At 37.7% G+C, this 42,617-nt stretch carries 42 protein-coding genes; 21 read left to right on the forward strand and 21 right to left on the reverse strand.

What is annotated here, in order from left to right; translation table 11 throughout:
- The 7 genes from KO509_RS04195 to KO509_RS04225 all read right to left on the reverse strand — a co-directional run.
- On the reverse strand, positions 1-1,163 hold a 1,163-nt coding region (locus tag KO509_RS04195; protein ID WP_215972043.1), incomplete at its 3' end, for a hypothetical protein.
- A gap of 17 nt (positions 1,164-1,180) precedes the next feature.
- Positions 1,181-2,389 (reverse strand): capsular biosynthesis protein, encoded by a 1,209-nt coding sequence (locus KO509_RS04200; protein ID WP_215972044.1) that lies wholly within the window; start codon positions 2,387-2,389, stop codon positions 1,181-1,183.
- Between the two features lie 405 nt (positions 2,390-2,794).
- On the reverse strand, positions 2,795-3,301 hold the full coding sequence (locus KO509_RS04205; protein WP_215972045.1) for a VOC family protein: 507 nt from the start codon (positions 3,299-3,301) through the stop codon (positions 2,795-2,797).
- Between the two features lie 262 nt (positions 3,302-3,563).
- The gene (locus KO509_RS04210) at positions 3,564-5,318 is read right to left on the reverse strand and encodes a sugar phosphorylase (protein ID WP_215972046.1); all 1,755 of its coding nucleotides are present in this window, start codon (positions 5,316-5,318) and stop codon (positions 3,564-3,566) included.
- Positions 5,319-5,327: 9 nt separating this feature from the next.
- A complete protein-coding gene (locus KO509_RS04215) occupies positions 5,328-6,560 on the reverse strand; it encodes a glycosyl transferase (protein ID WP_215972047.1) in 1,233 nt (410 codons plus the stop codon).
- Entirely contained in the window at positions 6,553-7,392 is an 840-nt protein-coding gene (locus KO509_RS04220) for an HAD-IIB family hydrolase (protein ID WP_252727379.1), read from the reverse strand. The genes KO509_RS04215 and KO509_RS04220 overlap by 8 nt, the downstream gene beginning before the upstream one ends.
- 8 nt (positions 7,393-7,400) lie before the next feature.
- Positions 7,401-8,276: a kinase gene (locus KO509_RS04225; protein ID WP_215972049.1), complete on the reverse strand. Its 876-nt coding sequence runs from the start codon at positions 8,274-8,276 to the stop codon at positions 7,401-7,403.
- Positions 8,277-8,653: 377 nt separating this feature from the next.
- Between KO509_RS04225 and KO509_RS04230 the strand changes: the two genes are divergently transcribed.
- From KO509_RS04230 to KO509_RS04240, 3 genes are all read left to right on the forward strand, one after another.
- Complete coding sequence (locus KO509_RS04230) at positions 8,654-10,018, forward strand: hypothetical protein (RefSeq protein ID WP_215972050.1); 1,365 nt, start codon at positions 8,654-8,656, stop codon at positions 10,016-10,018.
- 52 nt (positions 10,019-10,070) lie between these two features.
- Positions 10,071-11,216: an imelysin family protein gene (locus KO509_RS04235; protein WP_215972051.1), complete on the forward strand. Its 1,146-nt coding sequence runs from the start codon at positions 10,071-10,073 to the stop codon at positions 11,214-11,216.
- A gap of 85 nt (positions 11,217-11,301) precedes the next feature.
- On the forward strand, positions 11,302-12,999 hold the full coding sequence (locus tag KO509_RS04240; protein ID WP_252727380.1) for a di-heme oxidoredictase family protein: 1,698 nt from the start codon (positions 11,302-11,304) through the stop codon (positions 12,997-12,999).
- Positions 13,000-13,056: 57 nt separating this feature from the next.
- On the opposite strand, the gene KO509_RS04245 is transcribed toward KO509_RS04240, so the two are convergent.
- Positions 13,057-14,022 carry an NAD(P)-dependent oxidoreductase gene (locus KO509_RS04245; RefSeq protein WP_215972052.1) on the reverse strand — a complete coding sequence of 322 codons (966 nt, stop codon included), beginning with the start codon at positions 14,020-14,022 and terminating at the stop codon, positions 13,057-13,059.
- A gap of 74 nt (positions 14,023-14,096) precedes the next feature.
- The gene (locus KO509_RS04250; RefSeq protein ID WP_215972053.1) at positions 14,097-14,582 is read right to left on the reverse strand and encodes a putative 4-hydroxy-4-methyl-2-oxoglutarate aldolase; all 486 of its coding nucleotides are present in this window, start codon (positions 14,580-14,582) and stop codon (positions 14,097-14,099) included.
- A 141-nt stretch (positions 14,583-14,723) separates the two neighbouring features.
- Here KO509_RS04250 and prmA point away from each other — a divergent pair, with 141 nt between their 5' ends.
- The gene (gene prmA / locus KO509_RS04255) at positions 14,724-15,605 is read left to right on the forward strand and encodes a 50S ribosomal protein L11 methyltransferase (RefSeq protein ID WP_215972054.1); all 882 of its coding nucleotides are present in this window, start codon (positions 14,724-14,726) and stop codon (positions 15,603-15,605) included.
- A gap of 147 nt (positions 15,606-15,752) precedes the next feature.
- On the opposite strand, the gene KO509_RS04260 is transcribed toward prmA, so the two are convergent.
- The 4 genes from KO509_RS04260 to KO509_RS04275 are packed head-to-tail and all read right to left on the reverse strand — an operon-like array spanning position 15,753 to position 19,338.
- Positions 15,753-17,588 carry a GGDEF domain-containing protein gene (locus KO509_RS04260; protein WP_215972055.1) on the reverse strand — a complete coding sequence of 612 codons (1,836 nt, stop codon included), beginning with the start codon at positions 17,586-17,588 and terminating at the stop codon, positions 15,753-15,755.
- A gap of 19 nt (positions 17,589-17,607) precedes the next feature.
- On the reverse strand, positions 17,608-17,883 hold the full coding sequence (locus KO509_RS04265) for a hypothetical protein (RefSeq protein ID WP_215972056.1): 276 nt from the start codon (positions 17,881-17,883) through the stop codon (positions 17,608-17,610).
- Positions 17,884-17,925: 42 nt separating this feature from the next.
- The gene (locus KO509_RS04270) at positions 17,926-18,747 is read right to left on the reverse strand and encodes an SAM-dependent methyltransferase (protein ID WP_215972057.1); all 822 of its coding nucleotides are present in this window, start codon (positions 18,745-18,747) and stop codon (positions 17,926-17,928) included.
- A 54-nt stretch (positions 18,748-18,801) separates the two neighbouring features.
- The gene (locus KO509_RS04275) at positions 18,802-19,338 is read right to left on the reverse strand and encodes a GNAT family N-acetyltransferase (RefSeq protein ID WP_215972058.1); all 537 of its coding nucleotides are present in this window, start codon (positions 19,336-19,338) and stop codon (positions 18,802-18,804) included.
- Between the two features lie 288 nt (positions 19,339-19,626).
- On the opposite strand from KO509_RS04275, the gene dusB reads away from it, so the two are divergent.
- The 5 genes from dusB (at position 19,627) to purD (ending at position 25,046) form a co-directional block, all read left to right on the forward strand.
- Positions 19,627-20,649: a tRNA dihydrouridine synthase DusB gene (gene dusB / locus KO509_RS04280; RefSeq protein ID WP_215972059.1), complete on the forward strand. Its 1,023-nt coding sequence runs from the start codon at positions 19,627-19,629 to the stop codon at positions 20,647-20,649.
- Between the two features lie 43 nt (positions 20,650-20,692).
- The gene (fis, locus tag KO509_RS04285; RefSeq protein ID WP_114325692.1) at positions 20,693-20,980 is read left to right on the forward strand and encodes a DNA-binding transcriptional regulator Fis; all 288 of its coding nucleotides are present in this window, start codon (positions 20,693-20,695) and stop codon (positions 20,978-20,980) included.
- Positions 20,981-21,107: 127 nt separating this feature from the next.
- The gene (gene purH, locus KO509_RS04290) at positions 21,108-22,712 is read left to right on the forward strand and encodes a bifunctional phosphoribosylaminoimidazolecarboxamide formyltransferase/IMP cyclohydrolase (RefSeq protein WP_215972060.1); all 1,605 of its coding nucleotides are present in this window, start codon (positions 21,108-21,110) and stop codon (positions 22,710-22,712) included.
- Between the two features lie 148 nt (positions 22,713-22,860).
- Positions 22,861-23,703: a methyltransferase gene (locus KO509_RS04295; RefSeq protein ID WP_215972061.1), complete on the forward strand. Its 843-nt coding sequence runs from the start codon at positions 22,861-22,863 to the stop codon at positions 23,701-23,703.
- Between the two features lie 50 nt (positions 23,704-23,753).
- On the forward strand, positions 23,754-25,046 hold the full coding sequence (purD, locus tag KO509_RS04300) for a phosphoribosylamine--glycine ligase (protein ID WP_215972062.1): 1,293 nt from the start codon (positions 23,754-23,756) through the stop codon (positions 25,044-25,046).
- Between the two features lie 112 nt (positions 25,047-25,158).
- Here purD and KO509_RS04305 read toward each other — a convergent pair whose 3' ends face one another.
- From KO509_RS04305 to KO509_RS04330, 6 genes are all read right to left on the reverse strand, one after another.
- Positions 25,159-26,022: a sugar phosphate isomerase/epimerase gene (locus KO509_RS04305; protein WP_215972063.1), complete on the reverse strand. Its 864-nt coding sequence runs from the start codon at positions 26,020-26,022 to the stop codon at positions 25,159-25,161.
- Between the two features lie 70 nt (positions 26,023-26,092).
- Positions 26,093-27,826, reverse strand: a complete 1,734-nt coding sequence (locus KO509_RS04310; protein WP_215972064.1) for a GMC family oxidoreductase — start codon at positions 27,824-27,826, stop codon at positions 26,093-26,095.
- A 49-nt stretch (positions 27,827-27,875) separates the two neighbouring features.
- Positions 27,876-28,496, reverse strand: coding sequence for a gluconate 2-dehydrogenase subunit 3 family protein (locus KO509_RS04315; RefSeq protein ID WP_215972065.1), 621 nt, complete (start codon positions 28,494-28,496; stop codon positions 27,876-27,878).
- Positions 28,489-29,712: an MFS transporter gene (locus tag KO509_RS04320; protein ID WP_215972066.1), complete on the reverse strand. Its 1,224-nt coding sequence runs from the start codon at positions 29,710-29,712 to the stop codon at positions 28,489-28,491. The genes KO509_RS04315 and KO509_RS04320 overlap by 8 nt, the downstream gene beginning before the upstream one ends.
- Before the next feature lie 24 nt (positions 29,713-29,736).
- Positions 29,737-30,804, reverse strand: a complete 1,068-nt coding sequence (locus tag KO509_RS04325; protein WP_215972067.1) for a sugar phosphate isomerase/epimerase — start codon at positions 30,802-30,804, stop codon at positions 29,737-29,739.
- Position 30,805: 1 nt separating this feature from the next.
- The gene (locus KO509_RS04330) at positions 30,806-31,981 is read right to left on the reverse strand and encodes a Gfo/Idh/MocA family oxidoreductase (protein WP_252727381.1); all 1,176 of its coding nucleotides are present in this window, start codon (positions 31,979-31,981) and stop codon (positions 30,806-30,808) included.
- A gap of 161 nt (positions 31,982-32,142) precedes the next feature.
- On the opposite strand from KO509_RS04330, the gene KO509_RS04335 reads away from it, so the two are divergent.
- A complete protein-coding gene (locus tag KO509_RS04335) occupies positions 32,143-32,886 on the forward strand; it encodes an AraC family transcriptional regulator (protein ID WP_215972068.1) in 744 nt (247 codons plus the stop codon).
- A gap of 207 nt (positions 32,887-33,093) precedes the next feature.
- Here KO509_RS04335 and fusA read toward each other — a convergent pair whose 3' ends face one another.
- Positions 33,094-35,196, reverse strand: coding sequence for an elongation factor G (gene fusA, locus KO509_RS04340; protein ID WP_215972069.1), 2,103 nt, complete (start codon positions 35,194-35,196; stop codon positions 33,094-33,096).
- 291 nt (positions 35,197-35,487) lie between these two features.
- Positions 35,488-37,134 (reverse strand): AMP-binding protein, encoded by a 1,647-nt coding sequence (locus KO509_RS04345; RefSeq protein ID WP_215972070.1) that lies wholly within the window; start codon positions 37,132-37,134, stop codon positions 35,488-35,490.
- A 395-nt stretch (positions 37,135-37,529) separates the two neighbouring features.
- Here KO509_RS04345 and rpsJ point away from each other — a divergent pair, with 395 nt between their 5' ends.
- The 11 genes from rpsJ to rpsQ all read left to right on the forward strand — a co-directional run bounded on the left by rpsJ (position 37,530) and on the right by rpsQ (position 42,522).
- Positions 37,530-37,841 carry a 30S ribosomal protein S10 gene (rpsJ, locus tag KO509_RS04350; protein ID WP_070375080.1) on the forward strand — a complete coding sequence of 104 codons (312 nt, stop codon included), beginning with the start codon at positions 37,530-37,532 and terminating at the stop codon, positions 37,839-37,841.
- A gap of 14 nt (positions 37,842-37,855) precedes the next feature.
- Complete coding sequence (gene rplC, locus KO509_RS04355) at positions 37,856-38,494, forward strand: 50S ribosomal protein L3 (protein WP_215972071.1); 639 nt, start codon at positions 37,856-37,858, stop codon at positions 38,492-38,494.
- Between the two features lie 16 nt (positions 38,495-38,510).
- Positions 38,511-39,116, forward strand: a complete 606-nt coding sequence (rplD, locus tag KO509_RS04360) for a 50S ribosomal protein L4 (protein WP_159822967.1) — start codon at positions 38,511-38,513, stop codon at positions 39,114-39,116.
- Complete coding sequence (gene rplW, locus KO509_RS04365; protein ID WP_159821677.1) at positions 39,113-39,415, forward strand: 50S ribosomal protein L23; 303 nt, start codon at positions 39,113-39,115, stop codon at positions 39,413-39,415. The genes rplD and rplW overlap by 4 nt, the downstream gene beginning before the upstream one ends.
- A gap of 11 nt (positions 39,416-39,426) precedes the next feature.
- Entirely contained in the window at positions 39,427-40,251 is an 825-nt protein-coding gene (gene rplB / locus KO509_RS04370; protein WP_215972072.1) for a 50S ribosomal protein L2, read from the forward strand.
- 75 nt (positions 40,252-40,326) lie between these two features.
- Entirely contained in the window at positions 40,327-40,602 is a 276-nt protein-coding gene (gene rpsS, locus KO509_RS04375) for a 30S ribosomal protein S19 (protein WP_011041718.1), read from the forward strand.
- Between the two features lie 11 nt (positions 40,603-40,613).
- Positions 40,614-40,946 (forward strand): 50S ribosomal protein L22, encoded by a 333-nt coding sequence (rplV, locus tag KO509_RS04380; RefSeq protein WP_215972073.1) that lies wholly within the window; start codon positions 40,614-40,616, stop codon positions 40,944-40,946.
- Positions 40,947-40,958: 12 nt separating this feature from the next.
- Positions 40,959-41,654 carry a 30S ribosomal protein S3 gene (rpsC, locus tag KO509_RS04385; RefSeq protein WP_159821674.1) on the forward strand — a complete coding sequence of 232 codons (696 nt, stop codon included), beginning with the start codon at positions 40,959-40,961 and terminating at the stop codon, positions 41,652-41,654.
- 12 nt (positions 41,655-41,666) lie between these two features.
- Positions 41,667-42,080: a 50S ribosomal protein L16 gene (gene rplP / locus KO509_RS04390; protein WP_159821673.1), complete on the forward strand. Its 414-nt coding sequence runs from the start codon at positions 41,667-41,669 to the stop codon at positions 42,078-42,080.
- Positions 42,080-42,271: a 50S ribosomal protein L29 gene (gene rpmC / locus KO509_RS04395; protein ID WP_159821672.1), complete on the forward strand. Its 192-nt coding sequence runs from the start codon at positions 42,080-42,082 to the stop codon at positions 42,269-42,271. The genes rplP and rpmC overlap by 1 nt, the downstream gene beginning before the upstream one ends.
- Complete coding sequence (gene rpsQ, locus KO509_RS04400) at positions 42,271-42,522, forward strand: 30S ribosomal protein S17 (protein WP_215972074.1); 252 nt, start codon at positions 42,271-42,273, stop codon at positions 42,520-42,522. The genes rpmC and rpsQ overlap by 1 nt, the downstream gene beginning before the upstream one ends.
- Positions 42,523-42,617 lie beyond the last annotated feature (95 nt).

The raw sequence follows: 42,617 nt of genomic DNA on the forward strand, positions 1-42,617 counted from the left end.
GGGTCAACAGGGTCAGTTGGAGTAGGTGTAATAACTGTATCTACTTCATCTTCAATTGCTGCAATATCTTCGTCAGTTAATGAACCTTCAGCAGTTTCAATAATAGTAACAACACTATTGATAGCATCATTAATCGCATTTAAGCTTACGCCGTCAACTTCATCAGAAATATCAGAAGCAAGTTCTTCTGCAAAATCACCAGAGCTAAAATCTTCAGCTGAAACTGGTAATGTAACTGTTCCACCTAGCGTATCATTTAGTAGTGCAAATTCTTGTTGAAATAACGAGTCATTTGAAAGCGCTATTATTGCAGCTTCGAAATTGTTAGCGATTTCATCTCTTTCTGTTGAACTACCATTTTCGTCAGTAGCAGAAAGGATTTTACTTGTCATGGCAGCAAGAGCAGCAGAGATATCTGCTCCATCTTCAGCACCGTCTTGCGCTAATTGTAAGATAAGAGCATTAAGCATTGATAATTTTGTATCTTGCAAAGATAACCCTGCTGCATCTTCAGCACTTAAGTCTGAAATAGTTGTAGGGTCAGTAATGTCTTGAGTTAAAAAGTTCTCAGGAGCTATATCTGTTAAACCAAAAACTAAAGCCACTTTTTTAGTTGATAATTTAGCTAGCGCATCAAAACCTGCTTTACCAGAGGCATTTAAATCAGCTAGATCTGTAGATGCTTCCATTATTTGTGCTGTAGCGTTAGTTAACGCATTCACAGGGAATTCTACAGCAGATGTATCAGTATCTTCATCGATAAAAGCAACAGTAGATAGTGCAATGCCTGGTGTGTTAGTGATATCTTCACCAAAACCAACACCATTACCACAATCGCTAGAGTCACAACGCATAATACTGTCTGCATTGGTTGTTACCGTTACTTTAATAGCACCAACGAAGTCTGATGGTATATCAAGTGAATAACTTCCGTTTTCATCAGTTACAGCACTCGCTATTTCATTACCATCTGCATCATATGCTACAACATCTGCACCGATCATAATACCTTTTACAGCGGCACCTGTAGCTGTGAATGTTTCAGCTGTTGGTGGTGTAACTACTGGTGTTTCTGGATCTGAGCTTGATGAGCCACCACATGCACTTAGCGTTAATGCTAGTGACGTTGCTATTGCAAGCTGTGATAATTTAAAATTTAACATGACGTATCCTTTTCGTTTTATTGGTTATTTAAGTTAAAAAATTTATCAGTTACGGCTTGCAAAACAAGTTCCGGTTGTTGATAAAAACTGCCTGGGATTTGGTTTTCTGATTTTAAAAATTGATTGAACTTTTTAAATGTGATTTCACATGGTTTACAACATGTTTTCCAAAAATCATCTAATGGTTTTTGACTTGTTACTCCGTCTAAGTCATACACCGCACGCCCCAATACTTTTGTAGGTGTTGAATGATGTAATGATGATATACCAACGGTACTGTTTATAGTTACTAAGCCTTTGGCTTCTTTAATTAGCGTAGGTAGATGAGCATCATGACAATACAACACTCTACCTGTTAAGTCATAAGCATAGCAAAGTTTTTTAATGTATCTGGCATAATTGTTAAAGCCTCGGTCCATTGGATGATGCTTAAAAACGAGATAATCATCTTTTGATGCTTTTTGAGAAAACGATTTAATAACAACGCTAATGAACTCTTCAACTGAGCCATAAGGTGAATGGTATAAAATTTGGCTATCAACACTTACTTGAAGAGGAACCAAGAAATACTTCTTGGATAGCGTAGTTGTTAGCTGCTTAACAATTTTTCGTTCTTGACCTTTATATTTTAACTTTCTAAAGCCCGCTTTAATCCAATGCAAACACTCTTCCGTGGCGTACCAAGGGCGGTGATGGATATAATGAGGGAAGTTTTTTGTATAAAGTTGCTTGAAAAAATAATATTGAATGGCGTTAATGGACATATCCCAAAAAGGACTACGCAAACGCGTATTGTTATTCGATATCTCTTCTAGGTGTTTCTCTTCAAGTACACTAAAGTCTAAACCTAAAAGTGAAGAATTACCGTTTACACCACCTTCTTCTAAGGTAATAAACGAAGGTCTTAAATAGCCTTCCTCAAACACCCAAAAAATCAAGTTCATCTCTTCTGCAACAGATTTTGCGATGCGATGATAAAATCGACAATCACCAAAAACAACAATATCTGTAATACCGTGTTTTTCGATATAATCACTTAAATATGCTTGCCACTCGGTTGGTTTGCCAGAGTACGCGTGAGAATATCTTTTATCACTAAACCAGGCATCTCCGCCATTGAATGTGATGTGATGGGCACTCGAAGTGGTTTCACTATCTATATATGATGATAGTAGCTTAAAAAAATTGCCCAACGGGCCTTGCAAGAAAAGTATGTTTTTTTGCATATCGATAGCCACTAAGAAACCATAACGCTAATTTGTGAACAATTTGATGTGGTATTAATATGTAGCAACTAGTAGTCCTTTTGTTAGCTGTATTGTTATATTTATTACGAGCACAATCCTCTATGCATTGAAATTAATCCCTGCGGGCTCTATTTAACTTTTATAAGATTGTTGTGCTCTTGTGTTTCTATGTATATTTCTATGTTACTAGATATTAGAGTGTATATTCTAACACCATTTGATTTTCACTATAGCGGAACTGTAGTATGAAAACAAGGTTAAATAAAGTAATAATGTTATTGTTTTTGTAAAAAATATTAGTGTTATATGAAGCCTTCCCTCAATTGTTAATAGTGTGTTAACCCGCTGTTTTTTATTGGTTATTTTTTAGTTGTATTTTCGTTATCATTTTGCTGGAGTGTAGGCAAATTCAATACGATTGCCGCTTGGTTCTCTAATCATCATGTGTATTGTTGGGCCTTTACCATTTAATTCTGGGGCAAACTCAATGATTAAATTTGGTACTTGTTTAAATCTGCGGTGTAACTCAGATAATATTTCTTCGCTTGCCACGGTTAGAGCAAGGTGATGTAAACCAACATTATTCTTTCTGTTAAAGGCAACGGTATTTTCTACATCTTTTGTTTGCCAAAGTGTTATAAAAATTTCACCATCGGTAACAAATATTGATGGATAGTCAGGGTAGCCACCTGCTTTCTTCCAGCCCAAGGTATTAATAAAGAAGTCAGCTGACGCTTGAAGGTTTTTTACTGTTAAGCCTAAATGATTTAAGCCTTTTGTCATTATTTGATTTTGATAAAGGTCTTTGCTGCTATTGTTGTTCGCCTTAACAGCATTTGAGGTAATTAGTAGTATGGTTAGTGTTATTGTTAGTGATAAAATTTTATGCATAGTATGCCTCGGTTGGTAGTTAGGTATTAGCATTAGGTTGTTAACTAGTATTGACCGAGAAATAGAACTTAAGTATTCAATTTAATTACTTATTTTAAGGAATCATTTTAAGGAATGATTTTAAGGAATGATTTTAATGTCAATCATCAGCTGAAATTTGCGGACCTTGGTATAATAATGTGTGTTTTGATGATCTGTTTACTAGGAATATGAAAGAGCAAGTAAAGGCCATAGCATGTATGACCTTGATACTCTTCTTTATTTATTGTGCTTTAATGTTAGCAATCCAAACTGTTTGATAAGGTAGTAAGGTAATAGATTCAGTTAAGTCTGTTACTTCTGTACCAGTAATTAATTCAATCCAACTTTCTGTAACAATTAAATTTAGTTCGCTTAATGGTAAAGATAAAGGCTTATCCGTAATATTGCTGACACAAAAAATACTTTGTTTTCGGTCTTGGCTTTGTCGCCAAAAACCAAACAATGATAAACCTAAGTGTAAAGTAAACTGAGTAGCATTAGGGTGAAACGCTGGTTGTTTGATACGAATGTTGAGTAACGACGTTAACGTTGACAATACTTTTGCATGATGCAAACTTTCATCTTGTAGCGCCTCGGTTAATAAATTTTCATCCCAACGGTGTCTATTAATAGAACGGTTATGATGAGTGTTTGATAATTTTTTATAGTCGTTTTGTGTACCAATAAGGCTATGAATATAAATGCCGGGGATGCCTTCAAGGGCAAACATGATGGCGTGAGCACAAATGAAGCGTTCAAAGTTCCATTGATCCTTCCCATTCACTGTTCCTTGCATGGCATCATAAAGCGAAATGTTCATTTCATACGCTTTTTGTTCTCCGCCGTCTGTGGTTCGCCATGATATTTTTCCGCCAAAACCTTCAACGGTATTAACTAATTGTCCTAGCTCTTCTTCACTTAACAAGCCTTCAGCAGGGCGTAAGCCGATACCATCATGCGAGGCAATAAAGTTAAAGTACATGGTGCCATTTTGAGGTGGCGGCATACTCATTAACCAGCGTTTTAAATATAAGCAACTTCCGGTTAGTAAGGTGTTTAACAATAGTGGTGGTAATGAAAAGTTGTAAATACCATGAGCTTCATTGGCGTTACCAAAATAGGTAAGGTTTTGAGTATTAGGAATATTGGTTTCGGTAATGATAATTGCATCTGATTTGGCAGACTCAATTAAGGTTCTTAATAACCTTACTACTTCATGAGTTTGGGGTAGATTAATGCTTGTTGTTCCTGCAATTTTCCATAAAAAGGCAATAGCATCAAAACGAAATATTTTAACGCCACTATCAAGGTATTGTCTGATAATAGTGGTAAAGGCTTTCAATACTTCCGGGTTACGAAAGTCAAAATCGACTTGATCGTGACTAAAAGTACACCAGACAAACTTTTTACCATTGCTAGTTTCAATTTCTTTTAATAATGGTGAAGTGCGTGGTCTAACAACCTCAGACAAGTCATCGTCTGGTAAGGCTGTGAAAAAGAAATCATTACCAACGCCTTCTCCTTTGACAAAATTATCAAACCAAACACTGCGACTTGAACAATGGTTAATGACTAGGTCAGACATGAAGTTGTAGTCTTTGCTAATGGATTCAATATCATCCCAAGAGCCTAGTGATTCATTAACCGATGAGTAGTCAATAACGGCAAAACCATCATCTGAACTGTATGGAAAGAAAGGTAATATATGTACGCTATTAATCGTGTTTTTAATTTTGCTATCTAAAAAGTTTTTCAACGTTTTTAAGGGAGCTTGCTCTTCACTTATTACGCTGTCACCATAAGTGATCAAGATAACATCTTCTTCAGACCAGTGATTTTTAAAAGGCTCAGCAACCTCTACCGTTGTTGATAACCGCATGATATCGATAAGTGCTTGTGCAATATCGTCACATGAGCTTTCGAGCGGAACGTCTTTATAGATACAAGCTAGCTGCTGAACTAGCTTTTCTTTCAATAGATTAATTTGTGCGGACATACTTCACCTTTACTTCAAGGATTGACTAAATTCTTCATTGTCTAGTTCTACGGCTTCTTTTAACTGCGATAAAATATCAGGTATAGCGCTGACTACTCGGTTCCAAGCCGGGATAAAAGGCGTATCCATAGGTTGTTCTAAGAAAGTATGACCTGCAGTTAATATATTTTCAGCGAACATTTCTACTGCTTTTTCTTCGTTATGAATATCGAGTTGTAGTCCATTCATCATAGCGTCATTGCGATATGTCTCAACATAATCTAATGCAATACGATAATAGGTAGCTTTTAATGTTCTAAACTTTTCAGAGGTGAATGTTTCGCCCTGTGTGGCCAGTTTTCGAATAAATGATTTAGTAATATCAACGGACATTTTTGATAAACCACCTTGATCATTATCTAAAGATAAATCTTGATGCTTATGATCATAGGTTGCCGCAATATCAACTTGGCATATACGATTTGGTGCATAATTACGGTACATTTCAGAAAGTACACCGATTTCTAAGCCCCAATCACTTGGAATACGAATATCACTTAATACATCTCGACGGAAAGAAAATTCACCTGCTAATGGGTATAAAAAGCTGTCCATATATTCAAGATAGTCACAGTGACCAACGGTTTTCTTTAATGCTTTAATTAGCGGTGTTACTAATAAGCGCGAAACGCGACCATTAATTTTGCCACTGGCAACACGTGCATAATAACCTTTAGAAAATTCATAGTTAAACAGTGGGTTGGCAACAGGGTAGAGTAGTCTGTCGAGTAATTCTCTTTCGTAAGTTAAAATATCACAATCATGTAAAGCAATTGATTCAGCTTTGCCTGACGCTAGAATATAGCCCATGCAATACCAAACATTACGACCTTTACCTAATTCTTTCGGTGCTAGCCCAAGCTCTTGTAATTTAGCGTCGATTGCTTGTAATCTAGGTCCGTCATTCCACAATACTTTATGGTGTTGTGGTAGTTCACCAAAAAACGATAGTGCATGTTTATATTGGTCTAAATCAGCACGGTCTAAACCAATAACTATTTCAGATAGATATTCTACACCTTTAAGCTTACTAACAATATCAGGCAACGCTTTACCTTCTAGCTCTGAAAATAATGAAGGTAGAATAAGCCCTAAAGGGCGTTTTTTGGAAAATTCTAATAATTCGGCCGCCATATCTGCGGATTCACGTTGTGCTAAATTATGTAACGTTGTTACTGTTCCGTTTTGATAAAAATCAGCCATGATTTACCTCTGAGTTAATTGAATTTGATAGCAGTTGTTGTATTGCTTCTGCCCAACCTTCGGGCCCATATGATTTTGTTTTCGTTGTTTGGTATTGACGATATAACGTTGGAAATTCATGTACAGGTGAACGAATTTGTACTGCAAAGTCAGCAGCTTCTAACATTGAGTTGTCATTTTCTCCATCACCTAAGGCAATGGTTACAATTGAGCTGTTGTAATGTTCGCGGTATTGCTCTGCCAACCAAATTAACGCTTGGCCTTTATCGCAATAGTCACCTATATGAATGAATCGACCTCCTTGAACAACATTTGCACCTAAATCAAGCATGTGTTCAATAAATTGCTTTTTCGTTGTTTCATCACCTAACCAATGAATTGGTTCACCAAATTGTCTTTGTTTTGCTCTATTTGCATCCGCTAAAGATAAACCGGTAATTTCTGCTAATTCCGCGTCAGTTAATGTTGAAAATCCTTGGTATTGATTCGAAAATTGACCTGATTTTTCAGACAATAATGTCAACCAGTATTCTCGAGGTAGGCAAAATGATTTCACCCAAAAACCTTCTATTGTTCGAGTGTCTTCAGGCTGTTTTGCAAAAGTGCCAATAGGTATGTAAATAGCGGCACCATTTTCAACAATAAATGGCGCATTAAGATTAAGACTTTGGTTAATAATTTCTAATTCAGCTAGCGTTTTACTCGTATTTAACACAACCGGTATCTTTGAATTTTTTAATTGTTCAAGTGTTGTGCTTGCTGGCGTTGATTGATAAGTGTAATGGTCAAGCAAGGTTCCATCTAGATCACTAAATATCACAGTTGGTAACATGTTCATCCCTATTCTATTATGTGCATTTCAGTAATGCTGCGATCAGGACTTAGGTGAAAAATTGTGTCGGCAGAATGAGAGATGCTATTGCAACCCTGTACACTGAGCCTTTGAAAGTATTGTGTGAAATTTAACACTTCTGCTGGGGTCATAATTTTTGAATTAGTTAAGCCTTGATTTCTTGCTTCTAGCTTCTGTTCTTGCTCTAAACGCCATTTATAAACGCAATCGAAAGAAGGAGCTTGTAGCGCTAACCAAAAATCCATATTTTTATATAGAGGTTCATATAATGACTTTAGTTGTTGATTGACATAATTTCGCCAGACACCATCGGCATCGTGTTGTAATTCAAGTTCATTAATGGGTTTTTGTAATTGCTCAGCTGTTTGTGATTTAACGCCCCAGCACCAGCCTTCTATAAGAATGATATCTACTGGTTTTTCAATTGAGTACCAAAGATCTGTTGCAAAAGGTTCGTCAGTTGCTTTATCAAATTTAGGAATAGAGAAACCTGTTTCCTGTGCTTTTAATTGACTAATAACTTTGGTCAGCGCGGCTACATCGTGAGTGCCAGGTACACCTCGAGTAGCTAATAAAGGATGTATATCTCGTGCTAATTCATTGCGTTTTTCACTAGAATAATAAAAGTCATCCAACGACATAACCACAACATTAACTTTATATTGGTCTATTAAATATTCAGCAATATAATCAGTTAAGGTTGACTTTCCACTGCCTTGGCAGCCGTTAATACCAACAAAATAAGGCTGTTTTGCATCGTTAAACTTGCTAAATATTCTATCCGCTAGCGGCTTATAGTATTGCTTTACTGTATCTTTGAATTCTTCTGGTAGTTTATGTTCTTTAAGAAATGTCGAAAGCATAATTTCCCCTTAGTCAAATAGTTACTATCATTATGTATCAACCTTTATGCCACTTTATAAATTTTCTCTATTATTTGTAACTCAATGTAAAACAAGGAATATATTTTTTAGTTGTTAGAGTTCTTGTGATCTTAATTCGGCCAATGCGCATAGAAATAATTTAATTGCCCTGTATTGGTGCAAAAAGTAATGGAGAGTTCGATAGGTTTATATATTTTTATAAAAACTGTATTCATTCTTTATAAATTAAGTTGGTAGGCTTCGACTAGCGATAATATATTATTAGCAATGAGAATGATTTTCACTTGTAATGGTGGTGACGAAGGATTATCATAAATGCAAATAGTATTAGTTCTTATTTGTATTTGGTTGGGTTAATGAAACGTTTATTTGTATCTATCTTAGTTTATGGGGTTTGCTCTTTAAATAATCACAGTGTTGCGGCAACTCAATCAGAGTTGGAGCTAGCGCTAGTAAAGCAACAACAACAGCTTGCGTTAATTGAAAAAAAATTAGCGTCTTTAAAAGCCGACTCGCTTAAAGCGTCTGAAAATAAGCAGTTGAATGAAGGGACAGATCTTGATGTTAAAAAGAATTGGCAAATTAATTCTTATGGCAGTCTCCTTTATAAAAATGAAGACGTTTATCAGAACATTCAGGATACAAACCCAGAGCGAAGAGCGACAACTGATTTAGAGCGCGTGGTGGTAGAGTTTGTTTATGACTTTGATCCTAAGTGGCAAGTTGAGATCGAGCTTGAATATGAACATGGTGGTACAGGTTCAACTTTAGAATATGACGGTTTTGAAGAGTTTGGCGAGTTTGAGACTGAAGTTGAAGCTGGAGGTGAAATTGTTGTGGAAAAAATGCAAGCTCAATATATTGCCAATAAATACTTCACGATGAAGATGGGACATATTTTTGTTCCTGTAGGTCTAGGTACTGATTTACATAAGCCAACACAATATGTTGCTACGCAGCGCTATTGGAGTGAAGCAACCCTTATTCCACAAGTTTGGCATGAAACCGGTGTAAATTTAATAAGTAAATGGAATGACTTTACCGCACAAACCTTAATTACCACTGGCCTTAACTCTGAATTTTTCCGCACGTATAACTGGGTGGCTACTGGACATCAAAGACGTTTTGAAACAGTAAATGCCGATGATTTAGCATTCACACTTCGCCTAGATTACGGCGATATTAAAGCGGGTAAAGGTGTAGGTGTTAGTTTTTATACTGGTGATACTTCAGGTAATAGAAACAATGATACTAAGGTGGATGGCGACGGTAATCTTACTATTTTCGGTCTTCATGGAGCTTACAGTTATAAGAATTGGCTTGTGCGTGGCCAATATTTATTTGGCTCGTTAGATGATAGTGAAGCGATCACTAATGCGAATAAAACAACACCAGGATTAAAGCCGGGAAATTTTTCACAACTAGGTAGCGAAGCTGAATCGGCATTTGTCGAGTTATCGTATAACAGTCAAGATCTGTTCAATGTTAGCAAACCACTCTATTTATATAGCATTTATGAATATGCAAATCCGATCAAAAAGCTTGAACAAGGTATCGCCACAGATCGATTTAACACACAGTCTATCGCTTTAGGTATGAACTATTACCCAATTAAAAATATTGTATTTAAAGCACAGGCGGCACAAACAAAACACGCACAAAACAACTTAGATGATAGCACCAGCTTTAGTTTGTCTATGGGTTACTTCTTTTCTATATAACACAGTCAACACAACAAAATTAACATAACAAAATTTAAATAAGGGACATAACATGATATTTAAGAAATCTTTATTGGCAGCTGCCATCTCTGCATTAGTTTTAACAGCTTGTGGTGGCAGTTCGTCAGACAGTGAACCCCCTGTGGTTGAGGAAACTAGTTTCAGTTTTGAAGCCACTGAAATGATCACTAATTTAACTAATGATGTCATCGTGGCGGGTTATCAAAACCTTAATGATGGTGCGACAGACTTTTTATTAGCAACTCAAAATTTAGTAAATACACCAACAGAAGAGAATTTAGCATTAGCGCAACAAGCTTGGAAAGAAGTTCGAGTACCTTGGGAGCAAGGTGAATCACACATTTTTGGCCCAGTTGACGCACTTTCTATTGATCCTCATTTAGATACTTGGCCGTTAAATACCAGTGACTTAGAGGCGTTATTAGCATCTCAAGCAAGTTTTAGTGCTGATGAACTCAAAACGTTTAATGATGACGTTCAAGGTTTTCATACCATGGAGTTTCTATTGTTTGGTGATGGTGTAGAAGATAATGAGAAAAGCATTGATGAAATGACTACGCTTGAAAGTGAATATTTATCTGCCGCTGCAGAGGTATTTAAAACTTATACACAATCATTGTTAGATGCATGGATAGTTGCGAATGATCCAAACGATGCTAATTCGCCAGCATACAAAGATTTATTATTAACTACGAATAATGATATTTATGCATCTCAGTTGGGTGTAGTAGAAGAATTAATCAACGGTATGATTGGTATTGTTGATGAAGTAGGTAATGGCAAAATAGCGGAACCGTTTGGTAGTAATATCGATAATATTGATACTTCTAAAGTGGAATCACAATATAGCTGGAATTCATTGGCTGATTTTACTGACAATATTCGTGGCGTACAAAATGTGTATCGCGGTGAGTTTTCAGGGCAGGCTGATAAAGCGGGTATTATTGACTTTGTGAATGCGGCTGATGCCGATCTTGCCACAAGAGTCGATACTGAAATAACGGATGCTATTGCGGCGATTGAAGCAATTGCTGGTGATAATGATTTACCTTTTAGACAAGCGATTAATGATGCTGATGCGCGAGTGAGAATTCAAGCTGCGATTGATGCGTTATCAACGTTACAAACTTCTTTTGAAAATGACGTCTTAACTAAGCTACAAGATTGGCAACAATAAGTTAGTTAACTATTTATTGAGTCATTCTCAACAATTATTGCGCAAGGATGCACAATAATCTACACCTGTTCTGGGCATCCTAGCAATGATTAATCTAAGTAAGTTAAAAAAGTTAAGTTATTTAAGTAAATTTAATTATTTATATAAACTAAGTAATTCTGATAGTTCAACGAAACAACGCCAAGTAAAGCTTTGTCATGTAGTGTTAGTCATAACGAGTACAATGATTATCTCTGGCTGTAACTCCAATAGTTCAAATGAGACGAGCAAAGAAACCGAGCAACCACAAGCGGCTTATACTTTTGTAAGTTTATTAGGCGGTGAGGCAACCGCTATTGATGCTAGCGATTCAGGGCATGGCTTTTCAACGCCGATGCCAAATTTAACTGCTGAAGAGTTAGATAAACATTTAACTGGTGACACACACTTTGAAACCGCCTTTACTACCGCACCAAATAATGAGCACCTTGATTTAGACGGGTTGGGGCCAGTATTTAATAACCAAGATTGTAATTCATGTCATCAACGTGATGGTCGACCTTCTACGATTACCTTAGCCGAAGGAGAAAGTCGGGTATTATTGGGATCTAATGCCGGAATTTTCTTACGTATGAGTATTGATGATGGTGAATGTTTGGTGCCATCAGTAGAAAATAACTATTGTAAAAATGTAGGGGTTGATGGTTTTGGTACGCAATTATTCCATCGAGGTGTTCTAAAGGCTCGGGATGATTGGCAAGAGAATCCTTTTATTGGCCAAGCTAATGTATATCTTTCATATGAGTATTCAACGGTAACGTATGCTGATGGTAATACGGTAACGCTTAAAAAGCCGATGTTTACAATTGAAAAACCTTATGATGTAGCACCTGAAAATTCGCTAAATAGCGCTATTTTGCAAGCGAATGTACGTTATAGCCCAAGAAACGGAATGCCTATATTTGGTTTAGGGTTGCTAGAGTTGATTAGTGAGGCTGATATTTTAGCATTAGCCGATGAGAACGATACTAATAATGATGGTATTTCTGGTCGCCCTAATTGGGTTTTTGATCCGGTAAAAGCTAACAATAATGATCCTATTCCCGTGTCATTAGGACGCTTTGGTTGGAAAGCCAGTACACCAAGCGTTCGAGTACAGTCGCTTGCAGCCTTGCGTGGCGATATGGGGATAACGAATCCTTTATTTCCTGAAGAGAGTGTTGTTAATACTCCGTTACACGAGAGCTACCTTGCACGTACTGGGTTTGTTGACATAGGCACTGATGAGCAAGGAAATACCGAAGCTACTCAGCAGTTCTCAGATGAAGTGGTGTTTTATGCTGAAACGTTAGCGGTTCCAGCTAGGCGTAATATTAATGATGAATCAGTGATTGCTGGTGCGCAACTATTTACTCAAGTGAATTGTACTGGGTGTCATCAACCTGACTTTATTACGTCTACAGGTGAACTTTTAGTGGGTGGTTTAGCTGCGCCAGAGCTACTAAAAGGGCAGCATATTTATCCATTTACCGATATGTTATTACATGATTTAGGTGAAGGACTCGCTGATAACCGTCGTGATTTCACTGCGAATGGTCAAGAGTGGAAAACACGCCCTTTGTGGGGAATAGGTTTAACTAAAACAGTGAACCCTGCGGCTGGATTTTTACATGATGGAAGGGCTGCAGATGTTGAAGAAGCTATTCTGTGGCATGGTGGTGAAGCTGAGCAAAGTAAAAATGCTTATATGGCTTTAGCGGAAGCCGAACGTCAATCATTAATCGATTTTGTTATGTCGTTGTAGTGTGTGGTAAAGAAAAGTATTAGGTGAGTTTAGTTCACCTAATACTGGAGGGGTAGATTATTCGCCACTTATGATTACTTGGGTGGCGATCTCGCTATTCGCTAATGCGGCATTCTTAGGTAATACTTCATTGCCGTCTAATAAATAAATAACTTTTTGGCCTTGTGCCGCTAATTCCATAGCATGTTGATAGTTAATTAATATACTTGAGCTGATGCTTTGTAAAAACTTTTCAGCATCGCGTCGTATATATTCAATTAATTCAATATTAACATCTTCATCATAAAAAACAGCATCAGCAAATTGCATCGCTCGATGGGCATTTAGTGTTAAGTTATCTGGGTTGCCGTTTTTTGTATGAATAAAGATAATTTCACCACTCGGTGGCGCGATTTCTTGTTTTATACTGGCAATTAATTGTTGCTCTGCTTTTTGTTGGTCGCCATCGAGTACCGCTTGTCCTATTGGCCCTTTAAGAATGCTTTCCCAAAAGCTGCGCCTATTGCGTAATCCTTTAACGCGTGCTTTGACATGATCACGAAACTTATATGAAAAATCGGCAAGTTTTCCATAGCCTTGAGGAAGTGTTTTTTCAATTTGCTCCCTTAACATGCGTACGAGAATAGGTGAGCTGCCTGAACTTGATAGCGCAATAAGCATTGGACTTCTGTCAATGATAGCCGGCGTAATGTAAGTGCATAATTCAGGTTGGTCGACAACGTTAGTCAGTATATTTAATGGTGTCGCTTCTTGATAAATCGCTTCATTTACCACTGTGTTATCAGTAGCGGCGATGACTAAATTGATATGCGTTAAATGCCCAGCTTGGTAATTATGGGGTAACCAAGTTAATTGATGTAATGTAATCAAACGTTCGATACTACTACATACGCTCTCACTCATTATGGTGATATTAGTGGTCGCTTTTAAGAGCAATTCAAGTTTGCGGGTAGCTACCTCGCCACCCCCTATAATCATAGCGGATAGATTGTTGGCATCGAGGAACACAGGAAAATATTTCATGACATAACTTAGTACAAAGACATTATTAACTTAACTGGCTTAACTTTATCATAAGCCTGTAATGAAAATCTTTACTAGTCTACGGTTAATCGATTTTTACTAATGGCTAAACCATTTAAATCGCCGTAAATAAAGTCGCCAGCCTTAAAGTGTAAATTGGCAAAGGTAATATCAACATTAATGTCGCCAACGCCTAACTTTTCTGTTTTTATTGGGTTACAGCCTAGCGCTTTTACACCAATAGGCAAGGTGGCAATAGTGCCAGCATCGCGAATGCAGCCATTGATCACAATAGCTTGCCAACCATTCTCAACCGCTTTTTCTGCTAACATATCACCTAATAAAGCGTTGGTAGTGCTAGCTTTACCATCAACTACCATGACTTTACCTGTGCCATCGGTGGCAACTAATTCTTTTACTTTTGAATTATCGTTAAAGCAAGATACAGTGACAATTTCACCAGAAAAAATAACCTTACCGCCGTAATCATTAAATATTGGCTCCGCTAGTTGTAATTGTTCAGGGTAAAGATCGAATAAATCAGGGAGTAAATCTAACATTATATTTTACGTATTAAATGAATTTGTTCCTACTCTAGCATCAATGAATGATAAACTATCATTACGAATATGTATGATCAGAATAAACAATGTTCATAAATAACCACAATCAATTTAATTAATTTCATCGGAAAACATAACATGCCTTGGATACAACTTAGATTAAGCGCTAATGAAGAAACTGCAGAAAAGTATAGTGATTGGTTAGTAGCCTGTGGCTCACAAGCAGTGACTTTTATTGACGCTAAAGATACACCTATTTATGAACCCTTACCTGGTGATGAAGTAATCTATTGGTCTAACACTGTTGTTATGGGCTTGTTTGATGCGAGTCATGATATGGACAAAGTGATCAGTTATTTACAAGGTATTCATCCTGATAAAAAGCAGATGAAATACAAGTTAGAACAATTAGAAGATAAAGACTGGGAACGTGAATGGATGGATAACTTCCACCCAATGAAGTTTGGTAAACGCCTATGGGTTTGCCCAAGCTGGCGTGATGTACCAGAGCCTGAAGCGGTCAATGTTATGCTTGACCCCGGCTTAGCTTTTGGCACAGGTACACACCCAACCACAGCGCTTTGCTTAACTTGGCTTGACGGCTTAGATTTGCAAGGTAAAACCGTAGTCGATTTTGGTTGTGGCTCGGGTATATTGTCATTAGCTGCGTTAAAGTTGGGGGCAAAGAAAGTTATTGGTATTGATATTGACCCACAGGCATTACAGGCAAGTCTTGCTAATGCGAAACGTAATAATGTAGATGATAGGTTAACGCTTTTTCTTCCAAAAGATCAGCCTACTTTTAAAGCCGATGTAGTTGTGGCGAATATATTAGCAGGCCCATTGCGTGAGTTAGCGCCTACTATTATGGAATATGTTGGTGATAAAGGTTTATTAGCATTGTCTGGTGTATTAGAAGAGCAGGCACAAACATTACAAGATATATATGGTCAATGGTGTAACATGGAGCCGGTGACTATCCAAGAAGAGTGGGTTCGTTTAAACGGTCAACGTAAGTAGCTTATAATATAGATATTTTTTGCTGCAGTTCAGGTTAGTGATTATAAACTATGTGTTAAAGCACTAACTTGAATTAACCGTTAGTGCTTTATTTATAATGAGTCTGTTATCTTTACTACTATTATAATAAGTTCAAAATACAATGACTTAAAAAGCATTTCGTGACGAATCGAGCGGTATTGTCTCTTGTGCTTTTTTCTTATTTTTTTTCTCTTGTAGCTCTTCTTTGGATTGAAAGATGGTCACTTGATTGCGTCCATCATATTTAGAAGCATAAGCAGCACTATCGGCATCAGCTAAAATGTCATCTAAATCATAACCACTGGTTTTAGTATCGGTTACACCAAAACTTGCGGTAATATTAAAATCAAAACCAGATTCTGTTGTGGTGATGTTGGCAATGGCTTGTCGATAGGTTTCCGCTCGTTGAGACGCTGAGTGTTTATCGCAGCTTGTTAATAATATGCAAAATTCTTCACCGCCTAATCGGGCAAAAATATCGTTTTGGCGACCGATAGCTTTACAGGCATAAATGACATTTTTTAATGCCCAGTCACCGCATGCATGACCATAGTCATCATTAACCTTTTTGAAATAATCTAAATCAAACATAATGATACTTAATTCTTGATTTGCACTTTTGCAATATTCTAATGCTGAGTTCGCTATTTGAGTAAAATGGCCGCGATTATATATACCGGTTAGTGAATCATATTCAGCTAATTGTTTAATACGTTTATGGGCCTGTAATAATCGAGACCCCCACACTAATAGTATTGAGATTACTATAACTAATATAAGTAAAATAAAACGTGTGTTATCTGCGTTAGCTTTGATTAAGGCTTGTTCTGCAATTAATAAATCATTCTGTTGATTTAATAACGCGATTTGATTTTTTTGCTCTAGTTCTTTGTGTACCGCTAGTTGATAAGCTAAGTACTTATTTTTTTCATCTTCTAAGTGAGCTTTATTCGCTTCTGCATATTTTATATAGTGCGCTAATGCGGCTTGATTATCATTGTTTTCTACGGCAACTTTATACAGTATTGAATGGCTTAGTATGAATGACTGCATATTGCCAGGGCCATCGGTTTTTGATAATGCTTTGTGAGCATACTGAGTCGCTTCAACAAGGTTACTTTGTTTAAAATATGCTTGTGATAATAACGCATAAAACCCAGCCATAACCGGGGCATAGTTAGTTTTTTCGACTTCATCAAGCTTAGGGAGCAATAGATCTATCGTTTTTGTGGCTTGATTCTTTTCTAATAATACTCTTGCTAGGTAAGTTCGTATGACATTACTAACGATTTTTTCGTTGATTTTTTCACATGAGTTTATCGCTTCATTTATCTCTTCACTATTCTCGTCGAGTTGCTTTAGCTTTAATTTTGCTTCTAACACTAAATGATTAGCAAAACATAAAGGCCTAGCCTCTTGAGTTTCAGATTGAATTCTTTGGGCGTATGTTAACCCTAATTCGTATTGACCAATTAGATTGTAAAAAATGACAGCGATAATTAAGCCATCTTCTTGTACTTTTTTATCCTCAATTTCTTCTAGCATGTCAAAGTTATTGGATAAATGCGCTAGTCCTTCTGACCAGTTTTGGGCAATAGCATAAATATTCACAATAGAAGAGTTGGCTCTAAACTTTAGCTCTTTACTCGCGTTAGAATTTATAATTTCTTTATAACCCGTAATAGATTCTTCAAACTGACCCGTAAAGGAATGTTGATAGGCTAATAAATAATTTAAATAATGTTTTTGATTGCTAGATAACTGCTTGTTCTTCTCTTTAATTTTGTCAAGGATAATTGTTAGTTGTTTAGGGTTAGTACTGCGAATAGTGTCAGCATCTTTAAGTAGTTCGTCGATAGTTCTTGACTCATCATTAGACGCATTAGCTTTATGATGTGCACCAAAAATTACAATCAATAATAGGTATACAATAGTGATGGGCAGTATCTTTTTATCAGTCATAATCTTTGGTATATTTGCTTTATGTGCTTATAGCTGTTTTATTTTCTTCATTTTCTTCACTATTTTGTTCGTCGTCCTCAACTGCAGCTTCATCATCTTCAGCAGGATACATCGCACAAACAATATTAGCGCGAACTTGCAGTTGGTATTCTAATGAAGATACGTCTTTATCAATAATAGCTTTTGCAATATTGGCACTACACGCTGTAGTCACTAATAAATCTTTAATTGCATCTTCATTTTGTAAGCTTGAGTCATTACCCATCTTTTCTAATATTTCTATCGTTTTTGACATAACTTTCACTCTGTTTTTTTATTATAAGGATAGTGTTTACCTTTATATCACTAGCGTTAATTTGGGTCTATGTTTACTTTTAGCCTCTTTATTATCTATCTGAGCTAGTTTAGTTAATAGATCGTTATTTGGTTGTGGTTTTTCACTTGGAGGAATAACCAGAGTTGTGTGCATAAATAATTCTATGTTAACTAAATCGTGTAACGCAATGGTATCAGCGCGAACGTTATCAATAGGTAATACCTTGGCTTGATACAAAATTACCTGATGATCAGCTGGGTATGTTTCAGTTAGTAAATCGACCAATACTTGTAAGGTCTCTTTACTTGCCGCATATTTGGTTAACGATTTATCACCTGCTAAAGCAACTTGCCATAATATAAGATGAGCTGTAGGGTCAATGTTACGCTTATAAAACATAAATTGGCTTGCTTCATAATTTATACAACCACTTTCTCCGGGATCAATATTTAAGTCAGCATAAAGGCAATCTTCTGCTGATATACCTGCTTCCATATGTGCAGGGTAGTTTTCTTTAGTCGCTTGCTTAATAGCTCTATGACCAACACAAGCAAATACACCAGGGTGCCCGTAAAAAGCACACACTACTTTTTTACCTAGCCTGACTTCCGCTATTATCGCCTCAACCATTTCATTGTAGGTAATATTGCGGTTTTTTCCTTCTTGATAATAACATTGCAAACTACGAACATCATGATGCATTTCATCAATCCAACGTTCGGTGATTCCGGTCGACATTAATGAGAAAACTACATCGGCCTGCTCAATATAGCTTGTAGATATAGGACTAATATGCCCCCCGAGCATCATGCCCGTGCCAACACAAACTAAACTACCTTGCATTCATTTAAACCTTTTATAGTATGGCGGTATATGTTTATACATTTTTAGGAATAGTTATCCTATTATCGTTTTTATGTAATGTCTATGCCATGTGTCTTTATAAACTGAATCGATTCTTTGTTGGGAATCTAACGGTTGTTTGCTTGTATCACAAACAAAGCCGGTTTTTTTAGCTACTCTTGCTGTTGCTAAATTTGCTTTCGCAAAATGGGCGTTAATTTGTTGCAGGTTTAAATGGTTAAATCCATATTCTATTAATGAACCTATTGCTTCTTCGGGAAATAGCATGCCATTGAATTGAGTGGCGAGCATAATACCTATTTCAGTTATATTAGGTGTTTTATTATATAAAGCTTGTAAACCAATAAGGTTATTACTTTTTAAGTCAATAATTACCCATACCATTACCTTTGGCTTTTTTTTCTGCATGACGGTTAACGTATTAGTAAATGCTTCTGTGGCTTCAATGCTAGTTAATGGAGGGCCAATATTTCGCATTATTTTCGCATCACTATAAAGGCTAATGTAAAACGCTTTATCAGTTTCTTCTAATGGACGTATTAATAAACGTTTGGTAGTAAAACTTTTCATTTTTGTTTTCCTGTTTCGATTAGTTATTTATTTTTCTTTACAAATTTACCCTTATTTTTTTAAAAAATAACTAGGTGAATAGGTGATTTTTAACGCAAAACCTGTTAGTGCATTGTACATTGAATTGTACAGAATCTGCTCACTTTAATGGTTTGGCAAAAGTCAATATTAAAAAGGCAAATAAAAGCTAATTTTGTTCAAATTATATGCTTTTCAATTCAATAAAAAACACGTAAACTTAGCGCCCTTTTGTAATGGTGCTTAAAAAATAGTCAGCGTGGTAATGGTTTGAAAATCGGCTCGTATCAATTTGACAGTAATGTTTTTCTTGCGCCTATGGCGGGCATTACGGACCAACCTTTTAGAGAATTGTGTTGTCGGTTAGGTGCAGGTTTGGCAGTGTCAGAAATGATATCGTCGAATCCTAAGGTATGGAATACCGAGAAATCTAAACTAAGAATGGTTCATAGTAAAGAGGCTGGTATTCGTAGCGTACAGATTGCTGGTAGCTGTCCTGATGAATTAGCCTTTGCTGCTCAGATTAATGCTGAAAATGGTGCTCAGATCATTGACATTAATATGGGATGCCCAGCAAAAAAGGTAAACAAAAAATTAGCGGGCTCTGCTTTATTAAGAGAGCCAGCACAGGTCGAACAAATCGTGAAGTCTGTGGTGAATTCGGTAAATATTCCGGTTACGTTAAAAATTCGCACTGGTTGGTGTGAAAACAGTCGTAATGGCATTGAGATAGCTAAAATTGCTGAAGATAATGGTATTGCATCGCTCGCAGTGCATGGTCGAACCCGTAATGACTTTTATAAAGGTAATGCGGAGTACGACACCATAAAAGCAATTAAACAAGCTGTTTCAATTCCCGTTGTAGCTAACGGCGACATAACCTCAGTAGAAAAAGCTGAGCATGTATTAAGCTATACCGGAGCCGATGCAATTATGATCGGTCGAGGTGCCCAAGGGAGACCTTGGATTTTTCGAGAAATTAATCATTTTTTGAAAACTGGAACTCAGATGGCTGCACCTTCAGTAAATGAGGTGAGTTCAATCGTACTTGAACATGTTAAAGAGTTACATCAGTTTTACGGTGACTTTATGGGTGTGAGAATCGCTCGTAAGCACGTGTCTTGGTATATCCATTCATTTGCCTTATTAGGCGATGCATTGGGTGATGATTTTTCTGCAAAATTTGCAGGAGATCAAGGCAAAATTTTTAGATCTACTTTTAATGGTTTATCGTCTACAAGTGAACAGCTTGAAACGTTAAACCTTTGTTTTGATCAACTTGTTCAGCGATGAACAGTGGGTCGTTAATTTTTATTAATAGAAAGAGTTGTACATTATGTTCGAACAAAATATTTCTTCTCCGTTTATCACTGGTGATATTCAAACGCAAACTAAAACGTCTCCTTTACGTACGCAAGCTAAAATAGCGATTAACAATTACTTAAAGCAATTAAACGGTAATGATGTTGACGATATGTACGACCTTGTACTAAGTGAGATTGAAGCACCAATGTTAGAAGAAGTAATGATGTATACACGCGGCAATCAAACAAGAGCTGCAAATTTACTAGGTATCAACCGTGGTACTTTACGTAAAAAATTAAAAAAATACGGAATGAACTAAGCCGATATTTTTATTGAAAGCACCTTCGGGTGCTTTTATTGTTTTTAAACTAATTTAAATTTTCATGTAATTTGACAAGTTAGCAATAAACTAGCAGTAAGTTACAACTAAAAAGGTAAATACATCGATGGATACTCCACGTCCAATTAAACGCGCATTATTAAGTGTTTCAGATAAATCAGGTATTGTTGAATTTGCACGTCGTCTAAATGAGAAAGGTGTTGACCTTCTTTCTACTGGCGGTACGGCAAAATTATTAGCCGAAAACGGCATTCCAGTAACAGAAGTTTCTGATTACACCGGTCACCCTGAAATTATGGATGGTCGTGTTAAAACATTACATCCTAAAGTACATGGCGGTATTTTAGCACGTCGTGGTATCGATGAAGGTGTAATGGCTGAGAACAATATTAATGCTATTGATATGGTTGTTGTTAACTTGTATCCATTTGCCAATGCTGTGAGTGATGAAAATTGTTCATTAGAAAACGCTATTGAAAACATCGATATTGGTGGTCCAACAATGGTACGTGCCGCAGCGAAAAATCATAAAGATGTTACGATTGTTGTTAACGCTAGTGATTATGATCGTGTTTTAGCTGAATTAGACAGCAACAATGATTCATTAACGTATCAAACACGTTTTGATTTAGCAATTGCAGCTTACGAGCACACGGCTAGTTACGACGGTATGATCGCAAACTATTTTGGTAAAATGTTACCAGCATACGGCGATACAGAAGCTACAGCGCCTTTACCTGGTGAAAAAGTTAAATTCCCACGTACTTTTAATAGTCAGTTTATTAAAACACAAGATTTACGTTACGGTGAAAACTCACATCAAGCAGCGGCTTTTTACAAAGAAGCAAACCCAGAAGAAGCCTCTGTGTCTACAGCCACTCAGTTACAAGGTAAAGCATTATCTTATAATAACATTGCTGATACTGATGCCGCATTAGAATGTGTTAAAGAATTTGACGAGCCAGCTTGTGTTATTGTTAAACATGCTAACCCATGTGGTGTTGCTATTGGTGATGATATTTTAGCGGCTTATGAAGGCGCGTACAAAACCGACCCTACCTCAGCATTTGGTGGCATTATTGCGTTTAACCGTGAGTTAGATGCAGATACAGCTGAAGCGATTGTGTCACGTCAATTTGTTGAAGTTATCATTGCTCCAAGCGTTTCAGATGCGGCAGCACAAATTGTTGCAGCTAAACCTAACTTACGTTTATTAGAATGTGGCCAGTGGGATACCAAAACAACAGGGTTTGATTTTAAACGTGTCAATGGTGGCTTGTTAGTGCAAGATACTGATCAAGGTCGTGTATCGCGCGATGATCTTAAAGTAGTGACTAAACGTCAACCGACAGAAAACGAAATGCGTGATTTACAGTTTTGCTGGAAAGTAGCAAAATTTGTGAAGTCTAACGCAATTGTTTATGTTAAAAATAGTGAAACTATCGGTGTTGGTGCCGGCCAAATGAGCCGTGTTTATTCAGCTAAAGTTGCTGGTATTAAAGCTGCTGATGAAAACTTAGAGGTTAAAGGCTCGGTTATGGCGTCAGATGCATTCTTCCCATTCCGCGATGGTTTAGATGCTGCAGCAGAAGCAGGCATTACAGCTGTAATTCAGCCTGGTGGCTCTATGCGTGATGATGAGGTGATTGCCGCAGCAGATGAACACAATATTGCTATGGTGTTTACCGGTATGCGTCACTTCCGTCATTAAGATAGCTATTAATTCCAGAAAATTAAGCAGTGTTGATTTATTTACTTACAATGAAAATTGCTATAAATAAAATCACCACTGCTTGTTTATTTAAAATCTGCTATAACTAGTGTTCTTTTAGTAACTTAAAACAGTTAATGGAAATATTATGACTCATTTAAAAAGCTTTAAATCTTTACTTTGTTCAACAGTAATCACTGCAACATTAGGCTTAAGCGCACTCGCTAGCTCAAATCTTTATGCCCATGCTAATCATGATCATAACAGCTCTGCACTTGAGCAAGCTGTGTCAGGTGAGCATCGTTCAGCTAAAAATAAAGCGCGTGATGAATATCGTCATCCGGTTGAAACATTGAAGTTTTTTGGTTTTACACCAGAAATGACAGTGGTAGAACTTACTCCAGGTGGTGGTTGGTATACTGAAATTTTAGCGCCTGCTCTAAAAGAGTCGGGTAAATATTATGGTGCTCATTATCCTGATACAGGTGAAGACAATTACTATTCTAAATCACGTAAAGCATTAGAGAAAAAAATTGCCTCGAACGATATTTATAGTGAAGTTGTATTAACTGACTTTGTTCCGCGTAAAGCAAGTGAAATAGCCCCTGAAGGGACGGCTGATCTAGTGTTAACTTTTCGTAACTTACATAACTGGAAAGCTGAAGGTGTAGAGCAAGTGTTTAAAGACGCTTACAAGGCACTTAAGTCTGGTGGTGTACTAGGTGTTGTTGAGCATCGTTTACCAGCAGGTGTTGCCCCTGAAAAAGCAGCGGGTTATGTTTCAGAAGCAACGACTATTAAGCAAGCTAAAGCAGCAGGTTTTCGTTTTGCTGGCGCAAGTGAAATAAATGCTAACCCGAAGGATATGGCTCAGCATCCTAAAGGTGTATGGACTTTACCACCGTCATTACGTTTAGGCGAAACTGATAAAGAAAAATATTTGGCGATTGGCGAAAGCGATCGTATGACCTTAAAGTTTGTTAAGCCTTAATTTAACGGTGTTAGCAACTTTAAAAGCAAAATAAACAATAGGAAAAATACATGAAAGTTTTAGTTATAGGATCAGGTGGTCGTGAGCATGCGTTGGCATGGAAAGCGGCTCAATCTAATCAAGTTACTAAAGTATTTGTTGCCCCAGGTAATGCTGGAACTGCAACTGAAGAAAAATTAGAAAATGTTGATCTTGATGTTAGTGATAACGCCGCTTTGGTTGCTTTTGCACAAAGTGAAGGTGTGGCATTAACTATTGTTGGCCCAGAGCAACCTTTAGTTGATGGTGTTGTTGATGCATTTCAAGCACAAGGTTTGGCTATTTTTGGTCCAAGTGCTAAAGCAGCGCAATTAGAAGGCTCAAAATCATTTACTAAAGACTTTTTAGCGCGTAATAATATCCCTTCGGGTAGCTATGAAAACTTTACTGAAGTTGAACCTGCGCTTGCTTATGTTCGTGAGAAAGGTGCACCCATTGTTGTTAAAGCTGATGGTTTAGCGGCAGGTAAGGGCGTTATTGTTGCACTAACATTAACTGAAGCAGAAGATGCTATTAAAGATATGTTAGCGGGTAATGCTTTTGGTGATGCTGGGCATCGTGTTGTTATTGAAGAGTTTCTTGAAGGTGAAGAAGCAAGTTTCATTGTTATGGTTGATGGTAAAAATGTTTTACCAATGGCAACAAGCCAAGATCATAAACGTGCATTAAATGGTGATTTAGGTCCGAATACTGGTGGTATGGGCGCTTATTCTCCAGCTCCGGTAGTAACACCTGAAATTCATGATCGCATCATGGCTGAAGTTATTATGCCAACTGTTGAAGGTATGGCAAATGAAGGCGCACCTTATACAGGTTTCTTATACGCTGGTTTAATGATTGCAGCAGATGGTACTCCTAACGTTATTGAATATAATTGTCGTTTTGGTGATCCTGAAACGCAACCAATAATGATGCGTTTACAATCAGATATTGTTGAACTTTGTTTAGCTGCTACACGCGGTGAATTAGATAAAGCAACGATTGATTTTGATAGTCGTGCTGCTGTTGGTGTTGTATTAGCTGCAAACGGCTATCCTGCAAGTTACCCTAAAGGTGATGTGATTTCAGGACTTGAAACTAATACCAATGCCTCTGCAAAAACATTTCATGCCGGTACTAAGTTAAATGATAAAGGTGAAGTTGTAACTAATGGCGGACGCGTATTATGTGCCACTGCTTTAGGGAACACTGTTACTGAAGCTCAACAATTAGCGTATGAATTACTGCATCAGATCTCTTGGCAAGGTGTAGAGTTTAGAACAGATATTGCTTATCGTGCAATTGCGCGTGAACAAAACGCTTAAACTGATATTTGCTACATTGTAATAAATAAAAGGGCTGATAATAAATTATCAGCCCTTTTTTATTATGTTGTCTCGTCGTTAATTATTTAACAATTTAGCAAAAACCGTCACATTATAGTTTTTGTAATATTTTATCTAAGCCCATTTTTGATTGTGCCACCGCTTGTAACGGAGTTAAACCATTTGGATACTCTTCTTGTTCGACAACTATCCATGAAGTGCCACCAACAGCAATATTCGTTTTAGTTAGGTTTAACCAGTCAATAGTATCTTGACCAATAATAGGTAGTTTACCTGTAGTACCTTCAGGCAAGCGTACTTTGTAATGTGTGGTTAATGTACGACCAGGATAACGTTTTACGTATTCGATTGGATCTTTACCTGCATAAGTTGTCCAACCTACATCTTGCTGTAAAATAACGTTAGGTGTGGTGTTTTTTGCTAAGTAATCCCAATAGGTTGAATGATTGAACTCATTAAATTCTTGGTCATGGTTATGAAAACCAATTTTCATACCTAACGGTGCAAGTTTTTTTGCGAAGTAATTGAGTTTTTCAACGATGATTTTAATACCTTCTGGATGCCATGCTCGTTCATCCCAAGGAATGATTAAATAATCTATTCCCGCAGTTTTATAATAGCTGGTTGTTTTTTCAAAATTTTCATCATTAAGTTGTTCAAAAATAATATGGCCACCGCTTCCTTCCATGCCAAGAGAAGCAAGGTAGTTTTTTAATCCTTTGGCGTCATTTTCGAATGGACCAAAATCACGTGCAAATTCAACTCCTTGAAATCCTAATTTTGCTAGTTGTTCAATAGTGCCTTTAAAGTCTTCCTTAAGCTCGTCTTTAACCGACCATAGTTGCACACTTATTTTAGGAATCGGTTTTGTTATTGCTTTATCGTGATCCGCATGAGCAAAGCAATTTGTTGATAATGTTAGCATCGCGAGCAATAGTAAATTAATTAATTTCATATATTTTCTCTTATGTAGTTTTCTTTTTTTGATTTATAGCTACTAATTTAATCAGTAATACCGAGTGTTATTAAATCCGCTTATTATTCATTTCTTTTACGGCATAATCCACAGCACGAACAGTAAGCGCCATAAAGGTTAAGGAGGGATTAGCCACACCAGATGAACAAAAACTCGAGCCATCAGTCACAAATAGGTTTGGAATGTCATGTGTTTGGTTGTAGGCATTCAAAACCGATTCAGCTGGATCTTTACCCATTCTTGCCGTTCCTACTTCATGAATAGCGAGTCCTGGTGCATTTTTATCAATAGAGGTATAGCTCTTTACATCTTTCAAGTCTGCTTTAAGTAGCATTTCTTTAGCTGTTTGCGCAGCATCTTCCATCATTAATACTTCATTGTCAGACCATTGACAGTTAATGTGTAATTGTGGAATACCCCATTTGTCTTTTTTAGTTTTATGAAGAGAAACTTGGTTTTCAAAACGTGGCAACATTTCACCTTGCGCATGTAAGCCAAAATGCCAGCTACTAGCCTGCGTTAGTTGTTGTTTATATGCAGCTCCAATACCAGTTTCAAAACGCGCATCTCGCCAATCTTTACGACCAAATCCGCCCGCTAATGCATAACCTCGTTTATAGTTCTTCTTATAAAGTGAAGGTTTAAATTGAAAGTTAGGCATATAAGCTTCTGTCGGACGACGGCCAGAATAATATTCGTCTTCGTAACCTTCTACTATTCCTGTGGCTCCCGCATTATAGACATGGTCCATTAAGTAATGGCCTAAAACGCCAGAGCTATTGGCAATGCCTTGTGGGAATTTTTTGGAAATAGAGTTAAGCATGATCTGTGTAGAGCCAAGTGTTGATGCACACACGAATACTACCTTGGCAAAATACTCTCGAGTAGTTAGGTTATCATTATCAATAACTTTAACGCCTTTTACGCGGTTGGTTTTTTCATCATAAATTAAGCTATGAACAACGCTGTTAGGTGCTATATGTAAGTTACCCGTTTTTGCTGCCGCGGGTAATGTTGAGCTTTGTGTTGAGAAATAAGCCCCAAATGAACAACCTTTTTGACATTCATTTCTTGATTGGCATTGTACTCTGCCTTGAGATATGTGAAGTTCAGAGGGTTTAGTCAGGTGAGCGGCACGTCCCATTATCATTGGTCTTTGAGGATATAACTTCGCTAGTTTATTTTTTATATCAAACTCAGGTTTAGTCCATTCAAATGGCGGTAAAAAAACACTATCAGGTAACTGAGGTAGGTTGTCGTAATTACCACTAATACCAACATGCTTTTCAACATGGCTATACCAATGCTCTAAATCTTTATAACGAAGTGGCCAATCAATACCAATACCGTCAGCCTTATTGATATTAAATTCATTATCACTAAAGCGATAAGATTGACGATGCCAGATTAACGATTTACCACCTAGTTGATTAGCCCTAATCCAGCTGAAGTCTGTACCTTTTTCTGTTGAGTAGGGTAAATCTTTATCATTACCAAAAAATTGTTTTGTAGCATCATGGAATGCGTAACACTTTTTCTGAATTTTATATTGTTCTTCAACTAGTAAGTTGTCGACCTTCATACGGTTAGCAAATTCCCAAGGGCCTTTACCTTCGTCAATATAATCTTTTTGATGCTCTACTACACGTCCGCGTTCTATCATTAAGGTTTTTAAGCCGCGTTCACATAATTCTTTCGCTGCCCAGCCACCAGAAATACCAGAGCCTATGACTAAGGCATCATATTCTTCATTACTTTCGTTAATATACAAATCTTTATCCATAAAATACTTCTTAGCATTTATTACTAGTTTAAGTCGAGTTCAGGCTCTTTTAGTAATACGCTAAAGACCCCCATGCTTTTTTCAAGGATGAATAGGATACCGAACCTTTAAATCCGCCAGGAACAGCTTGATAGTTTAGTGCTTGAGTTGCACCAACTTCAGTGGTGAAATAACCAAAAATTAATAAGGCTTTCAATTCTTTAAATTGTTCTTTGTTTTCTAGATTAAAGCCTAATTTTTGTGATTCTAATGCCACTAATAAAGCCGTTTGTTGGTCGGCAGTAATCGTGGTAAATGGTTGAGAAAAATTAGCGTTGCTTTGCTGATTAATTGTATTCACAATATTTTTAGCATGTGCTTGTTGCTCTTGGCTATGACACGCAGATAGTTGATGATCTAAAAAGCCATGTACATCTAATTCTGCAGCACTTGGGGTATCTGTTGCTGGTAAAACGACAGCACAAATATCATGCAAAATTTGCATTTCTAACTGAGAAAATAGTTTACCATTTTTTAGGGTGCTATTAGCTTGGGCTTCATATTTAAAAGCTGAAGCTAGCGCATTAGTACTTGTTAATTGGGAGATGGCAACGCTTCCCATTATTGCAGTTAAACCACGTAAAAATTGTCTTTTACTATTGTGATAAGCGCTTTCATGTTTATTATTCACGTGTTACCTCAGTCGCTTTAGTTGATTTGCGCATAAATATTACCAATGCTGTAAAAGCAAAGATAAGCACAAAGGGAAAAATACTTAAATTAGCCAATGTTGCTTGGCCAGCTGCTAGTTCGGCTAGCTCAGGTGAGCTATTGACAGCTAATGCTTCAAGGCGTGCTTTATCAATCCAACTACCAATAATAGGATTCCACATACTAACAGCAAACATACCGATACCACCAAGTATCGACATGCCTAAAGCACCTGACTTGGGAATGTTTTCAGCGACAAAGCCAACCATAGTTGGCCAAAAATAGGTTACGCCTAAAGCAAACAATAAAGCTGAAAAGTACACCATATTACCTGTCGCTATACTCATGCTGTATATGCCGAGTGTGGTAACGATAGCAGAATAGAGTAATACGCCTGCGGGATTAAATTTATGAATAAGTGGTCCTGCAAAATAACGACCTACTGCCATTACACCAGTGATCATTGCCATAATAAGCATAGGCGATGCCCCTGATGAACCTAGAATGCGTTCAATCCATTGTTGCGTGCCTAATTCACTTGTAGTTGTTAATGTCATGCAAAATGCGATAAATAAAAATAAAGGGGAGAATAATGCTTTAATATTAACGGTTGTGGAAGTGTTGATATTTGTGGTTTGAGGGAATTTTTGCGTAAAAATTAAATAGCCATAGATTATCGTAGGAACCAGCATAACAGCTATTTGTGCTTGCCAACCAAAACTCATATCGGTCATGTTTTTTGAAATTAATGCACCAATGACCACTCCTCCAGGAAACCATACGTGAAAACGGTTTAGCATAGTGGTTTTATTTTTATGATAAATATCGGCAATAAGTGGATTACAAGCGGCTTCTACTGAACCATTAGCAAAACCAATACAAAAGCTGGAAATTAATAGTGTCCAGAAACCTGCTGCATTCATTGTTAACAGTAAACCGAGTAAATGCCCGATAAAAGCTATCAATACTAATTTCTTGGCTCCTAGGAAATTATATAACAAACCACCTAACATCGTTGCAACAGGAAATCCTAAAAAGGCCATTGCGTTAATCCATCCCAATTGAGTATCGGAAAGAGAGAAATCTTGACTTAGTTGACCTAAAATACCTGCTCTAATGGCAAAGGTCATGGCTGTGACTGTTAGCGCTAAACAACAGGCAATAAACAACTTGTTTTTATTAATATTTGTTGACATATTTCGTCACTTATTTGTAGTTTGTTATAATCCTAGAATATCTCGATTCAAGTTGGCATCTTCACCACTAGCTGCAAAATCATCAAAGGCATGTTCAGGTGTTCTAATTAAGTGTTGTGCGATAAATGGCGCGCCTTCTTTTGCACCATCTTCAGGGTGTTTTAAACAACACTCCCATTCAAGTACTGCCCAACCATCATAACCATACTGTGTTAACTTACTAAAAATCTGTTTAAAGTCTATTTGACCATCCCCTAATGATCGAAAACGACCTGGTCTATTCTGCCAATCTTGGTAACCGCCATAAACACCACTTCTTCCATTGGGCCTAAATTCAGCATCTTTAACATGAAAGGCTTTAATTTTTTCATGATAAATATCGATAAAAGCTAAATAATCTAATTGTTGAAGTACAAAGTGACTTGGATCGTACAGTATATTTGCTCGTTGATGATTCCCTGTTGCTTCAAGGAAGCGCTCAAAAGTAACGCCATCATGTAGATCTTCACCAGGGTGTAATTCATAGCAGACATCAACACCTGCATCTTCGAACTTATCTAGAATAGGCAACCATCGTTGTGCTAATTCTTTAAAACCATCTTCTACTAAGCCAGCAGGGCGTTGTGGCCAAGGATAAAAGGTTTGCCATAATAATGCGCCAGAAAATGTGGCATGGGCTTTTAACCCTAATTTTGCACTTACTTTTGCGGCCATGCCTACTTGTTCAATTGCCCAGGCTGTTCTAGCTTGCGGGTTATTTTTCACTTCATCAATGGCAAAATTGTCAAACTGTTTATTGTAGGTTGGATGAACCGCGACTAATTGTCCTTGAAGATGGGTTGATAATTCACTAATTGATAAACCTGCATTGGTCACAATACCATTAATCTCTTCGCAATAACTTTCACTTTGATAAGCTAATTCTAAATTAAATAGTCGCTTATCCCAGGTAGGAATTTGTACCGCTTTATAACCCATTGCTGCTACCCACTGACAAATGTCGGCGAGATTATTAAAGGGCGCTGTATCTTGGCAAAATTGAGCGAGGAAAATGCCAGGGCCTTTGATTTGTGATTTAAAAATAGGTTCCATATTAGTTCACTTCCATTGGGGTTATGTTCAATGATAACGCTTGCCACTTCTCATTTGATTGATTGGATTGCACAACGTTTTCGATAAATGCCATGCCCCTAATTGCATCTTCAATACTTGGCACATCAAATTCTTGATTAGAGCAATCTACACCATTTTTATGTGCGCGGATCTGCTTGACAAAATTAAGATATATATTGGCAAAAGCTTCTAAATAACCTTCTGGATGACCTGCCGGAGTACGTGTGGCTTGCTGAGCCGCTTCACACATTTCGCCAACCCCCGTTCTAATTAATTGAGTCGGTTCATTAGGTGATTTTAGCAGCAAGGAGTTTGGCTCTAGCTGCGACCATTCAATACTTTTTTTATCGCCATAGATACGTAGCTTTAAATTATTTTCATCACCTACTGCTATTTGACTCGCGAATAGTAGACCTTTTGCGCCATTAGAAAATTTCAATATGACAGTTCCGTCATCATCTAAAGTTCGACCGGGGATAGATGAGGTGAGATCTGCACATAAATGCGTAATTTTTATACCTGATACATATTCAGCTAAATTAGCAGCATGAACTCCTATATCACCCATGCAGCAACTGACACCTGACTTTTTGGGATCTAATCGCCAGCTAGCTTGCTTACTGTTTTCATCGCTTTTTGAGGCAAGCCAACCTTGCGAGTATTCAACGACAACTTTAACAATATTACCCAATTCGCCTTGATTGATAAGGTGCTTAGCTTGCTTAATTAGAGGGTAGCCATTGTAGGTATGGGTTAGTCCATAAAGAACATCATGTTTTGCTAGTATTGATTGTAAGGTTAATACTTCAGATAAGTTTAACGTTGCGGGTTTGTCTGACATTACATGAAAACCACGTTCAATAGCTGCTTTAGCTATTGGAAAGTGCAAATGGTTTGGGGTAACTATCGCGACAAACTCCATACGTTCATTAACAGGTAATAACGCCTCAGCGATAAACATATCTTCATAGTTGGCATAGCAGCGTTCTTCAGGTAAATAAAGTGCAGCACCTGAATCGATCGAACGTTGTGGGTCGGAACTAAAGGCGCCACAAACTAATTCTATCTCGCCATCAAGAGAAGCAGCCATACGATGAATTGCACCAATAAATGCACCTTGACCACCGCCAACCATTCCCATGCGAACTTTTTTCATCAATTCATACCTAACTTATCGCTACAAAGGATTTACTATATAGAGCGAACGAAGAGGGTGTTATTAAAAATTCGGTGGACAATGCAATAAATTCGGCGTTTAATTTTTGTTTTGAAAGTTTTCGTGTTAGTTTTACCTTTCATAAAATGAGAATATAAATAATGATTATTGAACAGCATTCGACGTCTTTTCTTGAACATATTGGCGTTAAACAGTTAGTTAATATGTTTGATTTATTGTCTAGTGATCTTTTTTGGATTAAAGATAGAAACCATGTTTTTATTCATGCTAATCAGGCTTTAATAGAGCACCTTAATGCAAAGAGTTTAGACAGTATTCTGGGGAAAACTGACTTTGATTTTTCACCTGCTCATCTCGCTAAGCAGTTTTTTCGTGATGATGACAAAATTATAGCGGGTGAACAGGTGACTGAACGATTAGAAATGAATATGAATCATGACGGTGATATTGCTTGGTACACTACATCAAAAAGGCCTATTTTTGACAGTGTAAATAATATTGTAGGCTCGTATGGCATAACTCGACATTTACAAAAACAAGCCATTGCTTTTTCTGGCGTTGATGCCATTAAAGAGCCGGTGGACTATATTAGAAAAAATTATCAAACTCATTTTAGTATTGAACAACTAGCCAATGTAGCCCATTTGTCAGTGAGTGCATTGGAACGAAGATTTAAGAAGTATTTAGCGAAAACGCCTAAGCAATTAATTAATGAAATTAGGTTAGAGAACTCCCGCAGGCTCCTAGTAGAAACTAATATGCCAATTGCTGAGGTAGGTGATGCGACTGGTTTCACTGATCATAGTTATTTCAGCAAACAATTTCGCCTTTTTTTTGGTGAACTACCCTCTGAGTTTAGAAAGAATTATCGTAAGAATGCTTAACTATGACGAGCATTGAGTCAGAAGCTTAAACATAGATGCAACAACGCAACATGTCATCATCATGAACTTGATTCAGGATCCCAATAGGTATGCTGCATACTACATGAGATTTAGTTCCAGCAGCTAATCATTATTGGTTAATAAACGACAACCAATAAAAAAGGATGCCGAAGCATCCTTTATTCAAAATAATTAAAATTTAATTATTTATTTTCTCGCTGCGTCTTTCGCTGCTTTCGCTGCTTTAACTTCAGCAATTACTTCTTCAGCTACGTTGTTAGGACAAGGCATGTAGTGAGAGAATTCCATAGAGAATTGACCACGACCTGATGTCATTGTACGTAGAGATCCGATGTAACCGAACATTTCTGAAAGAGGTACGTCAGCTTTGATGCGAACACCAGTAGTACCAGCTTCTTGGTCTTTGATCATACCACGACGACGGTTTAAATCACCGATAACATCACCAACGTGATCTTCAGGAGTAAATACGTCAACAGCCATGATAGGTTCAATTAACTGAGCACCAGCTTTTGGAATTGATTGACGGAAAGCACCACGAGCAGCTAATTCAAATGCAACAGCAGATGAATCGACAGCATGGAAGCCACCATCGTATAATTCAATTTCAACATCTAATACAGGGAAGCCAGCAAGAACACCAGTCTCCATCATGCCTTTGAAGCCTTTCTCGATTGCTGGGAAGAATTCTTTAGGTACATTACCACCAACAACTACAGAGTTGAATACGAAACCAGAACCAGGTTCGCCAGGCTTGATACGGTAATCAATTTTACCGAACTGACCAGAACCACCAGATTGTTTCTTATGTGTGTAAGAATCTTCAATTTCTGATGTGATTGTTTCACGGTAAGCAACCTGTGGTTTACCTACTTCTAAATCAACACCGTAAGTACGCTTAAGGATATCTACTTTGATATCTAAGTGAAGCTCACCCATACCGCGTAAGATTGTTTCGCCTGAATCAACATCAGTTTCAACCATGAATGTTGGATCTTCTGCAACCATTTTACCAATAGCAACACCCATCTTCTCAGAACCACCTTTATCTTTAGGCGTTACAGAGATAGAAATTACTGGAGCAGGGAAAACCATTGCTTCTAGAGTACAAGGGTCTTTAGGATCACATAATGTGTGACCTGTTTGAACATTCTTCATACCAACGATAGCTAAGATATCACCGGCTTGTGCTTCAGAAAGCTCAGTACGGTCATCCGCTTGCATTTCAACCATACGACCAACACGCTCAGTTTTACCTGTGAACGAGTTAAGAATAGTATCACCTTTCTTCAATGTACCTGAGTAGATACGAATAAAGGTAAGAGCACCAAAACGGTCATCCATTATTTTGAATGCTAACGCTTTGAATGTTTCTTTAGTATCAACAATTGCATATTTACCAGTAGGCTCGCCTGCTTCATCAGTTAACGGTTGAGGGTTAACGTCTGTAGGACAAGGTAAGTAATCAACAACAGCATCAAGAAGAAGTTGCATACCTTTGTTTTTGAATGCAGAACCACAGTATGTAGGGAAGAACATTAATTCGTTAGTACCTTTACGGATACACGCTTTAATTTGCTCTTCAGTCGGTGTAAGTTCACCTTCTAAGTATTCCATTAATAAATCTTCGTCTGCTTCTAAAGCAGTTTCGATCATTTGTTCACGGTAGATAGCAGCATCATCAACCATGTCAGCAGGAATATCTTCAATTGTGTAGTTTTCTGGAAGACCAGTTTCGTCCCAGATGTAAGCTTTTTGGCTTAATACATCAACAACACCAACGAATTCATCTTCTTCACCGATTGGTAAAGTCATAATAAGCGGTTGAGCACCTAGTACTTTTTTAACTTGGTCTGTTACACGGTAAAAGTTAGCACCTAAACGGTCTAATTTGTTAACGAAGATTAAACGAGCTACTTTAGAGTCGTTAGCATAACGCCAGTTAGTTTCTGATTGTGGCTCAACACCACCACTACCACAGAATACACCAACACCACCATCAAGAACTTTTAATGAACGATAAACTTCAACAGTGAAATCAACGTGACCAGGAGTGTCAATTACGTTAAAACGGTGTTTTTTCCATTCACATGTAACCGCTGCAGATTGGATGGTAATACCGCGCTCAGCTTCCTGTTCCATGAAATCGGTAGTTGATTCACCGTCATGAGTTTCACCAGATTTATGGATTTTCCCGGTTAATTTAAGGATTCGTTCAGTTGTTGTGGTTTTACCAGCATCAACGTGAGCGAATATACCAATGTTTCTGTACTTAGATAAATCTGCCATTGTTTTACTCTATTTAGTTTAAGGTCTATTCTGCTTTCTTTCTCCTTAACACTTTATATAAGTAAAGGAAGAATAAAAATACAGAATTGTTGAAAATTTGCGCGCGAGTATAACATTACTCAATTAAGATCGATATAACATTGAGAAAAAAAATGTAAATGTTCACTCGTTCTGTTTATATATAGGAATATTAATAAAAAGATATAGTAATATTACTAGAAATAGCAAATAAAAAAGCTAGGTTTATCGTAAATATGCGCCTAGCTATTATTTTTAAGTTGCTTTAAAAGATTATCTAAGTTCTCTACGTAGTAATTTTCCTACCGTAGATTTAGGAATTTCATTAATAAAAATGACATGCTTAGGCACTTTATATGCTGTTAATCCTTGGCGACAAAAGTCAATAACATCTTGTTCAGTCATATTACTATATTGGGCATCTTTATTTTTCACAACAAACAGCTTAACTGCTTCACCTGTTTTTTCATCCGTTACACCAATACAAGCTGACTCTATAATGCCGGGCATGTTGGCTATTTCCGCTTCAATTTCATTAGGGTAAACATTAAAACCTGAGACATTAATCATATCTTTTATACGGTCTACGATATGGAAAAATCCCTTTTCATCGAGCATAGCAACATCGCCTGTTTTAAAATAACCATCGAGTGTCATGCAATCTTCTGTTGCGTGATCATTATTCCAGTAGCCAGACATGACTTGTGGGCCTTTAGCACATAATTCGCCAGCCTCACCTTGTGGCACTTCATTACCATTATGATCTCGAATAGATATGTCAGTATTAGGAAGGGGAATACCGATACCAGGTACATAGATTTCTTCACCATTAATTGTGGCACCAAAATTCAATGATAAAACGGGGGACGTTTCTGACAATCCATAACCTTCTTGAAGTCTAGTCCCAGTGACTTGTAACCATTTATCTGCCACAGCTTGTTGAACGGCTGCGCCACCACCAATACATAGCTTTAATGCAGAAAAGTCTACTTGCTCAAAACCTGGTGTGTGCAATAGGCCGTTAAATAAGGTATTTACTCCAGTGAACGTTGTTGCAGGTGTGTTTTTCCATATTTCGACAAAGCTGGGCATATCACGAGGATTCGTAACTAAAACATTTTTAGCGCCGAAGGTAAAATAGGCTAGGGTGTTCGCCATTAAGGCGAAGATGTGATACATAGGAATCGCGGTAATAACAATATCATTACCGTAGTCTATTTCATTTTTAGCAAATTCTTCATACTGCAATATATTCGCAATTAAATTACCGTGACTAAGCATAGCGCCTTTTGATAATCCGGTGGTGCCACCGGTATATTGTAAATACAATAAATCGTCTTGGCATAGCTTAGGCTCCGCTAATTCACTATTCTTTCCTTGAGCTAAGGCGTCGGTAAAGCTAATAGTATGACTTAAACGCTCATCAATAGGTTCACACGGTAACCCTTTGTTGATTAAATCATCTAAATTAATGGTAATCACATTCTTTACGTTAGTTTTGCCAATAACATCAGCGAGCATTTTAGTTGATGAAGAAAATATAATGATAGTGTCTACTTGGGCATCATTAAGTTGATGCTCTAATTCGCGCGGTGTATACATTGGGTTTACATTTACCTGTACTCCTCCAACACGAATAATGCCCCACATAGCAATTGGGAAGCATAAAGTATTTGGACACATTAAGGCGACACGATCGCCTTTGGTAATATTCAACTTGTTTTGTAAAAAAGCGGCAAAATCTCGTGATAAACTATTTACCTGATTGAAGGTCAGTTCCGCGCCAAAATTACTAAAAGCTGTTTGCTGTTGATATTTAGCCGTTGTTTCATGAAATAAGTCTATTAATGAAGTGTAACGGGTTAAATCGACCTCATGAGCTACATTTGTAGGATAATTAGTAAACCAAGGTTTATTCATGTCCTTCCCCTCTTTATATGATGATAATTATTATGGTTAATTCTTTTTATAGTTATTTCGAGTGTAATGAATATTCAATTGAAACGCTATTAGGTTAACAGGCTGAATATTTAAAACTTAGCAATGAGTAATTAATACTTGCTCATATTCTAATCTTATGTATAATACGCGACCACATTCAGGAGAACTGGGTGTAGTTTTGTTTATACAGTTTTGTCTGTTTTATAAAGATAATCATTCAAACGTAAACAAACTAAGGTATTAACGTATTAGTTATTTCCTTATACAGCAACGCTAATTTTGCGTTGAATGTTTATTTAGTAATACACCCCCTTCCAGTACATAAGGAAGCAGAGGGATGTATTTTTTTGTTCTTTTAAAAGGGGATTTGATAAATGTCAAATCAAAGAATTCGCATTCGTTTGAAAGCGTTCGATCATCGTTTGATTGATCAATCTACAGCAGAGATCGTTGATACTGCTAAGCGTACTGGCGCACAGGTTCGTGGTCCTATTCCACTTCCAACTCGCAAAGAACGTTTTACAATATTAACTTCTCCACACGTTAACAAAGATGCGCGTGACCAGTACGAAATTCGTACTCACAAACGCATGATTGATATCGTTGAGCCAACTGAAAAGACTGTAGACGCATTAATGCGTTTAGATCTTGCAGCTGGTGTTGATGTTCAAATCAGCTTGGGCTAAGAGGAGTTTTAACAATGACTATAGGTCTAGTTGGACGTAAAGTGGGTATGACTCGTGTCTTCACAGAAGATGGCGTTTCTACTCCTGTTACAGTTCTAGAAGTTGAAGCGAACCGTGTTTCTCAGGTTAAAACTGTAGACAACGATGGTTATTCAGCGCTTCAAGTTACTACGGGCAAGCGTAAAGCAAGCCGTGTTAACAAACCAGCAGCTGGTCATTTCGCTAAAGCAGGCGTTGAAGCAGGTCGTGGCCTGTGGGAATTCCGCTTAAATGCAAATGAAGGTAGCGATATTGAAGCTGGCAGTGAAATCACTGTTGAGATTTTCAATGAAACTAAATTAGTAGATGTAACTGGTACCTCTAAAGGTAAAGGTTTCCAAGGTGGTATCAAGCGCTGGAATTTCAGCATGCAAGATGCAACTCATGGTAACTCGATTTCTCACAGATCTAACGGTTCGTTAGGTCAGTGTCAAACACCAGGTCGCGTTTTCAAAGGCAAAAAAATGTCTGGTCACATGGGTGCTGTGCGCGTTACTACACAAAACCTTGAATTGGTTCGCGTTGACGCAGAACGTAACTTGTTGCTTGTTAAAGGCGCAGTTCCGGGTGCTATCAACGGTAACGTAATCATCAAACCAGCTGTTAAAGCTTAGTCCAGGAGATTTTGTGATGGAATTATCATTAAAAGACGCATCAGGTGCTCTTGAAGTTTCTGAAGCAACTTTTGGACGTGAGTTTAATGAAGCTTTAGTACACCAAGTAGTAGTTGCATATGCAGCTGGTGCTCGTCAAGGTACTCGTGCTCAGAAAACTCGTTCAGAAGTTAGCGGCGGTGGTGCAAAACCATGGCGTCAAAAAGGTACAGGCCGAGCTCGTGCCGGTACTACTCGTGGTCCAATCTGGCGTTCTGGTGGCGTAACATTCGCTGCTAAACCTCAAGATCACAGTTTAAAAGTTAACCGTAAAATGTATCGTGGTGCTATTGCTAGCATCTTATCTGAATTAGTTCGTCAAGAACGTTTAGTTGTAGTAAACGATTTTTCGGTAGAAACACCTAAAACTAAAGAATTAGTTGCTAAGTTGAAAGGCTTAGAGCTTAAAGATGTATTGATTGTAACTAAAGAAGTTGACGAGAACTTGTTCTTATCAGCACGCAACTTATATAAAGTTGACGTTCGTGATGTTGCAGCAATTGATCCTGTAAGCTTAGTTGGTTTCGAAAAAGTTTTAATTACTGCTGATGCAGTTAAAGAAATCGAGGGGATACTAGCATGATAAACGAAGAACGTTTGTTGAAAGTGCTTTTAGCACCAAATATTTCTGAAAAAGCAACTGTAGCAGCTGAAGCAAACAACACTGTTGTTTTCAAAGTTACTACTGATGCAACTAAAGCTGAAATTAAAGCGGCCGTTGAGAAGCTTTTTGAAGTTTCTGTTGTAGGTGTTAATACACTTAATGTTAAGGGTAAAGTAAAACGTACTGGAGCTCGTTTTGGTCGTCGTAACGACTGGAAAAAAGCTTACGTAACTCTTGCAGAAGGTAGTGACATCGACTTCGTTGGCGCTGAATCATAGGAGTAGTTAAAATGGCTATTGTAAAATGTAAACCTACTTCTCCGGGTCGTCGTCACCTAGTTAAAGTGGTAAACAAAGAGCTTCATAAAGGTAAGCCTTACGCACCATTATTAGACACTAAGTCTAAGTCTGGTGGTCGTAACAATAATGGTCGTATTACCGTTCGTCATATTGGCGGTGGTCATAAGCATCATTATCGTATCGTTGACTTTAAACGTAATAAAGATGGTATCCCTGCGAAAGTTGAACGTTTAGAATACGATCCAAATCGTAGTGCTAACATCGCTTTAGTATTATATGCAGATGGTGAACGTCGTTACATCTTAGCCCCTAAAGGCTTAAAAGCTGGTGATTCTATCCAGTCTGGTGTTGATGCTCCTATTAAAGCGGGTAATACTATGCCTTTACGCAACACGCCATTAGGTAGTGTTGTGCATGCAATCGAACTTAAACCAGGTAAGGGCGCGCAAATTGCTCGTGCTGCTGGTACTTACGCACAATTAGTTGCGAAAGATGGTGCTTACGTTACTTTACGTCTTCGCTCTGGCGAAATGCGTAAAATCGAAGCAGATTGTCGTGCTACTTTAGGTGAAATCGGCAATGCTGAACACATGCTTCGCTCTCTGGGTAAAGCTGGTGCTTCACGCTGGCGCGGTGTTCGCCCAACTGTTCGTGGTGTTGCCATGAACCCAGTTGACCATCCACACGGTGGTGGTGAAGGTAAAACATCTGGCGGTCGTCATCCGGTATCACCTTGGGGTGTACCAACTAAGGGTTACAAGACTCGTTCGAATAAGCGTACTGATAAATTTATCGTACGTCGTCGTACTAAGTAATTAGTGCATTAAACTAAATACTCATAATTATCGATTAATTTCGGTAATTAGAGTAATGATAATTAAGGAATCACCATGCCACGTTCCCTCAAGAAAGGTCCTTTTATTGACCTACACTTGTTGACGAAGGTAGAGAAAGCGGTGGAAAGCGGGAATAAAAAGCCAATTAAAACTTGGTCCCGTCGTTCAATGATCATCCCTACGATGATCGGATTGACCATAGCTGTCCATAATGGCCGTCAACACGTTCCTGTATTTGTAACCGAAGAAATGATCGGTCACAAATTAGGAGAATTTGCACCAACTCGTACTTATCGCGGTCATGTCGCTGATAAGAAAGCGAAGAAGTAAGGGGAAGTTAGATGGAAGCAATTGCTATACATAAATTTGCCCGTGGTTCTGCGCAAAAAGCACGTTTAGTTGCGGATCAAATCCGCGGCGTACACGTTGAAAAAGCTCTTGAAATACTAACGTTTAGCAACAAATCTGCTGCTGACTTAGTTAAAAAAGTTCTTAATTCAGCGATTGCTAATGCAGAGCACAATGAAGGTGCAGATATTGATGAATTATTCGTTAAAACAATTATGATTGACGATGGTCCAACAATGAAACGTATTATGCCACGAGCGAAAGGCCGAGCCGATCGCATCATCAAGCGCACTAGTCACATTACTGTGATTGTGTCTGATTCTTAGGAGTATATTAGTATGGGTCAAAAAGTTAATCCTACCGGTATTCGCCTAGGGATCACGAAACCTTTCGCGTCTACTTGGTTTGCTAACAGCAAAGATTTTGCTAGCAACTTAGACGGCGACCATAAGGTTCGCGAATTTTTAAAAGAAAAGCTTAAACGCGCTTCACTATCTAAAGTAGTTATTGAACGTCCAGCTAAATCTATCCGCGTAACAATTCACACGGCTCGTCCAGGTGTTGTTATTGGTAAGAAAGGCGAAGATGTTGAGAAGTTACGTTTAGCTGTGTCTAAAATTGCCGGCGTTCCTGCTCAAATCAACATTGCTGAAGTACGTAAGCCAGAAATGGATGCGCAGCTTGTTGCTGACAGTATTGCTAGTCAATTAGAACGTCGTGTTATGTTCCGTCGCGCTATGAAGCGTGCCGTGCAAAACGCTATGCGTTTAGGTGCTAAGGGTATCAAAGTTCAAGTTAGCGGTCGTTTAGGCGGCGCTGATATTGCACGTGCTGAATGGTATCGTGAAGGTCGTGTACCTTTACATACATTACGTGCTGATATCGACTACGCAATTGCGCGTGGCGACACGACTTATGGTGTAATTGGTATTAAAGTTTGGATCTTTAAAGGCGAAATCATTGGTAAAATGCCACTTGTGGCAGAACAACCAGCGGCTAAACCTAAAAGAAAGAACAACCGCAAAGCGAAGTAAGAGGAATAAGTAATGTTACAACCAAAACGTACTAAATTCCGTAAGCAATTTAAATTACGTAACCGTGGTCTTGCACAGGTTGGTAGTTCAGTTAGCTTCGGTACTTTCGGTTTGAAATCGGTTGAGCGCGGTCGTATGACTGCACGCCAAATTGAAGCCGCTCGTCGTGCCATGACTCGTCATGTTAAGCGTCAAGGTAAAATCTGGATACGCGTTTTCCCTGATAAGCCAATTACCAAAAAACCTCTTGAGGTTCGTATGGGTAAAGGTAAGGGTTCAGTAGAATATTGGGTTTGCCAAATTCTTCCTGGCCGTGTTCTTTATGAAATGGAAGGTGTTCCTGAAGAAGTAGCGCGCGAAGCATTTGCTTTAGCTGCTGCTAAACTTCCGTTTAAAACTACCTTCGTAACTAGGACGGTAATGTAATGAAAGCTAGTGAACTAAAAGCAAAAAGCATTGAAGAGCTTAATGCTGAATTACTAGAGCTTCTACGTGAGCAGTTTAACTACCGCATGCAAGCAAGCACTGGTCAATTAGCACAAACTCATTTGCTAAGAACTGTACGTCGCAATATTGCACGTGTTAAGACTATCATCACTGAAAAGGCAGGTAAGTAATGAGCGAAGCTAAAATCCGCACACTACAAGGCGTTGTTATCAGTAACAAGATGGATAAGTCTATCGTTGTAATGATCGAACGTCGTGTTAAGCACCCTATATATGGTAAGTACATCACGCGTTCAACTAAGTTGAAAGCGCACGATGAAGCTAACGTATGTAACGAAGGTGACTTAGTAACTATTACTGAAGTTGCACCAATTTCTAAGTCTAAGAACTGGAAATTAGTTGACGTAGTAGTTAAAGCTTAATTAATATTTTTTAATTAACTTTATAGTTACTTAAAAGCCCCTAGTATTTATTTACTAGGGGCTTTTTTATTCCTCAACTCAAACACAACTTAATA

It is taken from the genome of Colwellia sp. C2M11 (assembly GCF_018860915.1).
Taxonomy (GTDB): domain Bacteria; phylum Pseudomonadota; class Gammaproteobacteria; order Enterobacterales; family Alteromonadaceae; genus Colwellia.

Excerpts from the sequence above, each read along its gene's own strand:
- KO509_RS04200 (WP_215972044.1), bottom strand. The coding sequence starts at position 2,389 with ATGCAAAAAAACATACTTTTCTTGCAAGGCCCGTTGGGCAATTTTTTT.
- KO509_RS04205 (WP_215972045.1), bottom strand. The coding sequence starts at position 3,301 with ATGCATAAAATTTTATCACTAACAATAACACTAACCATACTACTAATT.
- KO509_RS04210 (WP_215972046.1), bottom strand. The coding sequence starts at position 5,318 with ATGTCCGCACAAATTAATCTATTGAAAGAAAAGCTAGTTCAGCAGCTA.
- KO509_RS04215 (WP_215972047.1), bottom strand. The coding sequence starts at position 6,560 with ATGGCTGATTTTTATCAAAACGGAACAGTAACAACGTTACATAATTTA.
- KO509_RS04220 (WP_252727379.1), bottom strand. The coding sequence starts at position 7,392 with ATGTTACCAACTGTGATATTTAGTGATCTAGATGGAACCTTGCTTGAC.
- KO509_RS04225 (WP_215972049.1), bottom strand. The coding sequence starts at position 8,276 with ATGCTTTCGACATTTCTTAAAGAACATAAACTACCAGAAGAATTCAAA.
- KO509_RS04230 (WP_215972050.1), top strand. The coding sequence starts at position 8,654 with ATGAAACGTTTATTTGTATCTATCTTAGTTTATGGGGTTTGCTCTTTA.
- KO509_RS04235 (WP_215972051.1), top strand. The coding sequence starts at position 10,071 with ATGATATTTAAGAAATCTTTATTGGCAGCTGCCATCTCTGCATTAGTT.
- KO509_RS04240 (WP_252727380.1), top strand. The coding sequence starts at position 11,302 with ATGATTAATCTAAGTAAGTTAAAAAAGTTAAGTTATTTAAGTAAATTT.
- KO509_RS04245 (WP_215972052.1), bottom strand. The coding sequence starts at position 14,022 with ATGAAATATTTTCCTGTGTTCCTCGATGCCAACAATCTATCCGCTATG.
- KO509_RS04250 (WP_215972053.1), bottom strand. The coding sequence starts at position 14,582 with ATGTTAGATTTACTCCCTGATTTATTCGATCTTTACCCTGAACAATTA.
- prmA (WP_215972054.1), top strand. The coding sequence starts at position 14,724 with ATGCCTTGGATACAACTTAGATTAAGCGCTAATGAAGAAACTGCAGAA.
- KO509_RS04260 (WP_215972055.1), bottom strand. The coding sequence starts at position 17,588 with ATGACTGATAAAAAGATACTGCCCATCACTATTGTATACCTATTATTG.
- KO509_RS04265 (WP_215972056.1), bottom strand. The coding sequence starts at position 17,883 with ATGTCAAAAACGATAGAAATATTAGAAAAGATGGGTAATGACTCAAGC.
- KO509_RS04270 (WP_215972057.1), bottom strand. The coding sequence starts at position 18,747 with ATGCAAGGTAGTTTAGTTTGTGTTGGCACGGGCATGATGCTCGGGGGG.
- KO509_RS04275 (WP_215972058.1), bottom strand. The coding sequence starts at position 19,338 with ATGAAAAGTTTTACTACCAAACGTTTATTAATACGTCCATTAGAAGAA.
- fis (WP_114325692.1), top strand. The coding sequence starts at position 20,693 with ATGTTCGAACAAAATATTTCTTCTCCGTTTATCACTGGTGATATTCAA.
- purH (WP_215972060.1), top strand. The coding sequence starts at position 21,108 with ATGGATACTCCACGTCCAATTAAACGCGCATTATTAAGTGTTTCAGAT.
- KO509_RS04295 (WP_215972061.1), top strand. The coding sequence starts at position 22,861 with ATGACTCATTTAAAAAGCTTTAAATCTTTACTTTGTTCAACAGTAATC.
- purD (WP_215972062.1), top strand. The coding sequence starts at position 23,754 with ATGAAAGTTTTAGTTATAGGATCAGGTGGTCGTGAGCATGCGTTGGCA.
- KO509_RS04305 (WP_215972063.1), bottom strand. The coding sequence starts at position 26,022 with ATGAAATTAATTAATTTACTATTGCTCGCGATGCTAACATTATCAACA.
- KO509_RS04310 (WP_215972064.1), bottom strand. The coding sequence starts at position 27,826 with ATGGATAAAGATTTGTATATTAACGAAAGTAATGAAGAATATGATGCC.
- KO509_RS04320 (WP_215972066.1), bottom strand. The coding sequence starts at position 29,712 with ATGTCAACAAATATTAATAAAAACAAGTTGTTTATTGCCTGTTGTTTA.
- KO509_RS04325 (WP_215972067.1), bottom strand. The coding sequence starts at position 30,804 with ATGGAACCTATTTTTAAATCACAAATCAAAGGCCCTGGCATTTTCCTC.
- KO509_RS04330 (WP_252727381.1), bottom strand. The coding sequence starts at position 31,981 with ATGAAAAAAGTTCGCATGGGAATGGTTGGCGGTGGTCAAGGTGCATTT.
- KO509_RS04335 (WP_215972068.1), top strand. The coding sequence starts at position 32,143 with ATGATTATTGAACAGCATTCGACGTCTTTTCTTGAACATATTGGCGTT.
- fusA (WP_215972069.1), bottom strand. The coding sequence starts at position 35,196 with ATGGCAGATTTATCTAAGTACAGAAACATTGGTATATTCGCTCACGTT.
- KO509_RS04345 (WP_215972070.1), bottom strand. The coding sequence starts at position 37,134 with ATGAATAAACCTTGGTTTACTAATTATCCTACAAATGTAGCTCATGAG.
- rpsJ (WP_070375080.1), top strand. The coding sequence starts at position 37,530 with ATGTCAAATCAAAGAATTCGCATTCGTTTGAAAGCGTTCGATCATCGT.
- rplC (WP_215972071.1), top strand. The coding sequence starts at position 37,856 with ATGACTATAGGTCTAGTTGGACGTAAAGTGGGTATGACTCGTGTCTTC.
- rplD (WP_159822967.1), top strand. The coding sequence starts at position 38,511 with ATGGAATTATCATTAAAAGACGCATCAGGTGCTCTTGAAGTTTCTGAA.
- rplW (WP_159821677.1), top strand. The coding sequence starts at position 39,113 with ATGATAAACGAAGAACGTTTGTTGAAAGTGCTTTTAGCACCAAATATT.
- rplB (WP_215972072.1), top strand. The coding sequence starts at position 39,427 with ATGGCTATTGTAAAATGTAAACCTACTTCTCCGGGTCGTCGTCACCTA.
- rpsS (WP_011041718.1), top strand. The coding sequence starts at position 40,327 with ATGCCACGTTCCCTCAAGAAAGGTCCTTTTATTGACCTACACTTGTTG.
- rplV (WP_215972073.1), top strand. The coding sequence starts at position 40,614 with ATGGAAGCAATTGCTATACATAAATTTGCCCGTGGTTCTGCGCAAAAA.
- rpsC (WP_159821674.1), top strand. The coding sequence starts at position 40,959 with ATGGGTCAAAAAGTTAATCCTACCGGTATTCGCCTAGGGATCACGAAA.
- rplP (WP_159821673.1), top strand. The coding sequence starts at position 41,667 with ATGTTACAACCAAAACGTACTAAATTCCGTAAGCAATTTAAATTACGT.
- rpmC (WP_159821672.1), top strand. The coding sequence starts at position 42,080 with ATGAAAGCTAGTGAACTAAAAGCAAAAAGCATTGAAGAGCTTAATGCT.
- rpsQ (WP_215972074.1), top strand. The coding sequence starts at position 42,271 with ATGAGCGAAGCTAAAATCCGCACACTACAAGGCGTTGTTATCAGTAAC.